The sequence below is a fragment of the Streptomyces sp. CB02366 genome, assembly GCF_001905905.1.
GTDB lineage: Bacteria > Actinomycetota > Actinomycetes > Streptomycetales > Streptomycetaceae > Streptomyces.
Genome location: NZ_LIVT01000008.1, coordinates 109,630 through 165,891, shown reverse-complemented (window position 1 = coordinate 165,891; position 56,262 = coordinate 109,630). Strand labels below are relative to the sequence as shown.

Genomic DNA, 56,262 nt, shown 5'->3' with positions numbered 1-56,262 from the left:
CGCTCGCCGGACTGCTGGCCGAGGTGCGGGCGCTGGTGAACACCGGCTGCCACGTCCTCGGGTGCGCGAGCCTCGACGACGCCGGCCGGCCCCGCTACTCGACGGGCGTCGCCGGGCAGCTCGTGGCCGCAGGCATGCCCGTGGCGGCCCTGAGCCCACTCGAACTGGCTCGCTGGATAGGGGAGAGGACCGCATGAACACCGCCCAGTTGCCGCCCGTCGCACCGGAGGTCACGGCCACGCTCGTCGAGGGACTCTCGCCCCGGCTGCGCAAGCGGCTGGACGCGGCGGTCACCAAGCTCGGCACCCGCCCGACGCATCGCGAGGGGGACACCGCGAGGATCGAGGTCGACGACGAGACCGAGCTGCGCCTGCACGCCCCGGGCGGCGTGGTGGCGAAGGCGGAGGACATCGTCTGCGGTTGCCTCCTCGCTCCGGCCTGCGTCCACCGTGCGGCCGCGGCCTGCGCCGCCCCCGCCGCCGACCCGGCTCCGGAGCCGGCCGAAGGGCCCGCTCCGGAAGTCCCCGGCCCGGCCGCGGCGGCCGCCGACCCCGCCGCCTCCTCGCCCGGGACGGCGAGCCCGGCCCAGCGCGCCGCCGCCGACGCCCTGTGGGCGGCGGGCGCCGCCGTGCTGGAGGCCGGTGTCGACGGGGCCGGGGCCGTCGCCCAGTCGGCCCTCCTGCGCGCCGCGCACACCGCCCGGATCCGTCACCTGCCCCGTGCCGCGGGCGCCGCGCTGTCGGTCGTCACCCTGCTGCGCGCGGCCCGGGCCGGGGATCCGTCCTACCGCACCGCCGACCTCGTCACCGCCCTGGCCGAACTCCTGGGTACCGCCCGCCGGGTGGGGACCGCTTCCGGGGCGGAGCTGGCCGCCGTCCGAGGCCGCGTGCGCCGCCCGTACGGCCAGGACGGTTCGCTTCGCCTCTACGGCCTGTTCACCGAGCCCGTCGTCACCGACTCGGGGCACGGCGGCGTCCGCACCTGGGTCGCCGGAGCCGACGGCCGCCTCTTCACGGTCGGCGACGTGGCGCCCGGCGGTGCGGGGCGCGCCCTCGGCGTGGCCGACCGGGCCGTGCGCCTGGGGGACAGTGCGCTCACCCACCGGGAGCTGGGCCGCGCCGGTCTGGCCGTTTCGGGGGCGACGGTCTCGCCGGACGGCAGACTGGGCGCCGGCAAAGGCGTCAAGGCCGTCACCGCCCGGGGCGCGGCGTGGACGGAGCCGCCGCTCGCCGCCCTCTGGGAGACGCCGCCGTCCGAACAGGCCGCCCGTGCCCTGCGGTCCACCTCGCGCTACGCGGACCCGGACGCCGGTGGCAGCGACCTGCTCTTCCTGGACGTCGAACTCCTCGGCGCGGTAGGGGAGCCGGGCGGCGCCTGCCTGCTCGCGCTGTGCGAGGGAGGCGTTCCCGTGCGGCTCGCCGTCGCCGACGACGACCCCGCCCTGGCTCATCGCGACAACCTGACCCTGCTGGCCGCCGCGCCGGGGACGCGGTTGAGGATCATCGGCCGCCTGGTCCCCGCGCCGCACCCCCGCCTCACCCTGCTCGCGTGCTCGCACCCCACCGGTGAGGGCACCGTCGATCTCGGCCTCGACCGCCTGGGCCGCGCCGACCTCCCCGACCCGGCCGCGCCCGTGCACCTCGCACCACCGCACCCCGCCGGTTCCGGCGCGCCATCGCCCCTCTACCTCCTGGAGCGCCGGGTCGAACAGACGGTCCCGGCGGGCCGCGCCGCCCTCGGCATGCTGGGCGACGTCACCGCCGAGGCCCGGCGGATCCGGCGCGGCGGCCTTCCCACGGCCGCCGAACTCCTCACTGCCCTGTGCGCCTCGGCGGCCCGGCGCGAGCGCGACCTCTTCGGCCGTCTGCTCCCCGCCGACACCGACGACTTCGCCGCCCACTGGCTGGCCGCCGCCCGCTACACGGCGGCCGTGGCCGAGTCCCTGTGCGCGGCGGCCTGGAACGCGGTGGGGGAGGGCCCGGGGGCGCCGTCCCTCTCCGTCCGCGAGGCGTCGGGCTGAGACATGGACCACTTCCTGCGACATGCGGTGTGATCGTGTTTGGGGTGGCCGATCGGGGACAGACGGTGTTTCGGCGTGCTTGGGCAGTCAGGCACACACTCGCGGGAGCGGCACCATGCCGTCGTGGGGTGTTCCTCGTCGGCGCCCTCCCGTGTTGTCCACGAACAGCAGTCATCGGGAGACGCGCATGTCCACCACATCGCAGCGCCTTCGGCGCTCCGCCGTAGCGGAACACGGCACGATCGCCACCACCGCTCCTGCGGCGCTTCCACGGGTCGAGGACCCCGCGAAGATCGCCCCGAAGGACGCACGGGCGCTGGGAGCCTTGTTCTTCGAACAGTTGCAGGTGCTTGAAGAAGGCACACACGAATACCAGTACGCCCGCAACACCCTGATCGAGATGAACCTTTCCCTGGTGCATTTCGCCGCCAAGCGGTTCCGCAATCGCGGCAGCGGCGAGATGGAGGACATCATCCAGGTGGGCACGATCGGGCTGATCAAGGCGATCGACCGGTTCGAGCTCAGCCGGGAGGTCGAGTTCACCTCGTTCGCCATCCCCTACATCGTGGGGGAGATCAAGCGGTTCTTCCGCGACTCGACGTGGGCCGTCCACGTGCCGCGCCGTCTGCAGGAACTCCGCGTGACCCTGGCGAAGACCCGGGAGGCCCTCGCCGGGCGGCTCGACCGCGAACCCACGGTCGCCGAACTGGCCCGGCACCTGGAGCTCAGCGAGGACGAGGTCATCGAGGGCCTCATAGCGGCCAACGGCTACACCGCGGGCTCCCTGGACCTGCCCATCGGCGTCGAACAGAACAGCGCCGAGACCGTCACCTACGGAGACATCAAGGGCGACGTCGACCCTGCCATGGAGCTGGTCGAAGACCTGCATGCCCTGGCCCCGCTCCTGGAGCAACTGGAAGAGCGGGACCGCGAGATCGTGGCGATGCGCTTCGGTCAGGAGATGACACAGGCCCAGATCGGCGAGAAGCTCGGCATCTCGCAGATGCACGTCTCCCGCTTGCTGACCCGACTGCTCACCAAGCTCCGCAAGGAGATGCTCGCCCAGAACTGACCGCGTCCCGGGGAAGAGGGGGCGAGGGCCGACCGGCCCTCGCCCCCTCTGCCGTGCCGCCCGCTAACCGACGGTGCTGCCGGCCGGGTCGCCGCTCGGGTCGTCGTGCAGCGAGATCCGCACCCGCACCCGCTTGCCGACCGGCTCGCGGTGCACCGTGAAGCTCTGGCAGACCATGAGGACCAGCTCCAGACCGTGCCGGCCGATCCGGGAGGGGTCCGCCGGGGAAGCGGCGGGAAGAACGGAGCCCGTGTCCCACATGACGACGTCGAGGCTGGTGCGGGTGGCTTCCAGGTCCAGCAGGCACGGTCCCGGCGCGTATTTGCAGACATTGGTGGCCAGCTCGCTCACCACCAACTGCGCGACGTCCGCCGCCCGCTCGGAGACCTCCAGACCGTGCCGGGACCGCGCGTCGGCGAGGAAGTCCCTCACGAAGGCGCGGGCCCGGGCGATCTCGCCCGACACCATCTCGTAACCGGCGCTGTCCCGCGCCACGACCGGGGAGCCGGCCTCCCGTCGACCCTGCCCAAGCGCTTCGCGCACCAACAACCGCTCCATAGTTCTGCCCCCGTCACACGCCCGCCCTCGATCCAGCGGGAACGACCCCTCCCGCCTACCCACCCCCATCGGTTTCAGACACACGGACTTGCGGAAGGCGGTCGCCGCCCGGCCTCCGCGTCGTCCCCGCCGCGCGGCGGGGTGCCCGCCCGGGCGCGGGACCGGGATCGAGTCCTCCGGGCCGCGGTCATGAGGAAGGGGGCGGGCGGAGCGCGGCGGGCTCCCCGAGGCTTCCCGGCGGGGAGGCCGCCGCCCGCTCAGACGTTCCGGCGCAGCTCCAGGGTGCAGCACTTCACGCTGCCGCCCGCCTTGAGGAGCTCGGAGAGGTCCACGCCGATCGGGTTGAACCCGCGCTCCCGCACCTTCCCGGCCAGCTCCGTCGCGTTCTGCGGCAGCACCACGTTGTACCCGTCCGACGTCGCGTTCAGCCCGAAGGCCGCCGCGTCGGCGGGGGTGGCCAGGAGCGCGTCCGGGAACAGGCGCTCCAGGACGGCCCGGCTCCCGGGGGAGAAGGCCGCCGGGTAGTAGGCGACCGTCTTCTCGTCGAGCACGGTCAGGGCCGTGTCCAGGTGGTAGTAGTCGGGGTCCACCAGGGTCAGCCCGATCACGGGGCGTCCGAAGTACTCCTGCGCCTCGTCGTGGGACCGCGGATCGCTGCGGAAACCGGTGCCCGCGAGCAGCCAGTCGCCCGCCAGGAGGTAGTCGCCCTCCCCTTCGTTGACGAAGGAGGCGGTGCGCAGGCCGGGGAAGCCGTTGTCGCGCAGCCAGTCGTGGTACGCCGGGCCCTCGGCGATCCGCTCGGCGTCGCGGAACCGGGCCACGAGGGCCCGCCCGTCGACGACGGTGGCGCCGTTGGCCGCGAAGACCATGTCGGGCAGTCCGGGGACGGGATCGATCGTGTCGACGGTGTGCCCGAGGCTCAGGTAGACCTCGCGCAGCCGCTCCCACTGGGCGATGGCCAACGGGGTGTCGACGGGCTTCGCCGGGTCCATCCAGGGGTTGATGGAGTAGACCACGTCGAAGTAGGTGGGCCGGCACATGAGGTAGTGCCGGGCACGTGCGGTACGCATGGGTAAGGTCCCGATCGTCAGGGGCGGCCGGTGAGATAGCCGCCCATCGAGGTGAAGTACTCGGTCGCGGGCAGTTCGCGGCCGTCCGCGGTCCGCACCCGCGTGATCGCCAGGCCGTGGTTGCGGCCGTGACGGGCGTCGGCTCCGGCGACGATCACGACGCCGTCGCCCTCGCGGTAGAAGACCCGCCCCGGGGTGCCGCCGTAGCGGCCCTGGGACACCACGGCGGAGACGACCTCGATCCGCTGTCCCCGGTGGTACGTGAAGGCGGCCGGGTACGGGGCGGACTGGGCGCGGACCAGGCGCTCCAGGTCCTCGGCCGGCCAGTTCCAGTCGATGCGGATGTCCTCCTCGGCGCGCTTGTGGAAAAAGCTCGCCCTCGACCGGTCCTGCGGGGTGAACTCGGTCTGCCCGGAGGCGATCAGCCCGAGGGCTTCGACCGTCACCGGCGCGATCAGGTCGACCGTCCGGTGGAAGAGGTCGGTGGCGGTGTCCGTCGGCCCCACGGGCACCGCCCGCTGGACGACGATGTCTCCGGCGTCCAGTTCCTCGTCCATCAGGTGGGCCGTGACGCCCACTTCCGGCTCGCCGTTGATGAGCGCCCAGATCAGCGGTGAGAAGCCCGCGTAGGCGGGCAGCAGCGAGTCGTGGATGTTGAGCGTGCCGTGCCGGGGCAGGTTGTAGATCCGCGGCGGGATCCAGGTACGCCAGTTGTTCGCCACGATGATGTCCGGGGCGGCCTTCTCGAGGAGCTCGTGGAGCTCGTCGTCCGGGCGGTTGCGGATGATCACGGGGACGCCGTGCTTCTCCGCCAGGTCGGCGACGGAATCGCTCCAGATCTTCTCGTAGGCGTGCTCGCTCCTCGGATGCGTCACCACCGTCACCACGTCGTGCTCGGAGTCCAGGAGGGCTTGGAGCGTGCGGTGCCCCCAGGTCTGGTAACCGAACATGACGACCCGCATACGGTGCCTCCTGGGAAGAACGATCAGCCGACGCATCAGTAAAGCAAGGCTTACCTAAATGCACAACGGTGCATAATTGCCGGGCGAGTTGAGCCTTCACCGGATCGACTTCCGGTAAAACCTCGAAACCGGTCAGGTGACGCCGCTTCCCCCGTGCCGCCCCGGGGCGGCGGTCGTCTCCCGCCTCGGCCACTGATGGACGGAACTGCCCATGCTCTGTACGCGGTTGACGAACGCGCACGTCCTCACGATGGACCCCCGCCACCCCGTCGCCCACGACCTGGGAATCTGGCGCGGGCGGATCGTCGGGGTGGACGAGGCCGTGACCTCCCTGCCCGCCCGCGAGGTCCTCGACCTGGACGGCGCCACCGTACTGCCCGGCTTCATCGACAGCCACGTCCACCTGGCCTGGGCCGGATTGAAGGCCGGCACGCCCAGCGTCGCACCGTGCGAACGGGTCGAGGACATCCTCGCCGTCGTGGACGCGGCTGCCCGGCGCCCGGGTCCGACGGGCGCGTGGGTGGAGGTCGCCGGGTACGACCAGCGGGCCCTGGGCCGCCATCTGACCGCCGCCGAACTGGACCGGGTCAGCCACGGCCGCAAGGTCTTCCTGATGCACGACTCCGGCCACGCCTGCGTCGTCAACACCGCCGTGCTGGAACTGCTGCCGGACGGGACGCCGCACGAGAACGGCTTCCTCGCGGAGAGCGCCATGACCGCCGCCCGCGGGCTGCGACTGCCCTACTCGCAGGAGGAGCTGGCCGACGCGATCGAGCTGGCCGCCCGCGCGTGCCTGGACGAGGGGATCACGGCCTGTGCGGAGGCGGGCATCGGCGGCGGCCTCCTCGGCCACAGCCCCGTCGAACTGGGCGCCTACCAACTGCTCCGGGACCGCGGCCGACTGCCCCTGCGGGTCCAGCTCATGGCCTCGGGCGACACCCTGCGCCCCCGCGCGACCCATGCCGACGACGGGTTTCCCCGCGCTCTGGACCTCGGTCTGCGCACCGGCTTCGGGGACGACTGGCTCTCGCTCGGCGCGCTCAAGATCTACACGGACGGCGGGATGATGGCGCGTACGGCGGCGCTCACCTCCCCGTACGAGGGCACGACCGGCAACACCGGCCGCTTCCAGGACGACCCGCGCCGCCTCGCCGACCTGATCGTCGACGGCCACCTCGCCGGCTGGCAGCTCGCCGTCCACGCCATCGGCGACCGTGCGGCCGACCTCGCCCTGGACGCCCTGGAGCGGGCCCAGGAGCTGCGGCCCCGTCCGGACGCCCGCCACCGCATCGAACACGCCGGGCTGATCCGCCCCGACCAACTGCCCCGGTTCGCCGCGCTCGGCGTCAGCGCGGTGGTCCAGCCCAACTTCCTGCGGTACTTCGGCGACGACTACGCGGCGGTGATGGGGGAGGAGCGGGCCGACTGGTTGTACCGGGGCCGGGGGTTCCTGGACCACGGGGTCGCCCTCGTCGGCAGCTCGGACCGGCCCGTCACGGACGGCTCGCCGCTGCGGGCCGTCCAGTTCATGGTCGAACGCACCTCCCTCTCGGGACGCCTCGTCGGCCCCGACGAGGGGGTCACCGTCGACGAGGCGCTGCGGGCGTACACGGTCGCCGGAGCTCACGCCTGCCACTGGGAGGACGTGGCGGGCGCCCTGTCGGCGGGGACGCGCGCCGACCTGGTGGTGCTGGGCGACGACCCGCACCGCGTGGACCCGTCCCGGATCGGGGACATCGAGGTCCTCGGCGCCTACGTGGACGGCCGGGACGCCCGCGCCGAGAGGTGACGCGCCTTCCTCCCGCCCCTCGGCGCGGCATACGGGCCTTCCTCACGTCCGGGTGACGTGGGGGCGGATCGCCCGCTTCGTGAGAGCCGGGCTCCGCGCCTCGGCGTGAGGCTGCGCCCGGCTCCATGGCCGCAAAGAAGGCGGCGGGCGGCCCGGACCCGGGTGGGCGGCTGCCGTGTCGTACGAGAACGTGCCGCGCCCCCGGGGTCCTCCGCACCCGGCTGCGGGAGCGCGGGGCGCTCCTCACCGGGGGCCGTGTCCGCGCCGGTCGCCCCCGCGGCTCCGGCGCGGACGAGCGCCCACGGGGCTGGTACGTGATCCGCGGGGCGGCCGATCGCGCGAACGCGCCTCCCTGCCCGGACCGACCTGCGGCACCGCTCACCGGCCCCGTTCCGCCGTGCTGGTGACACCCCGTCATCGAGGGTGACGCCGGAAGCGGCTACCGGGACCGGCGCCCACTCCGCCGGTACTCTTCCCGACTCCGCTTTCCCGGAAGCCTCTTGGGGTTATCCGCCCGACCGGGCCGAGGCCCCGTCGAGGGGAGACAGAACAACACGTTGCCTTTTTCGTGTTATTTAGGGTGAATGCGGACATCGGGCCGTAGGTTGGGGAGAAACGCCACCCGAGTGGCGTCCTGCGTCCCCGACCCGCCACCGGCAGGGGAACGGGCGAACGCGCCGTTCCATCGGCCGCCCCGCCTTCGCACCGCAGGTCATGAACGAGGAAAGGCAGGGCAGGTGAACGTGCTGGGGATCATCGCCTCCGGTGTGGCCGCGCTGTTCATCACGGTCGCACTCGCCAGGAGCGCCCGCCGCGCGGCGCTCCGCCCCCGCACCTCGGCCGAGCCGGGCGGTCGCACGCCGGGGGCCGGGGTGCTGCGCAGAGCGGGCGGTGCGACCGCTGTGCTCGGGGTCGCCGCGGCGACCGGCGGCGCCCTGCTGCTCGGCGCGGCGGGAGGCGCGGCCGGCTCCGCCGCCGGACTGCTCGCCGGGTCCGCGACGGTGGCCGTCCTCGGTCTCGTACACGATCTGAAGCCGCTGTGGGCCCTCCTGCGCGTCGCCGTGCAGACGGCGGCCGCGGTCCTCGTCGTCACCCTCGCCGGGCTGCCCCCCGCCGCGGCCGTCCTGGCCGTGCTCTGGATCGTCCTCGTCACCAACGCGTTCGCCCTGCTCGACCACGCCGACGGGCTGCTGACCGCCGTCGGCCTGGTCACAGCCGCCGCACTGCTCGCGTGCGCCACCGTCGACGGCGGCTTCGCCCTCGCGCTCCTTCCGGCGACCCTGGCGGCGGGGCTCGCGGGGTTCCTCCTCCATACCTGGCACCCCGCCCGCCTCCAGCTCGGCGCGTGCGGCGCGCAGTTCACCGGGTTCGCGCTGGCCGCCTCCGGTGCGCTGCTCCAGGAGGCCGCCCCGGCCGGCCGCACGGCGTGGGCCGCGCTGCCCGCCCTGGCGACGGTGGCCCTCGCCGACACCGTCCTCGTCGTGGTCTCCCGCCGCCGCGCGGGACGTTCCCCGCTGCGCGACACGGACGACCACATCGCGCACCGGCTACGACGGGTCCGGGTCACGGTGCCGGGCACGGTGGTCCTCCTCGCCCTGTGGGCGGGGGCGCCCGCGGCCACCGGAACCCTGGTCTACGCCGAGCTGCTGCACCCCGCGTTCCTCCTCGTACCGCTGGCCGGTACGGCGGCGGCCGTCCTCGCCCTGCTGCGGATTCCGGCGTACGCACCACCCCGCGCGGCTCCGTCCCGTACGAGCGTGTCCCGTACTGGCAGGACCCGTACCGCCCCCCGGCGAACCACGGTGTCGGCCGCCCCCGCCTCCGCCGCGAAGCGGACGGCGGCCTCCACGAGGGGCGGTTCGGCCGCCGCCTCCGGCAGGAGCGCTTCCCCCGGCCCCGCCAGGACCGCCTCCGGTCGCCCCACCGTGCCGCCCCCGCCCACCGGCCGCCCCTCCGAGGCCACCGCGGTCGCGGCCGAACGGAGCTGACCCGCTCGGCGCCCCTCGGGCCTGGCGTCGCACTGCCGTCGCCCGGCAGGCGGCAGTGCGACGCCAGGCCCTGGCCATCCCGCAGCCCGCCCAGGCGGAGCGGACAGGGGCGCGCGTAGGGGGAGGTCCTCGGATACGGCGCCCCCGACCAGGTCCGCACCGTCCGCCCCCCCGGTACGCGTCGCGCACCGCGCCCACGAGGACCGGGAGGGACCCGGCCGCCGGGCCGACCTGCGCGTGACGACGGCCGCCCGCTGGTGGTGTTCGCCGAGAAGGCCGACGGCCCGGCTCCCCGGTACCGCGCCTTCTGCCGGTACGCGTCCGGCCCCCTCCACATCTTCCGGCGTGCCCGCCCGCCGAAACGCCGGGGGAGAGGCGAGGGGAGCGTGAGAGGCTACGTCCCAGCGGCTCCCACCGTGCGGACGGAGCCGGACCGCCGCCGACAGATCGGGAACCAGCGCCCATGACGCATCCGAGCGACCCCGCACCGCGCCACGCCCCCGGCCCCGCGCCCGGCGAGGGCGACCGTCGCCACGGCACGGGCCGCCTGCTGGCCGTGAGCGACGTGCACGCGGCGATGGCCGACAACCGGCGCATCGTGGAGTCCCTGCGCCCCGCGTCCGACGCCGACTGGCTGATCGTCGCGGGTGATGTGGCCGAGCAGCCCGAGGACATCCGGTGGGTGCTCGGACTCCTCGCGGAGCGCTTCGCCCACGTGATCTGGACCCCCGGCAACCACGAGCTGTGGACCCTTCCCAAAGACCCGGTCCAACTGCGCGGGCAGGCCCGTTACGACCATCTCGTGGAGCTGTGCCGTGAGTTGGGGGTCACCACGCCGGAGGACCCCTTCCCGCTCTGGCCGGGCCCGGACGGGCCGGTGGCGATCGCCCCCCTCTTCCTGCTCTACGACTACACCTTCCGTGCCCCCGGAACGCATACCAAGGAGGAGTCGCTCGCCGTCGCACACGCCTCCGGCATCGTCTGCAACGACGAATACCTCCTGCACCCGGACCCCTACGCGACCAGGGACGACTGGTGCCGGGCCCGCGTCGCCGCCACCGAACGCCGGCTCGCGGACCACGACCCCGCCGTCCCCCTCGTCCTCGCGGGACACTGGCCCCTCCTCCGGGAACCCACCTCGGTGATGTGGTACCCGGAGTTCGCCCAGTGGTGCGGCACCGAACTGACCGCCGACTGGCACCGGCGCTTCAACGTCGCCGCCGTCGTCTACGGCCACCTCCACATCCCCCGGACGACCTGGTACGACGGGGTGCGGTTCGAGGAGGTCTCCGTCGGCTACCCGAGGGAGTGGCGGAAGAGGGGGCACCCGCGCGGCCTGCTGCGGCAGATCCTTCCCTACGAGGGCGGACCCGCCGGACCGGCCCCGACCGGAGCCGCCCCGTCCGCCCCGCGGCACACCTCCGGAGGCACCTCATGATCGAGCGGCTGCTGCCCGCCGACGTGTCCTGCGCGGCCACCCGTGCGGAGACCGTCCCGGACGGGCTCCTCTTCCCGGAGGAGGAGGCGTTGATCGCCAAAAGCGTGGCCAAGCGCAGGAATGATTTCGCCACGGCCCGCGCCTGCGCCCGGCGGGCCATGGCCGGACTCGGCCTGCCCCCGGTGGCCGTGCTCCGCGGCCCTCGGGGGAAACCGCTGTGGCCCGAGGGGATCGTCGGCAGCCTCACCCACTGCCACGGGTACCGGGCGGCCGCGCTGGCTCGCGAGAGCGACGTACTCGCGTTGGGCATCGACGCGGAACCGCACGCCCCGCTGCCCGACGGTGTACGGGAGTTGGTGACGCTGCCCGCGGAACGGGAGCGGATCGGACCGCAGGCGGCGGAGGGCTCGGGCGCTCTCCACTGGGACCGCGTCCTGTTCTCCGCCAAGGAGAGCGTCTTCAAGACCTGGTACCCGCTCACCGGAACCGAACTGGACTTCGTCGAGGCGGACTTGACCTTCTACCAGGAGCTGGCCCCGCCGGGGCCCGAGGGGCCGGGGGGCCTCGTCACGGCCGGGGGCACCTTCGCCGCCCGGCTGCTCCTCACCGATCCGGCCCTGCCGGAGACGCTGTACGGGCGCTGGCTCGTCGAGGACGGCATCGTCGCCACCTCCGTGCTGGTCCGCCCCGACTGGCGGGAGGGGGAAGGGGCCTGAGGCCTCGTGGGTGAAAGGCGGGGGCGCCCACGGAACGGCTCCTGGCGTCGGCGACCCGCACCGCACCCTTCCGTGCCGCGAACGCGTGCGCCGAATCCGCCCCTCCCCGTACGGCGAAAAACCCTCCGGCGGCTCTGCCCGTGCACGTCCGCGCGCGGCGGGGCCGAGCCCGCCCCCGGCGCGGGGTTCTCGGCCACCGGGGCCGCGCCGATCGGTGCGGCCCCGGTCGGAGGGGGCGGGGAGGCGGCTCAGGCGCGGGCGGCCGTGGGGCCGAAGTCGCCGTTGAGGGCGGCAGCCATCCGCAGGTGCGGCGCGGCGTCGGCGGTCCGTCCCTGGCGCTCCAGGGTGCGGCCGAGCATGAGGCGCGCGTAGCTCTCCACCGGGTCGAGGTCCAGGATGGCCCGCAGCTCCTCCTCCGCCCTGCCCAGCCTGGCGGAGTGGTAGTAGGAGCGGGCCAGCAGCAGGCGCGGCGCGACCTGTTCCGGCGCCTCCTCGACGAGTCCGCCCAGGATCCGCGCGGCCGTCACGTACTCCTTGGCCTCGAAGAACATCTGCGCCCGGTCCCACCGGTCGGCGGCGGTGCCGAACTCGTAGTAGGTCTCGGTCTCGCTCACGGATCCTCCTTCGTGTGGTGCGGGCCGTCCCCGGACCGCCCCGCCGTATGTTCAGCTGCGACAACAACGCACAATGGTTGAACATTCCACTAAGTGTCCGGCGTGGAGCCCCCCGCTCCACACCCTGCGGGAATAGGTTGAGCCCCATGAGCAATATCGATCGCCAGGCCACCCCCACCGTCTGCGGAGGGCGGGGCTTCGTCGTCGCCGAGCCCGTCCGCGAGCTTCTCGCCCCCCGCCGCGTCCGGCTCGGCGGGAGCACCGAGGTGCGTCGCCTGCTGCCCAACCTCGGGCGGCGCATGGTGGGCGCCTGGGCGTTCGTGGACCACTACGGGCCGGACGACATCGCGGACGAGCCCGGGATGCAGGTCCCGCCCCACCCCCACATGGGCCTCCAGACCGTCAGCTGGCTCCACGAGGGGGAGGTCCTGCACCGGGACAGCCTCGGCAGCCTGCAGACGGTGCGCCCCCGCGAACTGGGCCTGATGACCTCGGGCCGCGCCATCAGCCACTCCGAGGAGAGCCCGCGGGAGCACGCCCGCCTGCTGCACGGGGCGCAGCTCTGGGTCGCCCTGCCGGAGGCGCACCGCAACGTGGAACCGCACTTCCAGCACCACGCGGACCTGCCCGTCGTCACCGCTCCCGGTCTGACCGCCACCGTCATCCTGGGCGAGCTGGACGGAGTGGCCTCGCCCGGCACCGCGTACACCCCGATCGTCGGGGCCGACGTGGCACTCGCCGGCGGCGCCGAGGCCCGCCTGCCCCTGGACCCCGACTTCGAGTACGCGGTCCTGTCCATGTCGGGCGAGGCCGAGATCGACGGCGTGCCCGTGCTGCCCGGCTCGATGCTCTACCTCGGTTGCGGCCGCACCGAACTGCCCGTGCGCGGTGTCTCCGACGCCGGCCTGATGCTCCTGGGGGGCGAGCCGTTCGAGGAGGAGCTGGTGATGTTCTGGAACTGGATCGGACGGTCCCAGGAGGAGATCGCCCAGGCCCGCGAGGACTGGATGAACGGCACCCGTTTCGGTGAGGTGCAGGGCTACGACGGCGCCCGCCTGCCTGCCCCGGAACTGCCCACGACCCCGCTTAAGCCACGCGGGCGAGTGCGCTGACCTGCGGAAACCTATGGATGGGCTGGTCGTGCTTCCACGGCCGGTCGCCATTCCGGGGCCCCGATCCGCATTCTGTCCGGGGCTCGGGGCTCGGGGCTCGGGGCTCGGGGCTCGGGGCCCGGGGGGCTGTTGGATGTGAGAGGAGGCGCGTCGAGTCTCGTGTCCGAGCTTGTGTGTCAGGGCTGCGCGTAGGGCAGGTACTACGTCAGGACCAGCCGTCGGCCGAACGCGCCCTGCTCCCGCGGACAGCGCTCGGTGACGCGGCAGACCCCAGGATCGCCCCGCCACGGGCGGATCGTGCCGCCGGGTCGGAGTGGGAGCTGTTCTGGGACCGTGGGGGCGACGACATCACGCCACCGCGGTCTGGTCCTGTCGCCGCACCGGCGCTGGGCGCCGGGCCCATCGAAGGCCAGGTGCCGCTATCCGATCACCTCGGGGTGCTGCGCACCGTTGACCTCGCGAACGTCACGCCGAGAGGCCGCCTGGCGGAACCCGTCAAAGAGACCGCCGCCCTCGGCGCTCTCTCGGAGTCTTTGGGCCGACGAGGTGATGGCGACCGTTGACGGTGATCTCGTGGCGGGAGCCGGCGAAGCGGTCTTCCGTCTCACTCCACGATGACCTCGTCCTTTTCGCTGCCAGGCATGGATGACTTCCCGGTTGACGTTCTTTCAGGGCAACGGCACGGGGACGCAAGTTGACGAATGAGGGGGCAAAGGCCTGGGGGAAGGCGCTGCCCGGTGAGCTTGTCGAGGTACTGGACCTTGAGCCTTTCCATCATCACGCGCCGGCGTGAGGTCGGAAAATTCTCATTCCTCGCCCACGTCGGCCTGACCCTCCACCCCCCACACCCACCAAATTCACGAAAAGATCAGTAGGCACCATGTCCCGTTCTGTCGCGTCGGATGAAGAGAGGTTATCCGACATGATCACAGATGTCCGAGAATCGCGGACAGGAGGGAAGGGGGTCGGATCCGGCGGTGCCGTTCGAGCGAATTCAGAAAAAGGTGCCCCCCGGGCCGGAAGAATGCTGATCACACCGCCGATTAAAAATGAGGGGCATAACAACGGGTTCCTTCCGTTCTGTCGCTGAGGTTCCCGGCCGGCCGGTGCGTGGCACCTCATAACCGGTCGAGGTCGAACGGGTCTGCTGCGTGATCGGGTGACAGTAGGGTTTTACGCGTCGAGTGCTGTGTGAGGGATCATCATTGTTTCGTATTCGACGGGCGTCCATCGGCCCCGGCGGAGGGGCGATCCGTAGTCGGATGAATGTCGCCTGTCCAACTGTCTGAGCAGACGGCAACCCTTTTCACTCTTGCGTGTGGTTACTCCATTGGGTAGCCGGGGGACGCTTATGAAGGAGCGGGAAAATAAATGCGATCATTGCGGTCCTATTCTGAACCGATTGAATGGCGTTCGTCTCTCCGCTCCCGTTAAAGTCGTCCCGCGGCTTCTCGAGGCGGGGTGGCGTCCACCCGGCGCACTTAGGGGTGCGAAGAATTTCAGGAGGCGGCATGACCGCAGCGTCCACTTCCGCAGAAGCGTCATTACCCGCGCAGAGCGTGCCCGAGGGCCCTCGCGCCGCGGTCCTCGATGACCGCGATACGACGTGCGGCCCGCCGCCCTGCGAGACGGGTCCGCCGGGACCCCAGGGCCCGCCGGGGCCCCAGGGCCCACCGGGATCCCAGGGCCCCCAGGTCGTACAGGCTGCACGGGTCCTGCCGGACCTGCCGGACCCACTGGCCCCGCAGGGATGACCGGCCCCGAGGGACCGGCCGGCCCGCAGGGGCCGCGCGGCGCGGAAGGGCTTGCGGGTCCGGCAGGCGCGAGCGGCCCACCCGGCCCCGAAGGCCCCGTGGGGGCCAGGGGATGCGAAGGCCAGCCGGGCGAAGACGGCAGGGACGGCAAGCCGGGCGTCCGCGGGCTGCCCGGAGTCGACGGCCGGGAAGGGCCGGCCGGGCCTCGGGGACCGCAGGGGCTCAGGGGCGACGTGGGTCCCGAGGGCGCCGCAGGACCCCGGGGCCGCCGCGGCCCCAAAGGTGAACCCGCCGACCCGCCCAGCCCGGAGCACCTGAAACAACTCATCAGGGAGGTTCTCGCCGAATTCGGATTCTGCGTCCCCACCTGACCCTTCCGTATCCGCCGACCGAGCTGATTCCGACCTGCCGGTGATGTCCGCCGGCCGGGCGGCTCTGCAACGCGATGAGGCTCCTGGTGGGAGGTGGCACGACCGAGATCCACCGTGTCATCTCCTCGGCCGCCTGTTGCGACAGGCCGTTGGCGCCGGTCGGACCGCGGCACACCACCGCATCCGGTCTGGGATCGGTTCGAGGAAGAGGCCGGTCCCGGGCCCGTCTCCCCCCGACCCGCTGGGGCTTCTCGGCGGGGATGCGTCTCGCTCGGGGCCGGGGGCCCTGGTCCCTGCGGTTTTCTCACACCGCTTCCGTCGATGACGGTCAACTCATGCGGGCAGGCGTCGGCTTGGTCGGCGGTGAGGGCGATGGTGGGCGTCACCGGGGACTTTTCTGTGCTCGGTTGGGGTTATCCCTTCGATAGGATACCCATGGGGGTATCTCGAAGGGGCGTGGGTTGTGGAACTGGCGATGGCGGCTGAGGAACTGAAGACGGTGGTCAACCGGCTGCGCCGAGCGCAGGGTCAGATCGCCGGTGTGATCAAGATGATCGAGGAAGGGCGGGACTGCGAGGACGTGGTCACGCAGCTCGCGGCGGCTTCCCGGGCTTTGGACAAGGCGGGTTTCGCGATCATCGCGACCGGATTGCAGCACTGCCTGACCGATGCGGACATGGCTGCTTCCGGTGACCGGGAGCAGATGCGGGCCCGCCTGGAGAAGCTGTTCCTTTCTCTGGCCTGAGCCGGGGTCAGCCTCCCCGCCGGCCGTGAGGGTGCTGAGGCGCTCAGCGGGCCGGCGCCGACGGCGGCCTGCGGCGGGAGAGCCCATCCGACGGCCAGGAGCGGTGGCGAGGGGGTTCCCGCCGGTCCGGGCGCCGGCCAGGGGGTCGGAGCGGGGCCCCGGGGCCTGTCCGACCCATGATCACCGAGCGTGAGCGTGCTCGCCTGATTGCCGTGCCGCCCTGACGTCGGCCGGTGATTCCGGGCAGGTGCCGGGGGAGGGGGGAGAAGACGGTGGCAAGAGGACGGGCGGCAGCGGGTCGCTGCTCGCGTTGCCCCGGACGCGGCGCAGGGGCAGGGAGAGTGGTCGGTGAGGGTCGGGGCCAGGTGGAGCGCGTACGAGGTTGCGCCGTCTTCGGGGGCAGGAGTGGACGGGGCGATGATCCGGATCGACACGTTGTGCGGACGCGCCGGGGGCCGGCCACCTGTCGGCTGAGCCGTTTCGTGCCGGTCCCCGCGCGGGAGTTGGTGGTGCTGATGGCGGCCGCTGTGGCGGCACCGGCCGCCCTGCCCGGGGCTGCTGAGGCCGGCCGGAAGGCGGAGCCCGCAGTCCTCGCCGCGTGAGGAGCCGTCCGCGCACGGGTAGCGGGCCTTCGGCCGCATGCCCGGCGTGCGGGAAAAGGGGTGGAGGGGCCCGGCAGCCGGGCCCCTCCACCCCTTTCGCGTGGCTCAGCGGTTGCGCAGTGCGGCCAGGGCGTCGTCGAGGTCGGCGGTGCGGGGGCGGTTGTGGGGCAGCTTGGCGAGTATGGCGGCCATGCCGCAGGTGTTGGTCAGGGCGGAGAAGACCAGGCCTCCCGCGATGCCGGCGGAGATGAGCTGGAAGGCGGGGTGGACGACGAGCCCGAGCAGCAGGCCGAGCAGCACGGTCACTCCCGCGGTGAGCCTCACCTGCCGTTCCATGCCCCAGGTGGCATGCGACGCGCCCCGGGGGTGGTGCAGCTCGTGGCCCTCGGCCGTCCAGGCGCCGGTGCCTCCCGACAGGGTGGCGGCGGTGACGCCGTTCTCCGTGAGGATCTTGCAGGCGTTCTCGGAGCGGGCCCCCGAGGCGCAGACGACCAGGACGTCACCGCGGCCGGCGGCGTGCCGGATATCGGGCAGCGCGCGCCGGATCTGGTCGAGGGGGACGTTGAGCGCGCCGGGCAGGTGGCCGCCGGCGTATTCGCCCGGCGTCCGCACGTCGATGATGGTCAGTTCGTCCAGGCGGGTGCGAGCCTCGCGGGGGGCGAGGGCGGTGGGTGTGGTCATCGCGGAGGTCATCCTTACAGTTCGACGGGGTGTCCCCGGGGGGGGGACTGTGTCACCCCGGGGGTGTGGCGTGAGGGGTGGTGGGGGGGGTGGTCCGGCCGCAGCGGAGCTGAGGGCGGTTCGAACCGGCCGTGCCGGTCGCGGGGGCTGATCACCGGGATGATCCGGGTGAGCGGACAGGGGCGGATCGCCAAGAGGCGGCCCCCCGGTCGGCTGCCGCCTCAGCGCGCTGGGCCGGGCGGGCTTCGCGGTCGTCCCGGCCGGCCTGCGGCCGTGGCCGCCCGGGGTCGAGGACGGCCGCCGTCAGGGCGAGGACCTCGACGAGAGGCGCGGCCGGCGGCCGGGTACGCCCCTCTGCCCCTGGGTCTTCCGTCCCTGGCCCGAGAGCGCCGGGGCCTCGTGCTCAGACGACCACGTCGACGAGCATGAAGGCCGCCACCGCCAGCAGGACACCGGCGAAGGCCTTCTGCAGGGTGGTGCCGGAGATTTTCGCCGCGAGCCGTTTGCCGTCCCAGGCGCCGAGGATCGCCGCTCCGGTGAAGGGGCCGATGATCTCCCAGGGGAGCCCGCCACCGGCGCCGGTGCGAGCGGTGAGCGCGGCGAGCGAGTTCACCGTGATGACGAGCAGGCTGGTGCCCACCGCCTGCCGCATCCGCAGTCCCAGGACGCTCACCAGGGCGGGCACGGCGAGGAACCCGCCGCCGACCCCCAGGAAGCCCGTCACGGCGCCCAGCCCGGCGCCGGCGCCGGCCGCCTTGCCCGGACGGACCCGGCCCGGCGGCTCGGACGCGGACGGTCGCAGCATGCGCACGGCCGCCAGCGCGGCGACGGCCGCGAACGCCGCCGTCAGCACCGCTGCGGACAGGCGCCCGGCGACGGCGCCGGCGAGGAAGGCGGGGGCGATGCCCGCCGCGGCGAACAGCGCCCCCGTCTTCCAGGCCACGTTCCCCTCGCGGGTATGGGCGTACAGGGCGGTGGCGGAGGTGGCGGTGACGATGATCAGGGCGGCGGAGGTGGCCGCCGCCGGGGTGAGGCCGAGCAGGTAGATCAGGGCGGGCACGGCGAGGACGCTGCCGCCGCCGCCCAGGGCTCCGAGAGCGAGACCGACGACGGCCCCGGCGATGACGGCGAGAACGAGCGCGGTCATATGATCCGGCCGCTGTTCCCGCACTCGTCGACGACCGGATGCCCGGCGCCGGACCACGCGTTCATGCCGCCCTCGACGTCCACCGCCTGCGCTCCGCGCTCGACGAGGAGCTTCGCCGCCTGCTGGGAGCGTTGGCCGCTGCGGCAGATCACCACCAGCGGCCGGCCCTGCGCCTCGGCGGGCAGCGGGCCGCCGACGGCCAGTTCCGTCAGCGGCACGTGGACGGCGCCCCGGGCGCGGCCCGCGGCCCACTCCGGCTTCTCACGCACGTCCAGCAGGACGGCGTCGGGCTGAGCGCCGCTGGTACGGCTGTGCGCCTCCTCGACCGTGACGCGGGGACTGTTTCGGCGAAAGAGGAACATCACGTGCTTCCTTTCTTGCGGGGGAGAACGGCCGAAGTCAGCCGGAGATCAGGGGCAGCCCGGCCTCCGCCGCAGCGTCGAAGCCGTCGTCGACGGCGACCACGTCACGGCCTGCGGCATCGAGCAGGGAGGCGGCGATCGCCGCGCGCATCCCGCCGGCGCAGTGCACCCACACCGTCCCGTCCGGCACCTCGCCGATGCGGCCGTGCAGCTCGTGGACCGGGATGTGGACCGAGCCGTCGATGTAGCCGCCCGCACGCTCGGAATCCCGCCGTACGTCCAGCACCACCACCTCCTCGCCGCGCTCGCGCACCTCGGCGAGGTCGGTGAAACGGGCGCGGGGGAAGGAGGCGAGCTGCTCGCCGGGGCGGACCCAGCCGGTCGGCTCGCCGGTGGCGGCGGCGGCCGGGCGGTCGATGCCCACCCGGGCCAGCTCCCGCTGCGCGTCGGCGACCTGCTGAGGGGTCTCGGCGAGCAGGACGACGGGCTTGCCCCACGGGATCAGCCAGGCCAGGTAGGTGGCGAGCTTGCCCTCGCTCTCGAAGTTGAACGACCCGGCCACGTGCCCCTCGGCGAACGCCATACGGTTGCGCAGGTCCACCACCCACTCACCCGCGGCCAGCCGGGAAGCGATCTCCTCACCGTCCGCACGCCGGGGCGGGGTCAGATCGACCGGGGCGGGGCCCGCGGCGTTGGCCGGGCCCATGTGCGCGTAGTACGCGGGCACGTCCTCCAGGCCGGCGAGCATCTGCGCGACGAAGGTGTCCACGTCCAGGGTCAGCGCGTCGTTGTTCCTGCGCTCCTCGCCGATCGTGCTCGCGTCCCCCTCGGCCTGCGAGGAGGAGCAGAAGCTGCCGAACCCGTGCGTGGGCAGCACCGGCACCTCGTCGTCCAGCTCGTCGACAAGGCGGTGCGCGGAGGCGTGCTGAGCGCGGGCCAGCTGCTCGGTCAGCCGCGGCTCGACCAGGTCCGGGCGGCCCACGCTGCCGATCAGCAGCGACCCGCCGGTGAACGCCGCCACCTCACGCCCGTCCTCGGCGAGGGCGTAAGACGTGTGGTGCGGGGTGTGCCCGGGCGTGGCGATCGCCCGCAGCGTCAGGCCCCCGTCCACCGTGAAGGTATCGCCGTCGGCGACCGGGGTGCGGGCGAAGGACACGTGCGCCCCGGCCGGCACCAGGTACCGGGCGCCGGTGACGCGGGCGAGCTCCAGGCCGCCGGTGACGTAGTCGTTGTGCACGTGGGTCTCGGCGACGTAAGCGATGCGCACCCCGCGCCGGGCGGCTGCGGCGATGACCTGGTCGATGTCGCGCGGCGGATCGACGACCACCGCGGCAGCGGGCCCGCCGGTCAGGTAGCTGCGGTTGCCCAGGCCCTCGAATTCCAGGTTGTCGATGAAGAACACGCCTACGACTCCTCTCGGACGATGTACCCCGGGGGGTATCGGATACTCACCCTAACAGCGATACCCAGGGGGGTATTCCACGAGTGGTCGGCGCCCCGTTCCGGCATCGCCTCGCCCCATGCGGACACCCGGTGGGGTATCGAGGAGGCAACGGCTCCGAACCACCCGGCAGCGTCCGTGTTCCACGTCCGCGCCGTCCGCCTCGCCGCCCCCGCCCCGGCCCCGGCGCCATGGTCACGCTCACCGGACCGGACATGCTCAAGTCCGTGCCCGGCGAAGTCGCCGCCTGCCTGGATGCCGCGCTGAACGCCCTGTCCGCCCCCCCCGGGCCCCGACCGGCAGCCCGGCACGGCGTCTCAGTGGCCGACCGGCACCCCGGTCACGGCGCGCGGCCCCGGGCCGGCGCCCGCCGTGCGCCGTCCTCGCGTCCAGGCCCGGCCGGTGGCGCGGTACCAGGAAGCGGCCACCACGACCGCGAGCGCGGCTTCGGCCAGATCGCCGCCGTAGTACATGACTTGGGCGCCGGTGTGCAGGTCGGCGGCGGTGAAAGCGGTACCGGGCGGCTCGGCCGCGTACAGGGTCTTGGCGAGCACGGAGTGCGCGGCACCGGCGGCCAGCAGGGTCGCCCCGCGCAGGACCACACTCCGGCGGCGACGTACGGGGTCGAGCTGGCCGACGGCGAAGGTGAACAGCAGCCCGGCGGCCAGGACGTGCGCGTGCACTGCGGCGTGCAGCCACGGCTCGTGCCGCATGGCCGCGAACAGTCCCGTGCGGTACAGCAGCCACAGCCCGCCGACATCCAGCAGGGCCGCCAGCGGCGGGAAGACCAGCCAGGCCGCCGCACGGCTGTGCGCGAGGGCCAGCAGCCCCCGGCGCGTGGCGCCCGGCGTCAGGGCGCGCAGGGCCAGGGTGAGAGGGCGGGCCCCGACGAGCAGCAGGGGGGCCGCCATGCCGACGATCAGGTGCTGGACCATGTGGGCGGTGAACGGCCCGCCCGGCAGCGGGCCCACCGCGGCCCAGGCCGCACCGGCGCCCCCGGCGGTGAAGGACACCCCTCGCCACCGCGGCCAGCCATCCCCCCGCCGCCGCAGACGGGCGGCGGCCAGCAGATAGAACGCGGTCGCCGACAGCGCACCCGCCACCGTGACCAGGTCGAGCGGGCCAGGGGCCGTGGCCGGGCCGGGATGGACGTGCGCGAAGATCACGACGCCGCCGCCCCGGCGCGGCGGCCCGCGCGGACCGCCAGCGCCACACCGATCAGCAGCAGCACCAGACCGGCGATGTTCCACGCCCAGTCGTAGGGGGTGACGTCCACGCCGTAGCGGACCTGGTGCAGCCGCAGCAGCTTGTGGTCCACGATGCCGTCGAACAGCTGGAAAAGGCCCGACCCCAGGAAGAACCCGGCCCAGCCGTGGGCCGGGGCCAGAGCGCGGCGGCGCCGCAGATCGGCGTAGGCGAAGAACCCGGCGACCAGCGCGAGCAACTCGCCGGTGTGCAGCAGCCCGTCGGAGAGCAGGCCCACGCCGGGGGTGGACCGGTCGTAGAAATGGTGCCAGCCCAGAATCTGGTGGAACACGATCTCATCCACCGCGGCCGTCACCGCGACCCCGATCACCCCGCACACCACCATCGACCTGCGCGGCTCCGGCCGCGCACCGGGCACCGTGGACGGGTGGACCGATGCGTTCATGGGACTGCCTTCCTGCCGTGCCCGGAATCGTCTGCCGCCCGATACGCCTACCCCCTCCCACCGGGAACGCCCGCCCTCCACAGCATCCGGGTGAGCCGTCGGCCGCCGGGCGGGCCCCGAACCGGCCGGGGGTCACGGCACCGGCGGCGGGTGCCCGCACCGGCGTGATCGAGCGCCCACTGTGGCGGGGGCTCATGGCCGGCGCCGCTGTCCGGACCGGCGGGGCTCCCCTCGCGCCGCCGGAACGCGCTCGCCGACGACTGAAGGGTCCCGCTGCTGCTCGGGCGCTTCGGCGCGCCGACGGCGCTGCCGGCCGCGGCTCCCGCGCACGGATCTCCGGCGCCCCGCGGGCCGGCGCGCCGCGGGGGGCGGGGCGCGGCGCAGGCGTACCGCCGACCGCCCGGCCCGCGCGCTCGGCCGCGCCTTCGGCCCGCGGAGGCGAAAACCCCTGTCGCACCGGGCGGTCGGGGTGTGAGACTGGCCGGGTGGACACAGCGGCGCGCTTCCGGCGGACGGTCATCTCCTGGGCGGCGGGCGACGGGGACGCACCGAGGCTGGCGGAGGCCGGGGCCGCCCGTGAGCTGGCGGCCGAACTGGGCCTGCGTACGGTGGTGCTCGTGGAAGGGGTCAGCGACCGGGCCGCGGTCGAAGCCCTCGCCGAACGCCACGGCCGTACGCTGACCGCCGAAGGCGTCGTGGTGGTCCCCCTGGGGGGAGCCGCCAGCATCACCCGCTTCCTGCGGCTGCTCGGCCCGGACGGCCTCGGCGTCCGCCCCGCCGGCCTCTGCGACGCGGCGGAACGGCGGTTCTTCCTCCAGGGCCTGGAGCGCACCGGTTTCGGTGTGGCGGCCACCCCGGACGACCTGGAGAGGCTGGGTTTCTTCACCTGTCACGCCGATCTGGAGGACGAGCTGATCCGGGCGCTCGGCACGGACGGCGTCCAGCGGGTCATCGAGGACCAGGGGGATCTGCGTGCCCTCCGCATCTTCCAGAAGCAGCCCGCCCAGCGGGAGCGGACGGTCGAGGCACAGCTCCGGCGCTTCATGGGGACCATCAAAGGGCGCAAGGAGCACTACGCCCGCGCCCTGACCGAGGCCCTAGACCTCGCGCACCCGCCGAAGCCGCTGGAGGGTCTCCTCGCACACCTCTGAGGCTGCGACCGCCGGAGAAGGCCGCGCGTGAGGCGGGGGCGCACCTTCCGGGCGAGCCCCGGGGCTCCGGCGGCCGGTCGGCGGGGCCACCGGGAGTCTCCCCGGCGCCGCTCCGGTGTGCGGCTCCCCGAACGGCGGCATTTTCCGGCCGAAGCGCCACCGGCCGCCGCAGGGCCGCCCTCGCGTTCATGCAGGTCAGATGGTTGTTTCGGATTGAACCGCCGAAGTGCGTCCATATGCTGGACGGTGAGAGCCGGGCCGCTGAACTGCCCGAATGACCATTCGGTCGGTTCGGGTGTCCGTCCGCGGCCGGAAGCGGGCCGTCGATGTGCGCTTACTTTCCGCATGCGTAAGACTCCTGACCGCAATCACGCATCCGACAAAGGAGTCTTCACCCATGCGACGCAACCTGCACCTCGCCTTCGCGACCCTCGCGGCGGGCACACTCCTGCTCGGCGGCCTCGCCACCGCCACCGCGCAGGCCGCACCGGCGAAGGCCGAGAGTCTCTACGCGCCTTCCGCACTCGTCCTCGGCGTCGCCCGCGGCGAGGATCCGCAGACCGCGACCGTCGAGCGGGCCGTGACGCTCAGCTGCGCCCCCACCGCCGGGGGGACACACCCCGCCCCTGCCGCGGCGTGCAAGGAACTGGCCGAGGTCCAGGGGGAGTTCTCCGAACTGACCGCCGGTCCGTCGAACCGGACCTGTACCCGCCAGTGGGATCCGATCGTGGTGACCGCCCACGGCGTCTGGCAGGGCAAGGCGGTCCGGTTCAGCACCACGTACGGCAACGCCTGCGAAATGGCGGGCAGCATGGACGACAACGCGGTCTTCGCCTTCTGACCCACCAGAAGTCCGACCCTGCGGCGTCGGGGTGACGGAGCGCCGTACCGTCCCCGCGACCGCACCGGCCGCCCCGCCCCACCCGGCGTGCCCCGCACACGCCCCCGTCCGCGACGACCGGGAGCGCCGCGGTCGCCTCCAGCCGTTCCGCCGCGGCCGGCAGCGATCCGCCCCCGGTCGGTTGCCCCCGGCCCGATCCCGGCGTGAATCCGACCCCCGCCCGACCTCGCCCGACCCCTGCCCGGCCCGACGCGCTCGCCGTACGGGCCGTGGGCGCTTCGTGGGCCGGCACCTGCTCAGCGGACCGGATCGAGGAAGACGTCGAAAGCGCCGGGCAGCCGCTTCCACCCCTCCGGGCCCGATCCGTACTCCGCGTCCGTGAGCAGGCAGGAGTCCAGCAGCCGGGGCAGGCGGTCGCGGTCGAGGCCGGGGGAGACGAAGACCAGGTGCTGACAGCGGTCGCCGTGCTCGGGGTGCCAGTCCAACGCGGCGGCCGCCCGCCGGTAGGGCGGCGCCATGGACCAGGCGGCGTCGGGCAGCGAGGCGAGCCAGGGGCCGGTGTTCTCCAAGCAGAGCGCACCGCCCGCGGCATCCCAGGAGAGCAGCGTGTCCGGCCGGTCCGCCAGCCAGAACCGGCCCCGGCTGCGGACGGCGGCGCAGCTCAGTTCCTCCAGCGCGTCGAAGAGGCGACCGGTGTGGAAGGGGCGGTGCCGCCGCCAGACGAGCGTGGCCACCCCGGCCTCCTCCGCCTCCTGCGGAAGCAGCGCGGAGGCGGGATGCCGGCCCGCCGCCGCGGCCTCCACGTCGAACCCGGCGAACGCGAGGCGGGCCAGGTCGCCCGCCCCGCACCGTGCCTGACGGGCGGTCGGGTTCACCTGCCGGAGGAGGGCGTGGTCCTCGTCGCCGGCCGCCGGGTTCGGCGTCACGGCGAGCACGGGCGCGTACTCCGTCTGCCGGGCCCAGGTGTCGCCGACCGTCCGCCGGTCGGCGGGCGCCGCCGCGAGCCCGGCCTGGGCCAGATCGTCGCCGTTGGAGAGGCGCGGCAGGACGAGCGTGGGGTCGACCGCCGCGAACACGTTGGTCACCACGGCCGCGTCGGTGTGCGCCGCGATCGCCTCCGCCGTGGAGTCCGGTTCGACGGAGTCCCACAGTTCCAGGACGGCGAGACGGGTGAGGCCGTCCCCCGCGAGCCGTTCGAGTTCGGGGACGAGGTCCTCACGCAGGGCGCAGCAGGCGCAGTCGTTCACGAGCGGCCTCTCGCCGCAAGCGAGTTCGCCGTCGGCGTCGCGCAGCGAGCGGCGGACCGTGCCACCGGGGGCCGCCGACAGGTCGTGGTGCAGGGCGACGCTGTGCGGGATGTCCCGCAGCAGCTCCTCCACCGCGTCGTGACGCGCTTCGGCGTGCAGGCCGCAGACGATGACGACGGGCAACCGGGTGGGGTGCCCGCTCACCGGACCTCGCCGCGCCCGTAGCGGCGCTCGAAGCGCTCGACGCGTCCGGCGGTGTCCAGGGCGCGGGCGGTGCCGGTGGGGAAGGGGCGGCTCGCGGAGGAGGCCTCCGCGTCGACCACCGGACAGGTGGTGCCGTCCTCCCGGGCGACCGTGCGCTCGCCGGTCGAGGCCGACCGGGTCGGGAAAGCGAAGTCGGCGGCCTTGTCGCGGAAGACGGCGGGGCGGTGGGCGGGGTGGATTCCGGGCTTCATGGCGATGTCCTCGGGTTCGGGTTCGGGGTGGGCGGGAGGCCGTCTGCGGTGGGGCTCAGCGCTCCTCGCGGAAGTCGACATGGCGGCGGGCGACCGGGTCGTACTTGCGCAGCGCCATCCGGTCGGGGTCGTTCCGCCGGTTCTTGCGGGTGACGTAGGTGGAGCCGGTTCCCGCCGTGGAGCGGAGTCCGACGACCGGGCGTACTTCGGTGCGAGCCATGGGCGCTACTATATGGCAATGGTTTCCATTTTCAATAATGGATCGTCCCGAAGGAGAGGCAGGTGCCTTCCATGTCCGCCCACTGCCAACTGACCGGCTCGAAGCCGGGATTCGGCAACGACATCTCCCACTCGTACCGCCGGACGCCCCGCCGGTTCGATCCGAACGTCCAGCACAAGCGGTACTGGTTGCCCGGGGAGGGACGCCATGTGCGCCTCACGCTGAGCGCCCGGGCGATCAGGACCGTCGACCGGATCGGCATCGAAGCCGCGGTCGCGCGCATCCGTGCGCGAGGAGGGAAGGTCTGATGGCGAAGAAGAGCAAGATCGCGCAGAACGACAGGCGCCGGGCGACCGTCGAGCGCTACGCGGCCCGCAGGGCCGAACTGAAGGAGGTCGTCCGGCGGCCCGGCACGCCGGATCGCGAGCGGGCGGCGGCCGTGGAGGAGTTGCGGCGTCAGCCGCGCGACGCGAGCGCCACCCGCGTCCGCAACCGCGACAGCGTGGACGGCAGGCCCCGGGGCTATCTCCGTACGTTCGGTCTCTCCCGGGTCCGGATGCGCGAGCAGGCCCATGCGGGGTTCCTGCCGGGGGTGACGAAGTCCTCCTGGTGACGCGGGCCGGCTTCGCGTCCGCGTCGGCCTGGGGCCGCCCGGCGGTGCGGGTGGTGGCGCGGCGAGGACCGTCGTGCCACCACCCGCGGGGAGGACTCAGCGGCCCACCGGGTCGGTGTGCGCTCCGTCCTCGGGGGCGACGAGGGCGAGGTGGCCGCCGTCGTCCAGCGGCGTCGGGAGGCTCAACGTCGTCACCCGCGCCATCCGGTCCGCGTCGAAGACGTGCACCTCCCCGTGGCCTCCCCGGCTCACCGCGACCAGTCCTGAACCGGGGGAGGCGGCGACGGCCCGCCGCTGGACCCCGTCCCACGGCGTTCCGCCGGGCCGGGGGGCGCCGGTCATGGCGGGCAGCGGCAGCCGCGCGCGGACCTCCGGGCGGGCCCCCGCGTCCCGGGGTGCGCTGAGCAGGACGAGTTCGTCGCCGGCCGGGTGGACCCGGGTGTACGCGATGTGACGCGCGGTCACCGCGAGCCGGAAGACCAGCCCGGGGCCCAGTTCCAGCCGGCCCGTGGCCCCGGTGTCGAGGTGGTGCCACCAGGCGTCGTTGGTCCACTGCGGCCACTGCCCCGGATCGCCCGGGCCGCCGCGAACGCAGGACCAGAGCATGCGCCGTACGGGGTCGAGCCGCAGGTAGTGGCCGCGCCCGCCGGAACGGCCGTCGGCGGACCAGGGCAACGGGGCCTCCGTCGTGAGGCCGTCGCCCCGCCGCCGTACGCGGTGCACCCCCGACCCGGCGGCGGCGAACACCCGCCCGGTGAGCGGGTCGTGGGCGTCTCCGTGCCCGTCGTCGTCCGGCAGGGCGATCCGCAGGGCCGGGCCGGCCGGGGGGCAGGAGGGGGCCGAACGCATCAACGCGCGGTGCCGGTACGCCAGGAGTTCGCCCGGCTCCCGATGGCGCAGCACCACGAGCGGCGAGGGGCCGCCGAGGACCGTGACCCCCGGCTCGCCGGTCCGCCCCCGTACGCGTACGGCTACCGCGCCGTCCGGCGCGTCGAGATCGACGGCCGTCAGCAGCCCGGTCCACGGCTCCTCGTTGCGTCCGAGCCCGGTGGTCACCGCGAGGAACCGCCCTTCCGGGGCCGCCGCCAGGTGTTCGGCCGGAACCGCGACCGGTACGCGACGCCGGATCAGGGGGCGTCCCGCGCCCGGACCGTAGGGGTCGAGGGCCAGCAGTTCGCCCGCCCGGTCGTCCACGCAGGCGACCAGGCCGTCCGGGAGGGCGAGGAAGCCGGCGTGCTCGGAGAGGTGGCGGTGGTTCACCTCGGCCCGTTCCGTGCCGTCGGGGAGGTCCAACAGGCTGATCCGCCCGGCGACATGGTCGGAGACGAGGAGCCGGGGCGGTGAGGCGGGGGCGGGGGGCGCGGGGTGGGGCATGGCGAACTCCTGAGGTGGGCGGGGGTGATGGGGCGGCCGTGGTCGACGGGTCTCGAAGCACGCAGCCGCTCACTTTATTGGAAATGATAATCATGTGTAGAGTTTCGGTTCGTGGCGGGGATCACTCCCGGGGCTCCGCCGCCGCTGCCGCACGCCCGGGACCGCACAGGAACGTTGAGGGACCGTCGATGCCACGAACCGCGCTGAGAGTCCGCCGCTGGGCCGCGATCGCCGTACTGGGAAGCCTGCTGGCCGGTTGCGGAACCGGGGAGGCGGACACCGGGCAGACCGGTGCCGCGGGGGCGGCGGCCGTTCCGGGAAGCGGGGCCGCGGCCCGTACCGCCACGGACGTGCGGCCCATCGAGGCCGCCACCCGGATCACCGACGCCAGGGGCGTCACGGTCTCCCTGCCGAAACCGCCGGAGAAGATCGTCTGTCTGGTCGCCCTCTGCGACGACATCCTCGTCGAGCTGGGCATGAGCCCCGCCGCCACCAACTCCCAGGTGCTGGCCCACCCGGATTTCCTCGGCGAGGAGGAGGCGGCGAGGGTGCCGGTCGTGCCCGGCGGCTTCCTCAGCCCCGAGGTCGAGGCGATCCTGTCCCACCGGCCCGACCTGGTCATCGGGCTGGAGGACACCCACGGGAAGCTGGCCCCCGCCCTGAAGGGCGCCACGGCCTTCTGGCCCGTCCAGCCGGGCTCCTGGCAGGACAGCGTCGGCTACCTGCGGAACCTCGCCGCCCTCACCGGCCGCACCGAGCAGGGCGAGAAGGCGGAGAAGGCCTTCCGCACCCGCCTGGCGCGGGCGGAGGAGACGAGGAGCGACAGGACCGCGCTGATCGTCTTCGGCAGTGACGAGAACTTCGGCGTGGCCACCCCGGAGACCGACGTGGCGGCCGGACTCTTCCCGAAGATCTCCCACTACCCCTGGAAGAGCCGGGGCATCGACGGCAGTTACAGCCTGGAGGAGATCCTCGCCCGGGACGTCGACGTCCTGTTCGTGGAGACCCTGTCCTTCGGCGCACCGAACGGCAGGCTCTCCGACAAGCTGGCGAAGAACCCCCTCTGGTCCCGCATCCCCGCCGTGCGGAACGGCAAGGTCGTCGAGGTCGACTCCGAGGTGTGGGCCAAGGGGCGCGGCACCCGCTCCCTGGGGCTCGTCCTCGACGAGGCGACGGCCGCACTGCGGTGAGGCGTCCGCCCGTGGCGCTCCTCTGCCTGGGCGCGGTCGCCCTGGGCAGTGCGGTCTGCGCCCTCAGCCTCGGTACGCCGTACGTCCCGCCCGCCGACCTGCCGGAAACGCTGGGGGCCGACGGGCCGGCGGGGCTCGTCGTCACCGAACTGCGCCTGCCGCGCCTGGTGTCGGCGCTGGTCGCCGGAGCCTGTCTGGGCGCGGCGGGCCTCGTCCTCCAGGAGGCCCTGCGCAACCCGCTGGCCGTGCCGGAGATGCTGGGTGTCTCGTCGGGGGCCGCGCTGGGCGTCGCCGCGCCGCTCGTTCTGGCCCTGGCCGTCCCGCTGGGTCTGCAGCCCTTCCTCGCCCTCGCGGGGGCGGCGCTCGGCGGCCTGCTCACCCTGGTCGCCGCCGGGTTCGGGCGCAGCCCCTCGGCCGTGCTGCTGACCGGAGCCGCCGTCGCCGCCGCACTCCAGGCGGCCCTGCTGGTGCTCATGGTCATGGCCGACCAGCTCGACCTCCAGCTCATCTACCGCTACCTGCTGGGCAGTCTGTCCGCCCGCACCTGGGACGACGTCACCGGCCTGCTGCCCTGGCTCGCCGTGGCCGTCCCGGCGCTGGTGCTGTGCGCGCCGGTGCTCGGCGTGCTGCGGCTCGGCGACGACGACGCACGCGCGCTCGGCGTACGGGTGGAACGGGCGCGGGTGGCCGCCCTGGGTATCGCCGTCGTCCTCATCGCCCCCGTCGTCGCGGTCTGCGGGCCGGTGGCCTGGGTCGGCTTCCTCGCCCCGCACCTCGCCCGCCGCCTGCGGCCGGACGCGGGTGCGGCCGGGTGGCTCGCCCGGTCCGCCGCGTGCGGCGCGGTCGTCGTGCTCTGCGCCGATCAGCCGGCCCGGCTGGCGCTCGCCCCGGTCGAAACGCCCGTCGGCGCGTGGACGGCCCTGGTCGGAGTGCCGGCCGGGGTGCTGCTGCTGAAACGGGGGAGGCGCCCCGCACGGGGCCGGGAGCCGGACGGCGTCGCCGTGCCGGGGGCCCCGGCGGGCCACCCGGCCCCCGCCCCGCGAAAGGCGGAACGATGAGCGTGGTGGAAACGGCTCCCCGGCGCCCTGCCCCCGCCCGCCGTGCTCTGGACCTCCCGGGCGTCCGGATGGGCGTGCTGGGCCTGCTGGTCGCCGTGGTGGCGTGTGCCGGTCTGTTCGCCGGCCGGGGCGTCGCCGCCGAAGTCGTACGGGCCGTGCTGCTCGGGGCCCCCGCCGATCCGACGGCCGAACACATCGTGCTCCGACTGCGGCTGCCCCGGGTGCTGGTGGCGCTGGTCGCCGGGGCCTGCCTGGGGGTGGCCGGGCTGGTGCTCCAGTCCGCGCTGCGCAACCCGCTGGCGGGCCCCGAGGTCACCGGCGTCACTCCGGGCGCGGTGCTCGGCGCGGTGACCGCGACCGGCCTCGGCCTCGCGGGCTGGGATTCCCCTGCGGCGGTGGTCGTGGCGGCCTGTCTCGGCGGCTTCGCCGGGGCGGGGCTGCTCTGGCTGCTCGCCGGGCGGGACCGGGGCGACCCGGAGCAGACCGCCGTCTACGGGGTCCTCGTGTCAGCGGTGCTCGCCGGCCTCACCGCGGTCGTCCTCCTGGTGGCTCCCGGCGAACTCGGCAGCGTCGTGCAGTGGCTGATCGGCTCCACCGAGGGACGGGTCTGGCAGCACGGGAATCTGCTGTGGCCGTGGGCGGCCTTCTGGGGCGCGGCGGCCTGGCTGCTCGCCGGCCCGCTGACCCTGTTGCGCTGCGGCGACGAACAGGCGTCCGCCGCCGGTCTGGCCACCGGCCGGGGGCGGGGAGCGGCGCTCGTGTGCGCGGTGGCGCTGACGGCCGGAGCCGTCTCGGCCGTGGGCGCGCTCGGCTTCGTGGGACTGCTGGTGCCCCACCTGGCGCTGGCCGTCTTCGGGGCCGACCTGCGGGTCGCGCTGCCGGGCGCCGCGCTGCTCGGCGCGGCGGTGGTGTGCGGTGCGGACGCGGCCGCCCGGCTCCTGTCCCCGCTGCTGGCGTCCGCCTTGGGCGCGGACCGGCTGACTCTCCCGGTCGGCGCCCTGACCACCTGCGTGGGGGCGGGGCTGCTGCTGGCTGTGGCGCGACGGCGGGCGGACGAGCGATGAAGGAGAGACGGATGGAGAAGGCGGAGATGTCCGAAGGCCTGAACGGACACGTGGGCGTGCGCCGGACGGAGAAGCCCCGACCGGAGGCGGGAGCGGACGCGGCGGGAGGCCCGGGCGGCGGTGGGCGAGCCGGACCGGAGGTGGTCCGCGCGGACGCGCTGGCCTTCGGCTACCCCGGACGCACCGTGCTGCGCGGGGTGGACCTGAGCATCCGCGCCGGTGAGCTGGTCGCCCTGATCGGACTGAACGGATGCGGCAAGAGCACCTTCCTCAAGCTCGCCGCCGGACTGCTCACTCCGAGCGGGGGACGCGTCCTGCTGGAAGGCGACGACGTGGCGCGGCTGTCCCGCCGCACCGCTGCCCGGCGCGTCGCCCTGCTCCACCAATCAGCGCCCGCGGTACCGGGGCTGACGGTGCGGCAACTCGTGCGTCAGGGCCGCTACGCCGCCCGGGGGCCGCTCGGGATGCTGCGGGAGGGCGATGACGAGGTGACGTCCCGGGCGCTCGCGGACGTCGGCGTCACCGCCTGGGCCGACCGCCCGGTGGACGCGCTGTCCGGCGGGGAGCGCCAGCGTGTGCGGCTGGCGATGGCGCTGGCCCAGGACGCCCGGCTGCTCTTCCTCGACGAGCCGACCACCTACCTCGACCTGCGGCACCAACTGGAGGTGCTGCAGACGGTCGTACGGCTGCGCGCGGAACGCCGGCTGACGGTGGTGATGGTGCTGCACGACCTCAACCACGCCGCCCGGTTCGCCGACCGCATCGTCGCCCTGCGCGAAGGGCGCGTCGCCGCCGACGGGACTCCCGCCGAGGTGGTCACGCGACGGCTGCTGGTCGAAGTCCTCGGCGTGGAGGGCCGGGTGGGGACCGATGACGAGGGCGGGTGGCCCGTCTGTTACCCAGATCACCCTGTCGGCCCGCCCCGGCTATTGCGCAATGAAAATCATATTCATTAGTGTCTGTGGTGCGGCACGGAACATCGCCGCGACCGACACCCGACCGATGTGAATGGAGGCTTCAACTCATGGAGCAGAACAAGGTGTTCAGCCCGATCGCCGACCAGGGCCAGCTCGCCCACCTCTCCGCCACCCACTCGAACGCCCTCGTCGAGAACCCCTTCGACGACGCCGTCGAGCCCGACACCGCGGCCGAGAAGTAAGCGAGCCCCGCCGCTGACGGCGGCTTCCCCGCACAGCGCGGGCGGGCCCGCCCGGTGAGATCCCGGGCGGGCCCGCCCCGTCCGCCGCCGCCCCGCGTATCACTCTCCCGCCCCCATCACCTGCTCCCGCCCCGGAGGATTTCGTGACCCGCAGTCGACTGGCTCCCGGTGCCGGGATCGTCACCGCCCCCGGTGCCGGCCCCGTACTCCGCACCCCGGACGGGGAGTTCCTGCGCATCGACACCGGGGGCGTCGACGGGGCCGCCCTGGTGCGCCGACTCGCGGGGGAGGCGGAGCCGGCCGCCGAAGGCCCCGACGGCGAGCGACTGGCGCGGCTCGTGGAGGCGTTCGAGACCGCCGGGTACGCGGGGGCCTCCCCGCTCCGGCGCCCGCTCGACGGCCGCACCGTCCACGTCCTCGGCGACCCCGTGCTCACCGAGCCGGTGGTCCGCTGCGCGGAAGCGGAAGGGGCCGAGGTCCACCCGATCACCCGGGACGGCGTGGCGGAACTCGCCCTGGGGGCCGCGGACCACCGCACCGAGGGCCGCGTCGCCGTGGTGTGGTGCCTCGACTCACCCGTGCCGGAAGGGCTGTGGGAGGCGGCGGACCGGCTGCCGGGGCGGCGCGTCGCCTGGTTGCGCTGCCACCGCGAGGGCGCCCACGTCTGGACCGAACCCCTCGCCGCCACCCCCGAAGACGTCACCTCCCGCCACGTCCGGCTCCGCCGGCTCGCGGCCACCCCCGCCCATCGCGAACTCGCCGCCTACTGGGCCGGACACCGCACCCCCGACACCGGCCCGCACACCACGGGCGCCTCCGCCGCGCTGATCGCCGCTCTGCTCACCGCCGACCTGATCGCCTGGGCCGCGGCAGAGGCGGAAGCGGGGCCAGGGGAGGAGACCGGTACGGACCCCGCATCCGGGGCCGGGGGAGGAGCCGCGGCGCGCCGGGGCCTTCCGGTCCGCCGTCGGCTGCGCCGGATCGACCTGCGCGATCTCACCGTCGCCGAGCACCCCGTACTGCCCGTCCCGGATGTGGCGCCTCTGCCCGCCGCGGCCCGGGTGAACAGGCGCCCCGGCGCCGGGACCGCGCAGGCCCGCTCGTGAACATCCGTACCGTGCACGTCCCCGCGCCGGACGGCGCCGCGCTCGCCACCGACGTATGCCTTCCCGGCGGAGCCCGCCCCCGCCCCGCCGTCGTCATCAGGACCCCCTACGGGCGGGAGGCCCACCGCGCCGAACTGCGCAGCTGGGCCGCGCACGGATTCGCGGCCCTCGCCCAGGACGTGCGCGGCCGCCACGGTTCGCCGGGGGAGTGGCGGCCCTACGAGGAGCACGAAGGACCGGACGGAACGGCCTCCATCGCCTGGGTGCGGGCCCAGTCGTGGAGCGACGGAAAGGTCGTCGCGGCCGGGGCCTCCTACGCCGCCTACTGCGCCCTCGCCGCGGCGCTCGCCGGGACCGGCGGCGGGCTGCGCCAGGACGGCCGCCCGGGCGGGGCCCACCGCGACGGCGGCCCCGACGCCGTCATCGCCGCCGTCCCCGCCCTCGGCCTCGTCGAGACGGCACGGGAACCCGGCGGCCCGGAACGGCTGTGGGCCCGCGCCGGCTGGTGGGCGGCCCACGGGGACCGGCGCGACTCCGACCCGGACGCGCTGAACCGTGCCGTGGCGGACGACCCCGGCCTGCTCGAACACCTCCCGATCACCCGCCTTCCGGAGCGGTTGGCCGAGCCGCTGGGGCGCGAGCTGCCGTCGTGGTCGCGCCTGTGGGCCGCACACGAGCGAGGCCTACTGGTCGCGGCGGGCGCCGCCGCGCGCCTCCCGCTGCTCGCCGTGGGCGGCACCCGTGACCCCTTCGCGGACGACACCGTGGCCCTGTGGCACGGTTGGGGCGGGCCGGCCCGCCTGCTGCTCGGCCCCTGGGGCCACCGCCTCACCGCCGACCCGGACGCACCGCCCCGCGCCCGCGTCAACCTCGGCGCCCTGTACGTACGGTGGGCCCGCGCCGCACTCGCCGGGGCGCTGGAGCCCACCCGGCGCGGGGTCATCGCCCTGGGCGACAGCGGCCGTTGGCACCGCGCTCCCGGGACGGCGGCGGCTCTTGACCCGTCCTCGCCGGGCGGGCCGGAGACGGCGCGGAGCTGGCCCTTCGGCTCGCCCACCGGTCTACGGCTGCTCCACGGAGCCGAGTTCACCGCCGACCCGGGCCGCCCCGTGCGCTCCGACGACCTGACCGCCCCGGCCGGCGGCCCACCCGACCGGTGCCTGTTCCTCTCACCGCCCCTGCCCCGCCCGCTCGATCTGGCGGGGACCGCCGTCGCCCACCTCGACGTCACCGCCGACACGCCCTCGGCGGACTGGGCCGTACGGCTGACCGCACTCGACCCGTCCGGCCGCGCGGACCCCCTCGCCTTCGGCATCGTCCGCCGCGCCGACCCGCCCGGCCGGGCGGCGGACGTCACCGTGCCACTCGGCACCCTGGGCCGTCGGCTGCCCGCCGGAACCCGGCTGCGGGCCGAAGTCGCCGGACACCACTTCCCCGCCCACGCCCGCAACCCGCACACCGGCGAGGACCCCGTCACCGCCACCCGGCTCGTCCCGTCCCGCCGCACCGTGAACCCCCGGGGCGGCGCACTCCACCTGCCCGTCGTCGCCCGACGCCGCTACGTCGAGCCCGCACCGGAGATATGCCGTTGACCAGTACCCTGCCCATCGAAGCCCTCGTCGACCCCGTCAGCGGAATCATCCGGGGCGTCGCACCCGTCGAGCACCCCGCCGGGGCCCCGCCCCGCTACACCGCGATGACCGCCGACGTCGCCGACGCCCGCCGCCTCGGCGCCTGGCCCGCCGACCGCGTGTCGCTCGGCACGACGTTCGGCGACCCCCGGGGCGCCTGGACCGCCGCCGTGGCGGAAGCGGTGGAACGCTACTGCGGCAACCGCGTCCCGCCCCCCGGCCACCCCCAGGAGCCCCGGCGGGCCACCGCCGCCGAACTGGCCGCCGAAGGACACCGCGTCTACGGGCCCGGCGCCCTGCCGACGTACGCCCCCTGGCAGTACGGCCGCTCCCGCTTCCCGTACACCGAACTCACCCCGGACACACCGGCGCTGTGGACCCGGGCCACCGAGAACGGACTGCCCTGCTGGGCCCCCGTGGCGCTGACCCACCTCAACTGGCGTCAGGGCGAGCTGCGTTCACTGCCCCGCACCCACCACCTCAACTACGCGGGCATCGCCACCGGACAGGGACTCGACGACGCCGTCGAGCGCGGACTCCTCGAAATCGTCGAACGCGACGCGCTGGAGCTGTGGTGGCACCTGGACGGGCCCACACGGGGCATCGATCCCGCCAGCGTCCCCGGCCTCACCGAAGACCTGGCCGGCTGCGGCCTCGACGTGCACATCGTGGAGATGCCCTCCGAGTTCGCGCCCTGCTCGGCCGCGCTCATCCGCGACCCCGAACGCGGTATACACGCGGCCGGGTTCGCCTGCCGCTACGACCCGGCGGAGGCGGCGCGCAAGGCCGTCCTGGAAGCCGTGCACACCTGGGTCTTCACCCAGGGGGCGGTGGACGCCGACGGGTGGGTGTACCGGGCGATCGACGCCGGCATGCTCGCCCGCGGCCTCTACCTGGACCACCGGCCGGACCGGCGCTATCTCGACGACTGCGGGCCCGGGTTCGCCGCCGTCCGCGACCTGGGCGCCCATGTCCAGGTCTGGCTGGACGACCGGATGGCCCCGCTCGCCCGCCGCTTCACCGAACCCGCCCTCGGGACCGGCCCGGTCACCGCGATCGAGCCCGGCAGCCGGGCCGCCCTGGACGCGGCGCTCGCCGGCGGGGGCCACCGGGTGATCACGGCGGACCTCACCACGGAGGACGTCGCCGAGACCCCGCTGCGCGTCGCCCGTGTCCTCGTCTCCGGCCTCATCCCCAACGCCCCCGCCGCCTTCGGCTACTTCGGCTGCCCCCGCTTCGCCGACGCGGCGCTCGGTCGGGGGTGGCGTGCACAACCGCCCACCGCTCCGCAGGACTTCACCCTCGCCCCGCCGCCGCACATGTGAAGGAGCGTGCCGCCGTGCCCCGGACCCCGGACCGAACCGCCGCGCCCGCACACGAGGTGCGCACGGAGTCGTCGGACGCCCGCGTCGCCCCGCCGCCCACCGGCCTGCCCGCGCCCCCCGCCGCCGCGCGGGCCCTCCTGCGCCGGGCGCTCGCCGACGCCAGGTCGCCCCGCGTCCCGGCCCTCTCCCCGTACGCTCCGGAGCGCCCGTTCCCGCGGAGCGGCCCCGGGCTGCCATGGGGCGAGGACGACCGGCGGCCCGAGGCGGGGGACGCGTCCGGCAACGCCCCCGGGCCGGCCGCGGCCACCCCCCGCACCGGCGCCGATGCCACGATCGACCTCGCCCGCTGGCTGCGCCTCTCCCTCGCCGCGCTCCCCGGGACGCCCGGCAGGACGCGCCCCGTTCCCTCGGCGGGCGCCCTCCATCCGGTCCGCGCCCATCTCCTCATCGGGCCGGGGTGCTCCCTTCCACCCGGACGCTACGCGTACGACCCGCGGGCCCACCGGGCCCATCCGTGCGGCCCGGCCCCTGACGGCGCGCCCCCCGGCGCCCTCCTCGTCCTCACCGTGACCGCGTCCCGGACGGTCGCCCACTACGGTCACCGCGCCTGGCCGCTGCTGCTGCTCGACGCCGGCCATGCCGCCGCCGCACTCGCGCTGGCCGCGCCCCCGACCGCCGACGCCCTGGTCTCCCTCGACGCCGACGGCGCCCTGCTGGCCGCCGCCGCCGGTCTGCCCGGCCCGCTGGACCGGCCGGACGCCCGGCCCGGCGCCGAACCCGCTCTCCCCCTCGCCGCCGTACGGTTGGCGCCCCCGGGGACCTCCGTGACCGCCCCCGAAACGCTGAGCGCCTGGGCCGCCCTGCCCCGGGCCGCGGCCCCTGCGCCGCATCCCGGCGCCGCGACCGTGCCGAACCGCGAACTCGCGACCGCGCAAAGGCTGTTGTGTCAGCTCGCGGAAGCACCCGGCCTGCCCGCCGGTACGTGGCACCCGGCCCCGCGCCCGGCGGAAGTGACCGACGGCGCTCTGGAGACACGCCGCAGCGCCCCGCCCGACGACCTGCGCCGCCCGCCCGAGAAGGGTCCGCTCACCCGCATCCTGGCCACCGCCCGGACGACGGACCCGGCCGGACCGGACTGGACCCTGGCGGTCGGCGGGGACGCCCCGGCCCTCTACACGGCGGCCCCGGACGGGCCGGGGCTCCATGTCCGAGCCCGCGGCGACGCACGTCCCACCCTCGCCCACTGGGCCGCGCACCAACCGTGGATCGGCGCGGCGGGCGCGGTCCTGCTGGCCCACGGCTGCCCCGGGGACGCCTCCTGTGCCGAGGTCCGCCGCAGCCATCTGGCCGCAGGCCACGCGATCGGCGCGGCCCAGGCCCACGCCACCGCCCTGGGACTGCGCTCCCGCCCCATCGGCTCCTGGCAACAGGCCGACCTGGGCGCGGCGTTGGGCGACCCGCCGGGACGCGACTGGATCGTGCACGGTCTGGCCCTCGGCGCACCCCCGGCGACGGCGTCAGCCCCGCCCCCCTCCGCCTCCCGGACCGCGGCCCCCCTCCCGGCGGCCGGCCGGCTCACGGGAGCGGCCACTCCGGCCGCCTCCGCCACCGCCACCCCACCCGGCGAGGAAGAACGCCCATGATGCTCCACCCCGAACTCCTCCGCGCCGCGAACACCGTGCGCCGCCCCCTAGCTCTCGCCACCGCCCTGCTCGCGGCGGTCGCCCTCACACACCTCGCCCAGGCCGTCCTGCTCGCCCTCGTGCTCTCCCGGATCGCCCAGGGGAGGACGGCGGCGCTCGCTCCGCTGCTCACGGCCGTCATCGCCGTGGTCCTGGCCCGTGCCGTCCTCGGCCGCGTCCAGCGGCTGACCGCCGTCACGGCAGGAGCCGCCGTACGGGTGCGGCTCCGCGACACGCTGATGCTGCGGCTCGGCGCACTCGGCCCCACCGCCGACACCGGGGCGCGGGCCGGAGCCGTACGGGCCACGCTGGTGGACGGCGTCGAGGGCGTGGACGCGTACATCTCGCGCTACCTGCCCCAAGCACTCCTCACCTGCGCCGTTCCGCCGCTGCTGCTCGTCGCCGCCGCCCTGGTGGAGCCGTACGCGGCGCTCGCCCTCGGACTCGCCCTGCTGCTCGCCCTGTTCGGGCCGCGCTGGTGGGACCGGCTGCTCGCCCGGCGCGGCAAGGAGCACTGGGACACCTACGAAGCCCTCGCCGCCGACTACCTGGAAGCCCTCCAGGGGATGCCGGCCCTGCGGGCCGTCGGCGCGGTGGGGCGCGTGCGGGAACGGCTGGAGCGGCGGTCGGCCGCCCTGCACCGGAGCACCGTCGCCAAACTGCGGGTCTCCCTCGTCGACACCGGCCTCACCGATCTGGCCGTCCAGGGCGGTACGGCCGCCGCCGTCCTCCTGGCCTGCTCGTCGGCGGCCACCGGCCGCACCGCCGCCACCGGCGCCTACCTCCTGCTCCTCCTCGCCTCCGAGTGCTTCCGGCCCGTCCGCGACCTCTCGCGCGAGTGGCACGCCGGCTACCTCGGGGTCTCCGCCGCCGACGGGATCGCCGCCCTGCGCACCGCCGAACCCGCCGTGCCGGACCGGGGCACGCGGGCCGCGGACTGGGACGGCCCGCCCGAAATCCGGTTCGAGGACGTGCGCTTCACCCACCCGGGGAGCGGCCGGCCCGCCCTCGACGGCGTCAGCTTCACCGCCGCCCCCGGGCGCACCACCGCCGTCGTCGGCCCTTCGGGGGCCGGGAAGTCGACCCTGCTGAGCCTGCTGCTACGGCAACGCGACCCCGGCGGCGGCCGTCTCACCGTCGCCGGGACCGACATCGCCGCGTACTCGCTCGCCTCGCTGCGCCGGGGCATCGCCGTGGTCTCGCAGGAGACCTACCTCTTCCACGCCACCATCGCGGAGAACCTGCGCATCGCCCGCCCGGCCGCCACCGACGAACACCTGCGCGCCGCCGCCCGGACCGCGGGGATCCACGAGGAGATCGCCCGGCTCCCGGACGGTTACGCCACACTCGTCGGCGAACGCGGCACCACGCTCTCCGGCGGCCAGCGCCAACGGCTCGCCCTCGCCCGGGCGCTGCTGGCCGACGCCCCCGTGCTGATCCTGGACGAGGCCACCAGCGCCGTCGACGAGCGCGGCCAGGCGCGCATCGTGCGCGGACTGTCGGAAGCCGGGCGGGGCCGCACCTGCATCGTCGTCGCCCACCGGCTCGACGCCGTACGCCACGCCGACCACATCGTCGTCCTCGACGCCGGCCGCGTCGCCGCGGCGGGCGACCACACGGCCCTGCTAGCGGGCGGCGGCGTGTACGCCTCGCTCGTCGAGGCCGGACGCACCGCACAGGAAGAGCGCGCCGCATGACCACGACCCCTGCCCCCGGCCCGACCGCGGCCCAGGCCGGCCCCGGCCGCCCGCGTGGACCCCGTCCCGCCGCCGCCCCGGCCCCCGACGTTCCGGCCCGCGCCCTCCGCTCGCTCCTCCCGGTCCTCGGCGCGCACCGCGCCACCGTGCTGCGCACCTGCCTGGCCGCCCTCGTCGACCAGGCGGCCCTGGTGGCCCTCGTCGCCCTTGCCGCGCACACGGTCGGCGCCGCCGTCACCGCGCACCGGCCGCCCGCTGCCGGGACCGTCGCCGTTCTGGTCGGGCTCGTCCTGCTCCGGGCCCTCGCCACCTGGCGCGAGATGGACCTCTCGCACGACCTCGCCTACCGGGTGCTGGCCGAACTGCGCGTCCGGGTCTTCGACGGACTGGCCCGCAGCGCCCCCGCCCGGATCGCGGGGCGGCGCAGTGGCGACCTGGCGGCCACCGCCCTCGGGGACGTGGAGGCCCTGGAGTTCTTCTACGCCCACGCCATCGCTCAAATCCTCGCATCCGGAGTGGTGTTCGCGGCCTCCGCCACCGTGCTGGCGGTGCTCGGACCGTGGCTGCTGCTCGCCGTTCTGCCCGCCGCGCTGCTCCTCGCCTGGTCGCCGCTGATCGAGGCACGCGGGCGGGCTGAGCGGGGGGCCCGGACCCGGGCGGCGCTCGCCGAGGTGTCGGCCGAGACCGTGGAGAGCGTCGACGGGCTGCGCGAACTCCTGATGGCCGGGGCGCTGAACCGTACGCGGGCCCGGCTGCGCTCCGCCGGGCGCCGGCTCGCCCGCGCTCAGCGGGCCGAACAGTCCTGGGAGACCGGGGCGGGCGCGGCCCGCGACCTGCTGGTCGTCACCGCCGTCATCGGGGTCGTGGCGGCCGCGGCGCACGCCGCGTCCGCCGGGAGGCTGGACGGGGCGTGGGCCCCCGCCGCCATGGCCCTCGCCCTGGGCGCCCTGGCCCCGGTGGCGGAATCGGCTGCCGCGCTGGGCCGGGCGGGCGGCCTGCGCGCCGCCGCCGCCCGGGTCGGCGCCGCCGTGCATGCCCCGGCCCTGGCGCCCGCGCCCGCCGCCCCGCGCCCCCTGCCGGCGGGCCCGCTCGGGCTGCGGCTGCGCGGCGTACGGTTCGACTACGGGGGAGAGGCCGTGCTCGACGGCGTCGACCTGGTCGTCCGGCCCGGTGAGACCGTCGCCCTCGTCGGCGCGTCCGGCGCGGGCAAGTCGACCTGCGCCCACCTCCTCGCGCGGTACTGGGATCCGGCGGAGGGAGCCGTGGAACTGCTGCCACCGGGTCCGGCCCGCCCCGTGGACCTGCGGGACCTCGCCGAGGACGACCTGCGCGCCGCCGTGTCCGTGGTGGGCCAGGAAACACCGCTCTTCCACGGCACCCTCGCCGAGAACCTTCGTCTGGGCGCTCCCGACGCCACGCCGGACGAGGTGGGCGAAGTGGCCCGCCTCTGCGGGGTCTCCGCCATCGCCGACGCCCTGCCCCACGGGCTGGACACGGCCGTGGGGGAGCGCGGTGCGACCCTGTCCGGCGGCCAGCGGGCCCGGGTGGCCCTGGCACGGGGGCTGCTGAGCGGCCCGCGCGTCCTCGTGCTGGACGAGACGACGGCCCACCTGGACCACCGGGGCGACGCGGAACTGGCCGAGGCGCTCGCCGCCCACCGCGCCGCCCGGGCCACCTTGCTGATCGCCCACCGCCCGGCCACCGTCCGCAGGGCCGACCGGATCGCCGTCCTGGAGGGCGGACGGATCGTCGAGGAGGGCGCCTGGGACGAACTGATCGAAGCGGGCGGGCCGCTGACCCGCCTCTTCGCGCGGGAGGAGGCGGCCGTCCTCCCGTGACGGTCCCCGTCCCGGCCCGGGAGGCGAGCGCCGGTGGGCGGCGGCCCCGCCCCGTCGCCCCCCCCCGCGGAGAAGGCGTCCGTCCGTGCGGACCCGCCGCCCCGCCCGCCGCCGGGCACGGCGTCGTGTTCCGCGCTCAGGGCAGCGGCTGCTCCGCCCAGATGATCTTGCCCCGGTCGGTGTACCGGGTTCCCCACCGATGGGCGAGCTGCGCGACGAGGAACAGCCCCCGCCCGCCCTCGTCCGTGGTCCTCGCGTGCCGCAGCCGCGGCGAGGTGTTGCTGGCGTCGGAGACCTCGCAGGTCAGCGCCGACTGGTACAGCAGCCGCAGCCGCACCGGCCCCGAGGCGTACCGGATCGCGTTGGTCACCAGCTCGCTGACGATCAGCTCCGTCGTCATCGACAGCTCCGCGAGCCCCCACGCCTCCAACCGGCGGGCCACCTTCGCCCGGATCTCCCCGACCGCCGCGGGGTCCACCGCCACGTCCCACGAGGCCAGGCGGTCGGGGGTGAGCACATGCGTCCGGGCGAGGAGCAGGGCGATGTCGTCCGGCTGCGGTACGGGCAGCAACTCCTTGACCACCGCCGGGCACAGGTCCTCCAGCGGCAGCCCGTCCCGGGAGACCGCCAGGGCCAGCCGCTCCATGCCGTTCTCGACGTCCTTGTCGGCCCCCGCGACGAGTCCGTCGGTGTAGAGGCCGAGGAGGCTCCCCTCGGGCAGCGCGAGCTCCAGTGATTCGAAGGGCAGCCCGCCCAGCCCGAGCGGTGGCCCGGCCGGCAGGTCCGGGAAGCTGACCGCCCCGTCCGGGGTGACGACGACAGGCGGCGGATGGCCGGCCCTCGCCATCGTGCAGCGGCCGTTCGCCGGGTCGTAGACCGCGTACAGGCAGGTGGCGCCCACCACCGTCGTACCGGTCCGGTCCACCGGCTCCTCCTCGCTGAGCCGCAGGACCAGGTCGTCCAGACGGGCCAGCAGCTCGTCCGGGGGGAGGTCCATGTCGGCCAGGGTCTGGACGGCGGTACGCAGCCGGCCCATGGTCGCCGCGGCTCCGATGCCGTGCCCCACCACATCGCCGATGACCAGGCCGACCCGGCCCCCCGACAGCGGGATCACGTCGAACCAGTCGCCGCCGACGCCGTCCTTCGCGTCGGCCGGAAGATACGACGACGCCACGTCCAGCGCCGTGCCGCCGCGCAGTGTGTGCGGCAGCAGACTCTGCTGGAGCACCACCGCCGCGGTGTGCTCCCGCGTGTAGCGGCGGGCGTTGTCCACGCACACCGCGGCCCGCGCCACCAGCTCCCGGGCCGGCGCCACGTCGTCCTCGTCGAACGGCACCGGATTGCGCGAGCGCATGAAGGTGGTCAGCCCCAGCACGGTGTCCCGCGCCCGCATCGGTACGGAGATCAACGAGTGCAGCCCGAACTCCCGGAGCCGGGCGGCCCGCGCCGGCTGCTCCACCGTCCATTCGTGACTGTCCGGATCGAGCACCGGCAGCAGCACCGGGTCGCCGTGCAGCAGGAAGTGCGCGTCGTGCGGCGGCGGCACGAAGTCGACGGCCTCCCCGACCCGGACGACCGCCTCCGGGCACCCTTCCCGCACCGAGCACATGCCCGCCCGGCGCATGGTCGCCCGCCCGCCCCCGGCCGGCGGGGCCGTCCCGCGCCGCTCGCCGCCGAACGGGGTCTCCAGCAGATCGACGAAGACGAAGTCCGCGAACCGGGGCACCGCGAAGTCGGCCAGCTCCTGCGCCGTACGCTGCACGTCCAGGGTGGAGCCGATACTGGCCCCGGCCTCGTTCACCAGCGCGAGCAGTCGGCGGGCGTTCCACCGGTCGGTGACGTCGAGGACCATGTACCCGATACCGATCCGCCGGTCCCGGGCGTCCGCCAGGGGGAAGAACGAGCTGGTGTACGCCCGTCGGCGGTGCGGATCGGACCAGCTCCAGCCCACGTACTCGTAGTCCGCGACCGCCCGGCCGGTCGACAGGACCTGCCGCATCAGCCGTTCGAGCGGCTCCGCGAGCACCTCGGGCAGTACCTCTCCCGGCCTGCGGCCCAGCCGCTGGTCCCGGGGCACGCCGCCGAACCGCTCCAGTGAGTCGTTGAGCCAGAGATAGCGCAGTTCGGGGTCGAGGACCGCCATCCCGACCGGTGACCGGCTCAGGAAGTCGTCCAGGACGGACCCGCTCATCGTCCAGTGCGGGGTGAGTTCCCGCCCGGACGCCACGAAGGCCTCCCGCCCGTCGAGCATGAACGAGGAGGTGACCCGTACGTCGACGTCCAGCGACCGGCCGTCCCGGGCCCGTAGGGGAAGCAGCCCGCTCCACCCCGCCCCCGACCGGCAGTGGGCGGCCACCGCGGCCGTCCGCCGGGGGTCCGGCGGACCGGCCAGCAGGCGGGCGGCGGACCGGCCGACGGCCTCGGCCGCCGGATACCCGAGGAGGGCCTCGGCCCCGCGGGTCCAGCCCGTGATCGTGCCGTCGCCGGCGACCACCGCCACCGCCTCGTCGGCCGTCCGCTCCGGGCCGCGCCCGCCCCCGAGGGGCAGCGGGCCGGGCTCCGCCGGGGAGCCCTCATCGGCGGATGCCATTGCACCTCACCACCCTCTGTAGGTTTCCATGGTCGCGCGTCGCCCCGGACCGCGCCCGGTGCGCCGGTCGCGGACCCGCCGGGCGCCGTCCCCCGGCCGGCGCCGTGCCGGAGCGGGCCGCGTCCCCGTGGGCGGGGCGGCGAGCGGCCGCTCGCCCCCGTCCCGCGCCGGACCCGTACGGCAAACGGCCCCGGCCCCGGCAGGAGGGCCGGAGCCGTTCCCACGCCCCGGTCAGTGACGGAAACAGATCTCGCGCTCCCGCAACCACGGGCCCAGCCAGTCGGCGGACGGCACGGTGACGCACCACCCGCGCGGGGGCGGCGCCCCGCTCCCCGGGGACGGGGACGCGGGCGCCCCGGGAAGGGACGGCCGCGGGGACGGGGTGGCGGTGGGGGAGGGGGACGGGGCGGGCTCCGGCGGCGCGGGGCTCGGGTCCGGCGTGACCGTGGGCGTCGGGCCGGGGGCGGACCCGGAGGGCGCGGCCATCGCGGTCATCATCGTCCGGAACACCTCGGAGGACCGCGGATTGCTCGTGCACTGCCAGACGCCGTGCGGACAGTAGTCCGTGACCGTCTGGTACAGGGGCTCGTGCCGGTCGATCCACTCCAGCATCCGCCGCATGTACGCGGGGTTGTCGCCGTTGCGGAAGAGGCCCCACTCCGGGAACGAGATGGGCTTGCCGTGCTCCGCGGCGAAGTCGACGTGCTTCTGGAGACCGTACGGGTCGGCGACCTGGTCGTCGAAGGTCTCGCCGGGCGGCTGGTCGTAGGAGTCCATCCCGATGATGTCGACCACGTCGTCGCCCGGGTAGCACTCGGTCCACGGCACCGCGTCCCGACCCCGGCTCGGCGTGAAGTCGAAACGGAACTCCTGGCCGGGGACCGCGCGCATCGCCGTGACGATCCGCTCCCAGTACGCCTTCCAGGACGCGGGATCGGGACCGCACCGGTGCGTGTAGGTGGTGCCGTTCATCTCCCAGCCGAGCACGACCACGGTGTCCGGCACGCCCAGCCCCACCAGGCGCTCCGCGAGCCGGGTGAAGTGCTCGTCGTACTCCCCGGCCGCGCCCGCCCGGAGCAGGGTGCGGACCCCCTCGTCCGGGATCCGCTCCTCGTTCCGCTCCAGCATCGGTACGTTCAGGACGAACATCCGGTCCTCGTCCGCCCGCCTCCACTCCGCCCAGGCGTCGAGGAACTCAGGGGCGCCCTCGATGTTCACCCACAGATCGCCCGGCAGGTACGTGTGCCCCACCCGCAGCTCCGCCCCGCCGAGCCAGCGCGACAGGTCGGCCATCCGGCTGACCCCCTCGGGCCCGTAGTCCAGATACGCCCCGTGCGCCGTGGCGCTCGCCGTCCGCTCCGGTCCGGGGGCGGCCCCGTCGACGGAGTCCGGGGCAGACGTCGGACGGCCCGCGATGCCGCCGCCCGCCAGGAGGCTGAGAGCGAGCGCAGCGACACACGAGACGATGAGACGGCGCTTGGCCGGCATTGCTCCTCCTGGCTGCGATGAATTCCGGCCGATTCGGCCGGTGGGAAGAGAGTTTCATCATTGTGCACGGCTGGCACGCGGAGGAGCCCATTTATCCTTTCCGGCGTTGCGGAGCTGTCGTTCGCCCTGTCGTTCAGGTGAATGTGCGGCCGAATGTGAACGGGAGTGAACCGACCCGGTTGTCGAAATTCGAATCGACGAGTTCCAGCTCACCGGTACTCCGGACGACCGGACGCCGTTCGATCAGTTCCCGCAGGAGGGCGGTCATTTCGAGCCGGGCCAGATGCGCTCCCAGGCAGTGGTGGGGGCCCCCGCCGCCGTATCCGAGGTGAGGATTGGGCGACCGGGTGATGTCGAAGCGGTCCGGATGGGTGAAAACGGTTTCGTCGCGATTGGCGGACGCGTAGACGAGCGCGACTTTCTCTCCCGGGAGGAAAGTGCGACCGCCCAGTGAGTATTCGGTGGTGACGGTCCTGCGGAACTGGATGATCGGCGTCGAATGCCGCACGATCTCGTCGACCGCGCCGCCGACGTGCCGGTCGAAGTCGGATCGCAGCAGCTCCCGCTGGGCCGGATGGCGGTCCAGCAGGAACACTCCGTGCGCGATGGCGTTGCGGGTGGTCTCCACCCCGGCCACCAGCAGCAGCGAGAAGAACGCCCCCAACTGCCGCCCCGACAGCGCCTCGCCGTCGACGTCCGCACACACGAGTGCCGAGACGAGGTCGCCCCCGGGACGGCGCCGACGCTCCCGCGCGAGCCGCCCCATGACGTACTGCATCCGGGCGAGGGAGGCCAGCCCCCGGCCGGGGATCCGCAGCCGGGCCCGGCCCCGGCGCTCCACGCCGACCCGCTCCGATGCCTGGTCGATCTGTTTTGCGATCCGCGCCCGGACCGCCCGGGGTACGCCCATCAGGTCGCAGATCACCTCCAGCGGCAGCCGCGCGGCCGCCGACGGCATGAAGTCCCGGGGCCGTTCGGCGATCAACTCGTCCACCAGCCGCCCGGCGAGCCTGCCGACGTTCTCCTCGACGTCCGCCAGCAGCCGGGGCGTGAACCGCCGGGAGACGATCCGGCGCAGGGCGGCGTGCTCGGGCCCGTCCATGTTCACCATCGAGTTCCCGAACAACGCCTTCGCCCAGCCGGCCGGCTCCGGGGTGGTGACCCCCGGCGCGCTCGCGAACACCCGGGACGCACGGCTCGCGGCCCGTACGTCGGCGTGGCGCACCAGGGCGTAGAACGGTTTGCCGGCGGTGCGGGCGGCGCCCGGCCGGGGGGTGAACAGCACGGGCGCGTCCGCCTCCCGCAGCAGGGCGAAGGCCCGCAGCCTCTCGGGGCGCGGCAGTCGCCAGAACGCCGGGTCGGCCAGATCGACGTCCGCCGCGCGCGGCGCACGGCCTGAGGACAGCTGGTACGGGACGGTCACGCCCATCACCTCCACGGTTCGCCCGACCATGGTCGGGGCCCCGGGAAGCGCGGGAGCCCGCGACGCGGCCCGCCGCCGCCGATGGCCCCGCACCCTCACGCGTTTGCCGGAGCGCGGGCCCCGCGCATGCACCGTACGCCGCACCCACGAGAACTGTTTCGCCACCGCCTCGTTGTCAACATCGCCATCAGAAGCACCTCGGACGAGTTAACGAGAGGCAGGCAGTCAACCCATGAGCCCCACCCCCGCGAAACCGGGCGGCGCCCCCGTCCCCTCCCGCAGGATCGTCCTGCGCGGAGCCTTCACGGCCGCCGTCGCCACGGGTACCGCCGGAGCCCTGCTCCCGCTGCTCGACCGCGAGCGGACCGCCGAGGCCCGCCCCGCACCGGACCCCGGGAGGGTCGGATCCGGTTCCCCGGCGGAACAGTTCGCCGAGATGTACCGGGGACGGGAGATCCGCACAGCGGCGGCCTCGGCCGTCCCCGCCGGAGCCGCGGACGACGCCCGCGTGGCGATCGCCGCCGAACCGGTCACCGAGATCCGCATCGACGGCAGGCCGCTGCACGTCATGAGGCGGGCGGACGGCACCTATCTGAGCGACGTCCGGCACTACGAGTCGTACCCGACGCTGCTGGAGACGGCCCGCGCCGCCGTCGACGAACTCGGCGACGCCCGCCTCGCGCACCCCGCAGCCGCGCACCCCATGTGAACCAGGAGGACCCGCACCGGTGTACACCCGCAAGAACCAGCGCGACCTGACGCGCACCGAGAAGCGCCGGCTCGTCGACGCGATCCTGAAACTGAAACGCTCGGGCCGCTACGACGACTTCGTCGTCATGCACCGGGAGTACTACGTCATGGACACCGAACGCCGGCCGCGCCCGGCGCACATGACGCCCTCCTTCTTCCCCTGGCACCGCCAGTACCTGCTGGAGTTCGAGAAGGCGCTCCAGCGCGTCGACGCGGGCGTCAGCGTTCCGTACTGGGACTGGACCCGGGACGGCAGCCCGACCTCGTCCCTCTGGGCGGAGGACTTCCTCGGCGGCAACGGCAGGCCCGGCGACCGCCGGGTCACCACCGGGCCCTTCGCCTACGCGGCCGGCAACTGGAGCGTCGGCCGGGGCGTCACCGACCAGAACTACCTCACCCGCAACTTCGGCCGCCCCGGCCGCGACCCGGTCTCCCTCCCCACCGGGAACGAACTGGCGCGGGCGCTCAAGGACCCGGTCTACGACACCGCGCCGTGGAACAGCGTCTGCACCGAGGGCTTCCGCAACCGCGTCGAGGGATGGGGCATCCGGGGCGTGCGCGCCGTGGGCCTCCACAACCGGGTCCACCAGTGGGTCGGCGGCCCCATGGCGGGCGCCGCCTCCCCGGAGGACCCGGTGTTCTGGCTGCACCACTCCTTCATCGACCTGATCTGGGACCGCTGGCGCAAGGCGCACCCCGAGTCGGCCTACGTGCCGGGCCGCAAGCCCGCCGACCCCGGACGCGAACGCGACCACGTCTTCGGCCTCGACGAGGCGATGCCCCCGTGGGGCGTGACCCCGAGGAAGCTCCTCGACCACGGCAGGGTCTACCGCTACGCCTGACCCCGCCCGGCGAAGCGGCCGGCCCCCTCCGCGAGGAGGGGACCGGCCGCTCGGGTACTACGGGTGATCAGCGGCCGTAGCCGTAGTCGCCGCCGTGGCCGTTGTCGTGGACGTCGGCGTTGACGCAGGTGTTGCCGAAGGCGGGGTTCAGCACGCCGATCACGTTGATCGTGTTGCCGCAGAGGTTCACCGGCACGTGCACCGGGATCTGGAGGACGTTGCCCGACGCGACACCGGGGGAACCGGCGGCGAGGCCCTGAGCACCGGCGTCCGCGGACGCCATGCCGGCGCCGCCGGCGATCAGGGCGCCGGTGCCGGCCATCACAGCGGCGGCCTTCGTCATACGAGACATGGAGAACTCCTTGTAAGAAGGGGGGTTGTGCCGCGGACACGAGGCCCGCACCCCCTGACAACGCGGAAGACGCCGGTCGGTAACGGATCAACAGGCGGGAGAACCCTTCGACACCGCCGTCCGGCGTACTCCCGGCGTGTCAGCGGCCGATCACCGGCAGCGCGGTCAACCGCTCGTGCCAGGCCCGAGCCGCCGGGAAACGGGCCTTCACCGACTCCGCCGCCCGCTCCCGCACCGCCACCTGCGACTCGCGCAGCCGCAGCAGCGGCTCCAGACCCGGCCGGGCCAGCAGCAGCCGCTGGTTGACCACGGGGGAGGGCCCCCAGTGGTTCTTGTACGCCTCCGCCCCACGCAACAGGCTCAGCACCTCGCGCCCGCCGTCCGCGGCCTGCCGGGCCACCTCCCGCAGCAGCATCGTCGACACGTCGACCTTCCGCTCGCGCAGCACCGGATCCGCCCCGTACAGGTAGCCGCCCGCCAGCCGCCCGGACTCCAGCGACAGGTTGGACGCCACCACCTCGCCGTTCAGCCGGAACTCGGTCAGCGCCGCGGTGCCGTCCCCCACCATCCGGCCCACCGACCGGATCAGATGGTCCGAGAACCGCGCCCGCAGGTGCTCGGGGTTGACCGCCCGGCCCTCCCACTGCCGCTCGTGCAGCCGCAGCAGCGTGCCGATCGCGGCGGGCACCGCGTCCCCGGGAACCCGGTGCGCCTCGACGCCCAGGGCCTCGACCTTGCGCAGCTTGGAACGCAGCCGCTGCCCCCGCGAACCCGTCAGCCGCGCCACCACGCCGTCCAGCGGCGCGGCCGGAAGCTCCATGCACGTGGAGTCCGCGAGCCGGCTCCGGGCCCCCGCCCACCGCCCGAACAGCAACTGCGCCGACGCGTCCGGCCGGACCTCCCGCAGATCCACCACCGTGTGCCGGGCCGCCCGGTCCAGGCCGCGTCCCAGCGCCCCCACCGCGTACCCGGCCTCCTCCTCGTCCAGCAGGATGTCGAAGAAGTCGGACACCGCACCGCCCATCGGGACGAGCAGCGGCATCGGACGGTGCACCAGCATCAGCGGCGCCGCCCCGATCAGCCGCCCCGCCCGCCGGACCAGCAGCACCCGCAGCCGCCCCTCCTGACCGTAGGAGATCCACCAGGAGTGGAGCCAGGCATGGCTCTGGAACGGGGTGGCGGTGGCACACCGCCGGTGCAGCGCGTCCCACTCGCCGGCCAGCGCGCCGAACTCCCCGAAGTCCCGGCACAACGTCACGGCCAGCCCACCCGGCCGGGGGGCCGTCATCGGACCGCCTCCCGCACGTCCTGGGCGACGCCGCCCCCGGAGGCCGGACCGGGCACCTGCGCCGAGACGCTCCACCCCGCCCCGCGCGGCCGGACCAGCAGCACGAGACCGCCCAGCAGGCCGCCCGCCGCCGCCCCCACGGCCGTACCCAGCGGCACGGACGGCGAGACCGGCTGGTCCGGCCTCATCGCGTGGGTGAACTGGATCAGCTTCACCCCGGTGTCCTTCGAGACGTGGCCGCTGCTCACGACGACGGCCTCGATGACCGCGTTGGCGATGTCGGCCGCCTTGCGCCGGTCCTCGGAGACGCCGGTCACCGCGATCATCGGCGAGTCGGGGGAGGTCTCCGACCGAACCTGGGACCGCAGCTCGCGCACGGGCTCGCCCGCCGCGCCCTGCGCGTACGAGAGGGTCGCGTCGCTCGTGGCCAGCCGCCCGTACGACTGGGCGTACCCCAGCGCCGCCGACGGGTCCGTCTCCCCCTCCGCGACCGCCATCGCGTAGCTGGTCGCCTCGTACTGCGGGGAGGCGAACACGCCGTAGGACAGACCGGACGCGGCGCCGATCAGCACGGAGACGGGCAGCGGCCACCACTGCGGCAGCCGGGCGAGGGCGGTGCGCAGCCGCTGGACGACGAGATGCCGCTGCTGCTCGGGCGAGTCGGTCATGAGAAGGCTCTCCGGTTCGGTGGGGCGGTGTCGAGGGCGTACGCGTACACGTCCATCAGGCGCTCGCTGCTGCGCCTGATGTCGTAGTGGCCGACGGCCCGGGGCGGCGGGCGGCGGTCCGGGCCGGCCCGTATCGACTGCCGCAGCCGGGCCGTCAGCTCCTCGGGACTTCCGGCGATCCGGGTGGCCCCCGGGGCGTACGCGGCGGGCAGGTCGTCGATGGCCGGGCAGGCGTCGTGGAGCACCGGCAGCCCGGCGGCCAGCGCCTCCACGGCGGCGAGGCCGAAGGACTCCTCGCGGGAGGTGGAGACGAACACGTCCAGGGCGCTCAGCAGCGCCGGAACACCGGGGACCGGACCGTCCCCGCCCTCGTCGCACTCCCCGAGGAACCGGACGCGGTCCACCGCCCCGAGCCGCAGCGCCAGCGTCCGCAGCGCCCCGGCCTCCGGCCCGTCGCCGGCCAGCAGCAGACGGGCCTCGGGCAGGGCGGCGACCGCGCGGATCAGCACGTCGAACCGCTTGCCCGGCACCAGCCGGCCGACGCCGCCGACCACGAACGCGTCCTCCGGGACGTCCAGCGCCGCCCGGACCTCCGCCCGGCGCCGGGCGTCGAAGCGGAACCGGTCCGCGTCGATCCCGTTGGGCACCAGCCGGATCCGCTCGGCGGGCACCCCCCAGTCCCGCAGCCGCCCGGCCACGGTGGAGGAGACGGCGACGGTCGCCGCGCCGAGGCGTTCGGTGGAGAGGTAGAGGGCGCGGACGGACCGGGTGAGCGGGCGCCCCTCGATCTCGGCGCGCCCCAGGGAGTGCTCGGTCGCCACCGTCGCCCGCGTCCCGGCGAGACGGGCCGCGACCCTGCCGTACACGCAGGCCCGGTACAGGTGCGTGTGGACCAGGTCGTAGCGGCCGTCCCGGATCAGTTGGGCCAGCCTGCCCACGGCCGACAGGTCCCGGTTGCCGCGCATCCCGAGATGGGTCACCCGGACCCCGTCCGACCGCAGCTCCTCGGCCACCGCCCCCGGATTGGTGAGCGTCACGACGTCGCACTCCACCGGGAGGTGACGCAGCAGCAGCCGCAACTGCCGCTCGGCCCCGCCCACCCCCAGCCCGGTGATGACGTGCAGCGCCCTCATCGGGCGCCGCCCGCCCGCACCGGTCCGGCGGCCCGGAGGCCCGCCCCGGGCGCCGCCGCCTGCCGCAGCCCGTGCCGCAGGTCCTTGGCCCACAGCCGCACCCCCCGGTCCGCCTGGCTGATGTGGGTGCGGGGCAGCGCGAACCGGCTGAGCAGCGGCCCCGGCGCCAGCGCGCACGCGTAGCCGTAGCCCGCCGTCCGCGCGGCCCGGGCGACCCGCGGGTCGAGGTAGCCGTACGGGTAGCAGAAGCCCTCCGGGGGCGTCCCCGTGAGGTCGCCGATCAGCTCCCGGCTGTGCCGGGTCTCACGGCGCAGTTCCTCGTCCGGCAGCGCCCTCAGGTCCCGGTGGTAGAGGCCGTGCGAACCGACCTCGATGCCCGCCTCGGCCACCCGCCGGACGTCCGCCCGGGTGAGGAGCGGTTTGCGCGGACCCAGCGGATCCCACTCGTTGACGCCGCCCGGCCGGCCCGGAAGGACGAAGACCGTGGCCCGGAAGCCGTGCCTGCGCAGCACCGGCAGCGCCTCGTCGAGGAAGTCCGCGTACCCGTCGTCGAAGGTCAGTCCGACCAGGCCGCGCCACCCCGCGGGGCCCGCGCGCAGCAGCTCGGAGACCCCCACGCCCCTGAGACGCCGGCTGCGCAGCCAGGACAGCTGCTCGTCGAGCCGTCCGGGGGAGACGGTGATGCCGTAGGGGTCGTCGCCCGGGTCCGCCACCGAGTGGTAGGTGAGGATCCACGGCTGACGGCGGGTGTGCGGGCGGAGCGGGGACGGGGGACTGTCAGCGCAAGGAGCCGGGGAGTCAGCGGCCATCGAGGAACCTCCGTCGGACGAGTGCCAGCAGGGATACGACCTCGGGGGAGCGCAGGGCGAGGCCGGTCGGGAAGAACACGGCGGGAACGAGGAGGCAGCCGGCGGCCAGGCTCAGCACCGGGTCCGCGACGAGGGGGGCGCATGCCCAGCCGGCCGCGCCCGCCGCCAGCGACGCCCCCGCGAGCCGGCCCAGCGAGAGCGCCACGGCACGGGCCCGGATGGGGACCACCCGGGTGCCGAGGCCCATCAGGAGCAGCAGGGCGGTCGTGCTGATCCCGAGCGCGTTGGCGGTCGCGATCCCGTCCACGCCGAAGCGGTACGTCAGCGCGTACCCGGCTCCCGTCGTCACCAGCAGCCCGGTGCCCATGGCGAACGCCGGGAACCAGGTGGGCCGCCCCGCCGAGAAGAACGGCCGGCTCAGCGCGCCGACCAGGCAGTGCCCGAGCAGCCCCAGGGCGTAGACCCGCATGACCTGGGCGGTGGCGTCGGTGTCGGAGGCGTCGAACGCGCCGCGCTGGAAGAGCACTTCGATGATCTGGGGCGCGTAGCCGAGGACGACGGCCGCTCCGAGCAGCACCACCGTCCCGGCCAGCCCCAGGTCGCGCTCGACCCGGAGCCGGGCTTTCTCCCGCTCCCCGGCGGCCATGGCCCGGGCGACGACCGGGAAGGTCACCGTGCAGATCATCAGCGACAGCACCATCGGCAGCTGTGCGACCTTCTGCGCGTAGTTCAGGTGCGAGATCGCGCCCGCCGGCAGGGTGGAGGCGAGGAACCGCTCCACCAGCACCTGGGACTGACGGCCCACCACGAACAGGATCACCGGGGCCAGCACCGCGAACCCCAGCGGCGGAGCGGTCCGCGCGGGCCGCTTGCCGATCCGTCCGGACCGGGGCGGCCGGGGGCGCCCGGGCGGCGCCAACCGCAGGAACACGGGCAGTTGGGCGAGGATCATCAGGACGCTGCCGATCGCGACCCCGGCCGCCGCGGCCCGCACCCCCCACACCGCGTGCAGGGCCAGCGTCGTCGCGATGATGCCGATGTTGTAGGCGACGTAGACCCCGGCGGGCGGCAGGAAGCTGCGGTGCGCGCGCAGGGCGGCGCTGAAGTAGCCGGTGATCCCGAAGGTGAGGACGGTGACGGCGGTCAGCCGGGTGCAGTCCACCGCGAGCCGGGGGTCGGCGAGTCCGGGGGCCAGCACGCCCACGACCCAGGGCGCGCCCAGGACCAACAGCCCCGCCCCGCCGGAGAGCAGCAGGAGCAGCCGGGGGAGGGTGGCCGCGACCAGCTCCCGTACCGGGTCGGGAACCGGACCGTCCGCGGCGCCCGTCCGCATGGGGCGGGGCTGCGCGGTCCCGTTCTCCCCCCGGCCGGCCGCCGGGTGGGCGGCTCCGTCCCGCCGGCTCAGGGCGAGGCTGAACGCGGGGACGAGGAGCAGGGCCATCCCGTCCTCGATCAGCAGCGTCGCCGCCATCTCCGGCACGGTCCAGGCGATCAGGAAGGCATCGCTCGCGTCGCTCGCCCCGAAGTACCGGGCGATGGTCTGGTCCCGCACCAGACCGAGGGCGGCCCCCAGCACGGTCAGCGCCGCCGTCGCCGCCGCCGCGCGGGCGAGGAACGACCCGAGCCGGGGCTGCCCGCCGCCCGCCGTCCCGGACGCGGCGCCGGAAGGGCGGGGCGCGCCGGGGCCCGCCGCGGGGGCCGGGAGCGGGGGCGGGGCGTCCGCCGGGCGCGCCCGGGCCCCGGCGCCCGTGCCGGTGTCGTTCACGCGATGCTCCCCCGGTCCGGTTCGGCCAGCGCCCACCAGGCGGCCAGCCCCAGCACGATCCCGCTCAGCACGGTGGTGGGCCCGCCGATGTCCGCGTACAGGAAGTCGACGCTCTGCCAGACCATCAGGGCGACCGCTGCCAGCCCGCAGTCGGCGGCGGCGGTGCGCCCGCGCGAGCGGGCGAGGCGCAGTCTGCGGACCGCGCCGGCCAGGATCGCCGCCCAGCTGCCGACGAGGGCGGTCAGACCGATGAGGCCCTGCTCGCCGAGGACGAGGAGATACATGTTGTGGGGGGAGAGGAGGGCCTGACGGCGGAACTCCTGGCCCGCCCCGGCCGTGTCGCTGCCGGAGGAGAGCCCGATGGAGGCGTGTCCGTCGCGGTGGGCGGGGAAGCCCTTGAGGCCGACCCCGGCGACGGGCCGCTCGCGCCACATCGCCCCCGCCGCGCTCCACAGGGCGTACCGGTCGCTGACCGACCGGTCCGGGGCCCGGGTCACCTGGGTCACGCTGGCCGCCCGGTCCGCGATCATCTCCGATCCCACGCCGAACCCGCCGACCAGCACCACGCCCGCCGCTCCGAGCACGGCCAGCGACGTCAGCGCCTGCCGCCGCCCGGCCAGCGCGAGGGCGACCAGGAGCGCGACGCCCGTGGCGATCCACACGCCCCGGCTGAAGGACAGCGTCAGCGGCACGGCCAGCGCGACGGCGACGACGGCGGCGCACGGCCGCAGCCAGGCCGGGGCGCTGCGCGGCGGACGCAGGGCGCAGGCCGCGGCGGCGAGCAGTCCGTAGGCGACGACGGTGGCCATGCCCATGATGTCGCTGGGGCCGAACGTGCCCACCGCCCGGACGTCCTCGCCCATGTACGAGGCGCCGGTGCCGGTGACGTACTGGTGGACGCCCATGGCGCCCTGGACGACCGCGAGGAGCACGAGTGAGCCGGTCACGATCCGGAAGCCGTACGCGTCCCGGAGCAGCAGGACCACCGCGGCCGGCACCAGCACGAAGACCTGGAGGTAGCGGACGAGGCCCGGCAGGGCCGCCGCCGGGTCCGCCGCCGTGACCGCGGCCACCGCGAACCCCACCGCGGGCAGGCCCAGGACCAGCGCGGCGGCGGCGCTCAGCGGGCGGCTGCGCAGACGCAGGAGGCGGGCCGCGCACACGAGCACCGCCGTGCCCGACGCGATGTCCGCCGGGCCGCCCCCGCCCGACGCCCCGTACGGCAGGGCGGGCAGCAGGACCGTCGCGACCAGGGGCAGCAACGGCCAGCGGTCGCGCCAGCCGCCCCACCGGGAACGGGGGAGCGCGGCGGGACCGGTCGGGGCCGGTGCGGGCGGGGTGAGGACTGCCGCCATGGTCAGCTGCCTCCGAGCCGGAACAGGGAGCCCGCGGTCCGCGCCAGCACGCACG

The 56,262-nt window shown here is 74.9% G+C and carries 51 protein-coding genes (2 of these 51 cut by a window edge); 26 read left to right on the top strand and 25 right to left on the bottom strand.

Annotated features, from left to right (window positions below):
- The 3 genes from AMK24_RS22945 to AMK24_RS22935 form a co-directional block, all read left to right on the top strand.
- Positions 1–197 carry the end of a vWA domain-containing protein gene (locus AMK24_RS22945; RefSeq protein ID WP_079190596.1) on the top strand. Its footprint begins 3,808 nt before the window's first position, so 197 of the gene's 4,005 nt are visible here — the last part of the coding sequence; the start codon falls outside the window, past its left edge; the stop codon is at positions 195–197.
- Positions 194–2,020, top strand: a complete 1,827-nt coding sequence (locus AMK24_RS22940) for a hypothetical protein (RefSeq protein WP_073770729.1) — start codon at positions 194–196, stop codon at positions 2,018–2,020. Before AMK24_RS22945 ends, AMK24_RS22940 begins: the two co-directional genes overlap by 4 nt.
- Positions 2,021–2,207: 187 nt before the next feature.
- A complete protein-coding gene (locus AMK24_RS22935; RefSeq protein WP_073770728.1) occupies positions 2,208–3,092 on the top strand; it encodes a SigB/SigF/SigG family RNA polymerase sigma factor in 885 nt (294 codons plus the stop codon).
- Between the two features lie 63 nt (positions 3,093–3,155).
- Here AMK24_RS22935 and AMK24_RS22930 read toward each other — a convergent pair whose 3' ends face one another.
- The 3 genes from AMK24_RS22930 to AMK24_RS22920 all read right to left on the bottom strand — a co-directional run bounded on the left by AMK24_RS22930 (position 3,156) and on the right by AMK24_RS22920 (position 5,682).
- Positions 3,156–3,650: an ATP-binding protein gene (locus AMK24_RS22930; RefSeq protein WP_073770727.1), complete on the bottom strand. Its 495-nt coding sequence runs from the start codon at positions 3,648–3,650 to the stop codon at positions 3,156–3,158.
- A gap of 257 nt (positions 3,651–3,907) precedes the next feature.
- Positions 3,908–4,720, bottom strand: coding sequence for a dimethylargininase (gene ddaH, locus AMK24_RS22925; protein ID WP_073770726.1), 813 nt, complete (start codon positions 4,718–4,720; stop codon positions 3,908–3,910).
- A 17-nt stretch (positions 4,721–4,737) separates the two neighbouring features.
- Positions 4,738–5,682, bottom strand: a complete 945-nt coding sequence (locus AMK24_RS22920) for a methionyl-tRNA formyltransferase (protein WP_073770725.1) — start codon at positions 5,680–5,682, stop codon at positions 4,738–4,740.
- Between the two features lie 211 nt (positions 5,683–5,893).
- On the opposite strand from AMK24_RS22920, the gene AMK24_RS22915 reads away from it, so the two are divergent.
- From AMK24_RS22915 to AMK24_RS22900, 4 genes are all read left to right on the top strand, one after another.
- Positions 5,894–7,471, top strand: coding sequence for an amidohydrolase (locus AMK24_RS22915; RefSeq protein ID WP_073770724.1), 1,578 nt, complete (start codon positions 5,894–5,896; stop codon positions 7,469–7,471).
- A 737-nt stretch (positions 7,472–8,208) separates the two neighbouring features.
- Positions 8,209–9,459: an MraY family glycosyltransferase gene (locus AMK24_RS22910; protein ID WP_073770723.1), complete on the top strand. Its 1,251-nt coding sequence runs from the start codon at positions 8,209–8,211 to the stop codon at positions 9,457–9,459.
- 463 nt (positions 9,460–9,922) lie between these two features.
- Positions 9,923–10,897, top strand: coding sequence for a metallophosphoesterase family protein (locus tag AMK24_RS22905; protein ID WP_073770722.1), 975 nt, complete (start codon positions 9,923–9,925; stop codon positions 10,895–10,897).
- On the top strand, positions 10,894–11,613 hold the full coding sequence (locus AMK24_RS22900) for a 4'-phosphopantetheinyl transferase family protein (RefSeq protein WP_073770721.1): 720 nt from the start codon (positions 10,894–10,896) through the stop codon (positions 11,611–11,613). Before AMK24_RS22905 ends, AMK24_RS22900 begins: the two co-directional genes overlap by 4 nt.
- Positions 11,614–11,861: 248 nt before the next feature.
- On the opposite strand, the gene AMK24_RS22895 is transcribed toward AMK24_RS22900, so the two are convergent.
- Positions 11,862–12,227 carry a tetratricopeptide repeat protein gene (locus AMK24_RS22895; protein ID WP_073770720.1) on the bottom strand — a complete coding sequence of 122 codons (366 nt, stop codon included), beginning with the start codon at positions 12,225–12,227 and terminating at the stop codon, positions 11,862–11,864.
- A 146-nt stretch (positions 12,228–12,373) separates the two neighbouring features.
- On the opposite strand from AMK24_RS22895, the gene AMK24_RS22890 reads away from it, so the two are divergent.
- Positions 12,374–13,339, top strand: a complete 966-nt coding sequence (locus tag AMK24_RS22890; protein ID WP_073770719.1) for a pirin family protein — start codon at positions 12,374–12,376, stop codon at positions 13,337–13,339.
- 2,588 nt (positions 13,340–15,927) lie between these two features.
- Positions 15,928–16,209 carry a metal-sensitive transcriptional regulator gene (locus AMK24_RS22880; protein ID WP_018845516.1) on the top strand — a complete coding sequence of 94 codons (282 nt, stop codon included), beginning with the start codon at positions 15,928–15,930 and terminating at the stop codon, positions 16,207–16,209.
- Positions 16,210–16,916: 707 nt separating this feature from the next.
- Here AMK24_RS22880 and AMK24_RS22875 read toward each other — a convergent pair.
- From AMK24_RS22875 to AMK24_RS22850, 6 genes are all read right to left on the bottom strand, one after another.
- Positions 16,917–17,492 carry a rhodanese-like domain-containing protein gene (locus AMK24_RS22875; RefSeq protein WP_073770717.1) on the bottom strand — a complete coding sequence of 192 codons (576 nt, stop codon included), beginning with the start codon at positions 17,490–17,492 and terminating at the stop codon, positions 16,917–16,919.
- A 403-nt stretch (positions 17,493–17,895) separates the two neighbouring features.
- Positions 17,896–18,639 (bottom strand): sulfite exporter TauE/SafE family protein, encoded by a 744-nt coding sequence (locus AMK24_RS22870; protein WP_073770716.1) that lies wholly within the window; start codon positions 18,637–18,639, stop codon positions 17,896–17,898.
- Positions 18,636–19,001 carry a rhodanese-like domain-containing protein gene (locus AMK24_RS22865; protein ID WP_073770715.1) on the bottom strand — a complete coding sequence of 122 codons (366 nt, stop codon included), beginning with the start codon at positions 18,999–19,001 and terminating at the stop codon, positions 18,636–18,638. Before AMK24_RS22865 ends, AMK24_RS22870 begins: the two co-directional genes overlap by 4 nt.
- Before the next feature lie 37 nt (positions 19,002–19,038).
- Positions 19,039–20,403 (bottom strand): MBL fold metallo-hydrolase, encoded by a 1,365-nt coding sequence (locus AMK24_RS22860; protein ID WP_073770714.1) that lies wholly within the window; start codon positions 20,401–20,403, stop codon positions 19,039–19,041.
- A 356-nt stretch (positions 20,404–20,759) separates the two neighbouring features.
- Positions 20,760–21,608 carry a cytochrome c oxidase assembly protein gene (locus tag AMK24_RS22855; RefSeq protein WP_073770713.1) on the bottom strand — a complete coding sequence of 283 codons (849 nt, stop codon included), beginning with the start codon at positions 21,606–21,608 and terminating at the stop codon, positions 20,760–20,762.
- Complete coding sequence (locus tag AMK24_RS22850; protein WP_073770712.1) at positions 21,605–22,093, bottom strand: DUF2243 domain-containing protein; 489 nt, start codon at positions 22,091–22,093, stop codon at positions 21,605–21,607. Before AMK24_RS22850 ends, AMK24_RS22855 begins: the two co-directional genes overlap by 4 nt.
- 485 nt (positions 22,094–22,578) lie before the next feature.
- On the opposite strand from AMK24_RS22850, the gene AMK24_RS22840 reads away from it, so the two are divergent.
- Together AMK24_RS22840 and AMK24_RS22835 are read left to right on the top strand one after the other, a co-directional pair.
- Entirely contained in the window at positions 22,579–23,244 is a 666-nt protein-coding gene (locus tag AMK24_RS22840; RefSeq protein WP_073770710.1) for an ATP-dependent endonuclease, read from the top strand.
- Positions 23,245–23,641: 397 nt separating this feature from the next.
- A complete protein-coding gene (locus AMK24_RS22835) occupies positions 23,642–24,085 on the top strand; it encodes a subtilase-type protease inhibitor (protein ID WP_073770709.1) in 444 nt (147 codons plus the stop codon).
- A 296-nt stretch (positions 24,086–24,381) separates the two neighbouring features.
- On the opposite strand, the gene AMK24_RS22830 is transcribed toward AMK24_RS22835, so the two are convergent.
- The 3 genes from AMK24_RS22830 to rpmG are packed head-to-tail and all read right to left on the bottom strand — an operon-like array spanning position 24,382 to position 26,007.
- Positions 24,382–25,536, bottom strand: a complete 1,155-nt coding sequence (locus tag AMK24_RS22830; RefSeq protein WP_073770708.1) for a CobW family GTP-binding protein — start codon at positions 25,534–25,536, stop codon at positions 24,382–24,384.
- Positions 25,533–25,787: a type B 50S ribosomal protein L31 gene (locus AMK24_RS22825; RefSeq protein ID WP_073770707.1), complete on the bottom strand. Its 255-nt coding sequence runs from the start codon at positions 25,785–25,787 to the stop codon at positions 25,533–25,535. Before AMK24_RS22825 ends, AMK24_RS22830 begins: the two co-directional genes overlap by 4 nt.
- Positions 25,788–25,842: 55 nt before the next feature.
- Positions 25,843–26,007, bottom strand: a complete 165-nt coding sequence (gene rpmG / locus AMK24_RS22820) for a 50S ribosomal protein L33 (RefSeq protein WP_073770706.1) — start codon at positions 26,005–26,007, stop codon at positions 25,843–25,845.
- A 71-nt stretch (positions 26,008–26,078) separates the two neighbouring features.
- Between rpmG and rpmB the strand changes: the two genes are divergently transcribed.
- Both rpmB and rpsN read left to right on the top strand, forming a co-directional pair.
- A complete protein-coding gene (gene rpmB, locus AMK24_RS22815) occupies positions 26,079–26,315 on the top strand; it encodes a 50S ribosomal protein L28 (protein WP_073770705.1) in 237 nt (78 codons plus the stop codon).
- Positions 26,315–26,620, top strand: coding sequence for a 30S ribosomal protein S14 (gene rpsN, locus AMK24_RS22810; RefSeq protein WP_073770704.1), 306 nt, complete (start codon positions 26,315–26,317; stop codon positions 26,618–26,620). The genes rpmB and rpsN overlap by 1 nt, the downstream gene beginning before the upstream one ends.
- A gap of 96 nt (positions 26,621–26,716) precedes the next feature.
- Here rpsN and AMK24_RS22805 read toward each other — a convergent pair whose 3' ends face one another.
- Positions 26,717–27,994 carry a hypothetical protein gene (locus tag AMK24_RS22805; protein ID WP_073770703.1) on the bottom strand — a complete coding sequence of 426 codons (1,278 nt, stop codon included), beginning with the start codon at positions 27,992–27,994 and terminating at the stop codon, positions 26,717–26,719.
- Positions 27,995–28,182: 188 nt separating this feature from the next.
- Here AMK24_RS22805 and AMK24_RS22800 point away from each other — a divergent pair, with 188 nt between their 5' ends.
- The 11 genes from AMK24_RS22800 (at position 28,183) to AMK24_RS22755 (ending at position 41,744) form a co-directional block, all read left to right on the top strand.
- On the top strand, positions 28,183–29,184 hold the full coding sequence (locus tag AMK24_RS22800; protein WP_073770702.1) for an ABC transporter substrate-binding protein: 1,002 nt from the start codon (positions 28,183–28,185) through the stop codon (positions 29,182–29,184).
- Complete coding sequence (locus AMK24_RS22795) at positions 29,181–30,242, top strand: FecCD family ABC transporter permease (protein ID WP_073770701.1); 1,062 nt, start codon at positions 29,181–29,183, stop codon at positions 30,240–30,242. Before AMK24_RS22800 ends, AMK24_RS22795 begins: the two co-directional genes overlap by 4 nt.
- Positions 30,239–31,306 (top strand): FecCD family ABC transporter permease, encoded by a 1,068-nt coding sequence (locus AMK24_RS22790; RefSeq protein ID WP_073770700.1) that lies wholly within the window; start codon positions 30,239–30,241, stop codon positions 31,304–31,306. Before AMK24_RS22795 ends, AMK24_RS22790 begins: the two co-directional genes overlap by 4 nt.
- A gap of 26 nt (positions 31,307–31,332) precedes the next feature.
- Positions 31,333–32,262: an ABC transporter ATP-binding protein gene (locus tag AMK24_RS22785; protein ID WP_384578502.1), complete on the top strand. Its 930-nt coding sequence runs from the start codon at positions 31,333–31,335 to the stop codon at positions 32,260–32,262.
- Between the two features lie 68 nt (positions 32,263–32,330).
- Positions 32,331–32,465: a streptamidine family RiPP gene (gene amiA, locus AMK24_RS34850; RefSeq protein WP_242435222.1), complete on the top strand. Its 135-nt coding sequence runs from the start codon at positions 32,331–32,333 to the stop codon at positions 32,463–32,465.
- Positions 32,466–32,608: 143 nt separating this feature from the next.
- On the top strand, positions 32,609–33,571 hold the full coding sequence (locus AMK24_RS22780) for a hypothetical protein (protein ID WP_073770699.1): 963 nt from the start codon (positions 32,609–32,611) through the stop codon (positions 33,569–33,571).
- Positions 33,568–35,163 (top strand): CocE/NonD family hydrolase, encoded by a 1,596-nt coding sequence (locus AMK24_RS22775; protein WP_073770698.1) that lies wholly within the window; start codon positions 33,568–33,570, stop codon positions 35,161–35,163. The genes AMK24_RS22780 and AMK24_RS22775 overlap by 4 nt, the downstream gene beginning before the upstream one ends.
- Entirely contained in the window at positions 35,160–36,527 is a 1,368-nt protein-coding gene (locus AMK24_RS22770; protein WP_199876483.1) for a YcaO-like family protein, read from the top strand. The genes AMK24_RS22775 and AMK24_RS22770 overlap by 4 nt, the downstream gene beginning before the upstream one ends.
- A gap of 14 nt (positions 36,528–36,541) precedes the next feature.
- Positions 36,542–38,170, top strand: a complete 1,629-nt coding sequence (locus tag AMK24_RS22765; RefSeq protein WP_384578492.1) for a nitroreductase — start codon at positions 36,542–36,544, stop codon at positions 38,168–38,170.
- The gene (locus AMK24_RS22760; RefSeq protein ID WP_073770695.1) at positions 38,167–39,906 is read left to right on the top strand and encodes an ABC transporter ATP-binding protein/permease; all 1,740 of its coding nucleotides are present in this window, start codon (positions 38,167–38,169) and stop codon (positions 39,904–39,906) included. The genes AMK24_RS22765 and AMK24_RS22760 overlap by 4 nt, the downstream gene beginning before the upstream one ends.
- Positions 39,903–41,744, top strand: coding sequence for an ABC transporter ATP-binding protein (locus AMK24_RS22755; protein WP_073770694.1), 1,842 nt, complete (start codon positions 39,903–39,905; stop codon positions 41,742–41,744). The genes AMK24_RS22760 and AMK24_RS22755 overlap by 4 nt, the downstream gene beginning before the upstream one ends.
- 136 nt (positions 41,745–41,880) lie before the next feature.
- On the opposite strand, the gene AMK24_RS22750 is transcribed toward AMK24_RS22755, so the two are convergent.
- The 3 genes from AMK24_RS22750 to AMK24_RS22740 form a co-directional block, all read right to left on the bottom strand.
- The gene (locus AMK24_RS22750; RefSeq protein ID WP_073770693.1) at positions 41,881–44,334 is read right to left on the bottom strand and encodes a SpoIIE family protein phosphatase; all 2,454 of its coding nucleotides are present in this window, start codon (positions 44,332–44,334) and stop codon (positions 41,881–41,883) included.
- A 231-nt stretch (positions 44,335–44,565) separates the two neighbouring features.
- Entirely contained in the window at positions 44,566–45,822 is a 1,257-nt protein-coding gene (locus AMK24_RS22745) for a glycoside hydrolase family 26 protein (RefSeq protein WP_073770692.1), read from the bottom strand.
- Between the two features lie 133 nt (positions 45,823–45,955).
- Complete coding sequence (locus AMK24_RS22740; RefSeq protein WP_384578495.1) at positions 45,956–47,251, bottom strand: cytochrome P450; 1,296 nt, start codon at positions 47,249–47,251, stop codon at positions 45,956–45,958.
- Between the two features lie 226 nt (positions 47,252–47,477).
- Between AMK24_RS22740 and AMK24_RS22735 the strand changes: the two genes are divergently transcribed.
- Together AMK24_RS22735 and AMK24_RS22730 are read left to right on the top strand one after the other, a co-directional pair.
- The gene (locus tag AMK24_RS22735; protein WP_073770690.1) at positions 47,478–47,954 is read left to right on the top strand and encodes a tyrosinase family oxidase copper chaperone; all 477 of its coding nucleotides are present in this window, start codon (positions 47,478–47,480) and stop codon (positions 47,952–47,954) included.
- Between the two features lie 19 nt (positions 47,955–47,973).
- Positions 47,974–48,837 carry a tyrosinase family protein gene (locus tag AMK24_RS22730; protein ID WP_073770689.1) on the top strand — a complete coding sequence of 288 codons (864 nt, stop codon included), beginning with the start codon at positions 47,974–47,976 and terminating at the stop codon, positions 48,835–48,837.
- 67 nt (positions 48,838–48,904) lie between these two features.
- On the opposite strand, the gene AMK24_RS22725 is transcribed toward AMK24_RS22730, so the two are convergent.
- The 8 genes from AMK24_RS22725 to AMK24_RS22690 form a co-directional block, all read right to left on the bottom strand.
- Complete coding sequence (locus AMK24_RS22725) at positions 48,905–49,189, bottom strand: chaplin (protein WP_073770688.1); 285 nt, start codon at positions 49,187–49,189, stop codon at positions 48,905–48,907.
- Between the two features lie 139 nt (positions 49,190–49,328).
- Entirely contained in the window at positions 49,329–50,477 is a 1,149-nt protein-coding gene (locus tag AMK24_RS22720; protein ID WP_073770687.1) for a GNAT family N-acetyltransferase, read from the bottom strand.
- Positions 50,474–51,145 carry a lipopolysaccharide biosynthesis protein gene (locus AMK24_RS22715; RefSeq protein WP_073770686.1) on the bottom strand — a complete coding sequence of 224 codons (672 nt, stop codon included), beginning with the start codon at positions 51,143–51,145 and terminating at the stop codon, positions 50,474–50,476. Before AMK24_RS22715 ends, AMK24_RS22720 begins: the two co-directional genes overlap by 4 nt.
- On the bottom strand, positions 51,142–52,278 hold the full coding sequence (locus AMK24_RS22710; protein WP_073770685.1) for a glycosyltransferase: 1,137 nt from the start codon (positions 52,276–52,278) through the stop codon (positions 51,142–51,144). The genes AMK24_RS22715 and AMK24_RS22710 overlap by 4 nt, the downstream gene beginning before the upstream one ends.
- A complete protein-coding gene (locus tag AMK24_RS22705; RefSeq protein ID WP_073770684.1) occupies positions 52,275–53,087 on the bottom strand; it encodes a polysaccharide deacetylase family protein in 813 nt (270 codons plus the stop codon). The genes AMK24_RS22710 and AMK24_RS22705 overlap by 4 nt, the downstream gene beginning before the upstream one ends.
- Entirely contained in the window at positions 53,077–54,852 is a 1,776-nt protein-coding gene (locus AMK24_RS22700; RefSeq protein WP_073770683.1) for a lipid II flippase MurJ, read from the bottom strand. The genes AMK24_RS22705 and AMK24_RS22700 overlap by 11 nt, the downstream gene beginning before the upstream one ends.
- Entirely contained in the window at positions 54,849–56,207 is a 1,359-nt protein-coding gene (locus tag AMK24_RS22695) for an O-antigen ligase family protein (protein ID WP_073770682.1), read from the bottom strand. The genes AMK24_RS22700 and AMK24_RS22695 overlap by 4 nt, the downstream gene beginning before the upstream one ends.
- Before the next feature lie 2 nt (positions 56,208–56,209).
- Positions 56,210–56,262 carry the 3' end of an exopolysaccharide biosynthesis polyprenyl glycosylphosphotransferase gene (locus tag AMK24_RS22690; protein ID WP_073770681.1) on the bottom strand. It continues 1,429 nt past the right edge of the window, so 53 of the gene's 1,482 nt are visible here — the last part of the coding sequence; the start codon falls outside the window, past its right edge; the stop codon is at positions 56,210–56,212.

Excerpts from the sequence above, each read along its gene's own strand:
- AMK24_RS22940 (WP_073770729.1), top strand. The coding sequence starts at position 194 with ATGAACACCGCCCAGTTGCCGCCCGTCGCACCGGAGGTCACGGCCACG.
- AMK24_RS22935 (WP_073770728.1), top strand. The coding sequence starts at position 2,208 with ATGTCCACCACATCGCAGCGCCTTCGGCGCTCCGCCGTAGCGGAACAC.
- AMK24_RS22930 (WP_073770727.1), bottom strand. The coding sequence starts at position 3,650 with ATGGAGCGGTTGTTGGTGCGCGAAGCGCTTGGGCAGGGTCGACGGGAG.
- ddaH (WP_073770726.1), bottom strand. The coding sequence starts at position 4,720 with ATGCGTACCGCACGTGCCCGGCACTACCTCATGTGCCGGCCCACCTAC.
- AMK24_RS22920 (WP_073770725.1), bottom strand. The coding sequence starts at position 5,682 with ATGCGGGTCGTCATGTTCGGTTACCAGACCTGGGGGCACCGCACGCTC.
- AMK24_RS22915 (WP_073770724.1), top strand. The coding sequence starts at position 5,894 with ATGCTCTGTACGCGGTTGACGAACGCGCACGTCCTCACGATGGACCCC.
- AMK24_RS22905 (WP_073770722.1), top strand. The coding sequence starts at position 9,923 with ATGACGCATCCGAGCGACCCCGCACCGCGCCACGCCCCCGGCCCCGCG.
- AMK24_RS22900 (WP_073770721.1), top strand. The coding sequence starts at position 10,894 with ATGATCGAGCGGCTGCTGCCCGCCGACGTGTCCTGCGCGGCCACCCGT.
- AMK24_RS22890 (WP_073770719.1), top strand. The coding sequence starts at position 12,374 with ATGAGCAATATCGATCGCCAGGCCACCCCCACCGTCTGCGGAGGGCGG.
- AMK24_RS22875 (WP_073770717.1), bottom strand. The coding sequence starts at position 17,492 with ATGACCACACCCACCGCCCTCGCCCCCCGCGAGGCTCGCACCCGCCTG.
- AMK24_RS22870 (WP_073770716.1), bottom strand. The coding sequence starts at position 18,639 with ATGACCGCGCTCGTTCTCGCCGTCATCGCCGGGGCCGTCGTCGGTCTC.
- AMK24_RS22865 (WP_073770715.1), bottom strand. The coding sequence starts at position 19,001 with ATGTTCCTCTTTCGCCGAAACAGTCCCCGCGTCACGGTCGAGGAGGCG.
- AMK24_RS22850 (WP_073770712.1), bottom strand. The coding sequence starts at position 22,093 with ATGAACGCATCGGTCCACCCGTCCACGGTGCCCGGTGCGCGGCCGGAG.
- AMK24_RS22835 (WP_073770709.1), top strand. The coding sequence starts at position 23,642 with ATGCGACGCAACCTGCACCTCGCCTTCGCGACCCTCGCGGCGGGCACA.
- AMK24_RS22825 (WP_073770707.1), bottom strand. The coding sequence starts at position 25,787 with ATGAAGCCCGGAATCCACCCCGCCCACCGCCCCGCCGTCTTCCGCGAC.
- rpmG (WP_073770706.1), bottom strand. The coding sequence starts at position 26,007 with ATGGCTCGCACCGAAGTACGCCCGGTCGTCGGACTCCGCTCCACGGCG.
- rpmB (WP_073770705.1), top strand. The coding sequence starts at position 26,079 with ATGTCCGCCCACTGCCAACTGACCGGCTCGAAGCCGGGATTCGGCAAC.
- rpsN (WP_073770704.1), top strand. The coding sequence starts at position 26,315 with ATGGCGAAGAAGAGCAAGATCGCGCAGAACGACAGGCGCCGGGCGACC.
- AMK24_RS22805 (WP_073770703.1), bottom strand. The coding sequence starts at position 27,994 with ATGCCCCACCCCGCGCCCCCCGCCCCCGCCTCACCGCCCCGGCTCCTC.
- AMK24_RS22800 (WP_073770702.1), top strand. The coding sequence starts at position 28,183 with ATGCCACGAACCGCGCTGAGAGTCCGCCGCTGGGCCGCGATCGCCGTA.
- AMK24_RS22790 (WP_073770700.1), top strand. The coding sequence starts at position 30,239 with ATGAGCGTGGTGGAAACGGCTCCCCGGCGCCCTGCCCCCGCCCGCCGT.
- AMK24_RS22785 (WP_384578502.1), top strand. The coding sequence starts at position 31,333 with ATGTCCGAAGGCCTGAACGGACACGTGGGCGTGCGCCGGACGGAGAAG.
- amiA (WP_242435222.1), top strand. The coding sequence starts at position 32,331 with ATGGAGCAGAACAAGGTGTTCAGCCCGATCGCCGACCAGGGCCAGCTC.
- AMK24_RS22760 (WP_073770695.1), top strand. The coding sequence starts at position 38,167 with ATGATGCTCCACCCCGAACTCCTCCGCGCCGCGAACACCGTGCGCCGC.
- AMK24_RS22755 (WP_073770694.1), top strand. The coding sequence starts at position 39,903 with ATGACCACGACCCCTGCCCCCGGCCCGACCGCGGCCCAGGCCGGCCCC.
- AMK24_RS22750 (WP_073770693.1), bottom strand. The coding sequence starts at position 44,334 with ATGGCATCCGCCGATGAGGGCTCCCCGGCGGAGCCCGGCCCGCTGCCC.
- AMK24_RS22745 (WP_073770692.1), bottom strand. The coding sequence starts at position 45,822 with ATGCCGGCCAAGCGCCGTCTCATCGTCTCGTGTGTCGCTGCGCTCGCT.
- AMK24_RS22740 (WP_384578495.1), bottom strand. The coding sequence starts at position 47,251 with ATGGGCGTGACCGTCCCGTACCAGCTGTCCTCAGGCCGTGCGCCGCGC.
- AMK24_RS22735 (WP_073770690.1), top strand. The coding sequence starts at position 47,478 with ATGAGCCCCACCCCCGCGAAACCGGGCGGCGCCCCCGTCCCCTCCCGC.
- AMK24_RS22725 (WP_073770688.1), bottom strand. The coding sequence starts at position 49,189 with ATGTCTCGTATGACGAAGGCCGCCGCTGTGATGGCCGGCACCGGCGCC.
- AMK24_RS22720 (WP_073770687.1), bottom strand. The coding sequence starts at position 50,477 with ATGACGGCCCCCCGGCCGGGTGGGCTGGCCGTGACGTTGTGCCGGGAC.
- AMK24_RS22715 (WP_073770686.1), bottom strand. The coding sequence starts at position 51,145 with ATGACCGACTCGCCCGAGCAGCAGCGGCATCTCGTCGTCCAGCGGCTG.
- AMK24_RS22710 (WP_073770685.1), bottom strand. The coding sequence starts at position 52,278 with ATGAGGGCGCTGCACGTCATCACCGGGCTGGGGGTGGGCGGGGCCGAG.
- AMK24_RS22705 (WP_073770684.1), bottom strand. The coding sequence starts at position 53,087 with ATGGCCGCTGACTCCCCGGCTCCTTGCGCTGACAGTCCCCCGTCCCCG.
- AMK24_RS22695 (WP_073770682.1), bottom strand. The coding sequence starts at position 56,207 with ATGGCGGCAGTCCTCACCCCGCCCGCACCGGCCCCGACCGGTCCCGCC.